A 57,298-nucleotide genomic window follows, 5' to 3' on the forward strand; every position below is an offset into this window, starting at 1 on the left:
CAGCAAGCTATCTCGGCTTCATACATATCGCCGCCGCCCGCCTCTGGACCAATCAGTTTGTCAACAGGGCCTAGATTCTCCGATGATCACCTGGCTCTCCAACAGGAGTAACATCCTCCCTGTAAATGTATTAAGATAGTCGTCTTCAGGTGACCCCAAGTACTTAACAAAATCGTCGAACTTGTGGGTGGAGAGATACTTTCCACCTGAGTCAAACTCTGCAATATCTGCTCTGTCCACCGCCGTAATTAAATCATTTTTCAACTGGATTTGCTCGGTTTCTTTGAGTCGCAACAGCTCTATTTGCTCCCCAGCAATGTCCTTCATATAGGTCTTAATGACAATGAACACATCAAGGTCACTATCGGCGCCGGCTTCAAGTCGTCCAAATGATCCGGTTGCAAAAATACAACCCATGTTGCCCAGAAACTGCTCCCTTTCCGCTAGGTCGCTACGCAGGGAAGAAATACGCGCTACCGTTTGGGCACGCACCTCATCGAGATAGGCGGTCACTTTCCACTCTCCAGCTTAAAAATGTTCGCGAAGATCTCCGCCTGCGAAACAGCATCGTCTAGTGCATGATGTGTATGCGGCGATTGGGATTTTAGAACATTCGGAATTCGTTTTCGGCCTACACTTCTCACAGTCTTGCCTAAAGAAAGCGCCATAGCTGTTTTAATGTCGAAGCAGCGAGAGTAGCCAAAAGGCGAGCCCGTGTTGGAGAATTGTACGAAATACCAATACATCCAACTCCAATCAAAACTTAGCGGGTAAGCGACGAAAACTGGCTCGCCTTTTCCCGTCGTTTCTTCAATCCATTTCGATGCCTGATTCATCGCGTCGTTCGGTGTCAAACCTGATTGAAGCAACTTCGCGCGATCGAGACCGTTAACCTGCATTGCTTCTGGCTCAAATTCTTCGAAAATTGGTTTAATCTCGCAATAAAATGAGCGCTCGTATTTTTTTGGCTTGAAGAATGTCTTTCCGTCAAACGCACCAGCATAGACTAAAGCGAATGAGAGCATGGAAAAACGACCCGGGATCGGACCGTCTGTTTCAACATCTACTGAAAAATAAACGTCGGTATTACGAGTGAAGCGATCAGGAAACCCCTCCTCAAAATTCACGTGAAGTTCCCTTCGCCAAAAGTTTGCCGAAAACCTTATAGGGGTTAATCATTGCTCCTCGCCCATCCGTAACGCTCCGATATACGTATCCTGCCGGGCGCTTTCATTTCCATATTCCCGCATCTACACCTTCCCCTTCTTCTGCTTTTCCAACAGTTTATCGTTCGCGTGATGTCGTTGCCCCGACCTTCGCCGGGACAGGCTGTACAGATGGCAGTCAAGTCCTTGTGCAACGCCGCGACGGTTTCGCCAAGTATCAGCCACGAGAGCGCCCTCCCTCAGCCCTTCTTCTTGCGCGCCTTGCGTGCGGCATACTTCGCATCGCGCGCTGCCTTAAGTTCTTCCTCGGTCGGCTCGGGCACGGCCTCGGCTTCGGCTTTCGCCTTGGCTGCGGCAGCCTTTTCGGCCTTGGCCTGCTCACGCGCTTCGCGCTTGGCGGCGCTCTTTTCCTTCGCGGCGGCTTCGCGGGCTTCCTGCGCGGCCTTGCGCTTGGCGATGGTCGCCTCGTCCATCTTGGGCTTGTCGGCGAGTTTCTTCAGCGCCTTTTCACGGGCCTTTTCGGCAAGTGCCTGGCGTTCTTCGAAGGTAGGTTGCTTGAATGAAGGCATATTCGGTCATGTCGTTTCTGGTTGGCCGGTATTGAACCGGCTGGATATCGGGCCGCGCGGGCGGAGGATTATTCCTCGCCCATACGCAGCGCGGCGATGAAGGCTTCCTGCGGGATAGACACGTTACCCCCGGCCTTCGCCGGGGCAGGCCGCCTGAGGCGCTCTGGCATCCTCAGAATGAGAGTCATTCCTCGCCCATACGTAGCGCAGCGATGAAGGCCTCTTGAGGGATCGAGACGTTTCCGTATTCCCTCATTCTGGCCTTGCCCTTCTTCTGCTTCTCCAGCAACTTTTTCTTGCGGCTGATGTCGCCGCCGTAACATTTGGCGGTCACGTCCTTGCGCATGGCGGCAATGGTTTCGCGGGCGATCACCTTGCCGCCGATCGCGGCCTGGATGGGCACCTTGAACAGATGTCGCGGGATCAGGTCCTTCAGCCGTTCGCACATGCCGCGGCCGCGCTGTTCCGCCACGTCGCGGTGGACGATCATCGACAGCGCATCGACCGGTTCGTTGTTCACCAGGATGCTCATCTTCACCAGATCGCCTTCGCGCAGGCCGATCTGTTCATAGTCGAAGCTGGCATAGCCGCGGCTGATCGATTTCAGCCGATCGTAGAAATCGAACACCACTTCGTTCAGCGGCAATTCGTAGGTCACCTGTGCGCGGCCGCCGACATAGGTCAGGTCCACCTGCACGCCGCGCCGATCCTGGCACAGCTTGAGGATGGAGCCGAGATATTCGTCGGGCGTGTAGATCACCGCCTTGATCCACGGTTCCTCGATCTTCTCGATCCGGCTGGGATCGGGATAATCGGCCGGGTTGTGCAGCATGATTTCCTGCGCCGGGTCGGTCCGCGACTTGTTGAGCTGGATCCGGTAGACCACCGATGGCGCGGTGGTGATCAGGTCCAGATCGTATTCGCGCGTCAGGCGTTCCTGGATGATCTCCAGGTGCAGCAGGCCGAGGAAGCCGGCGCGGAAGCCGAAGCCCAGCGCGGCGCTGCTTTCAGTTTCGAAGCTGAAGCTGGCATCGTTGAGCCGCAGCTTGCCGATGCTTTCGCGCAGCTTCTCGAAATCCGCGGCGTCGACCGGGAAGAGGCCGCAGAAGACCACGGGCTGCACTTCCTTGTAGCCGGGCAGCGCCTTTTCCGCCCCGCCCTTCACCGTGGTGATGGTGTCGCCGACCTTGGCCTGTTCGACTTCCTTGATCTGCGCGGTGATGAAGCCGATCTCGCCCGGGCCGAGTTCGGGCAAATCGGTGCGCTTGGGGGTGAAGCAGCCCACGCGGTCGATCAGATGCTGCGTGCCGCCCTGCATGAAGCGGACGTTGAGGCCCTTTTTGATCACCCCGTCCATCACGCGGACGAGGATGACCACGCCGAGATAGGGATCGTACCAGCTGTCGACCAGCATGGCCTTGAGCGGGGCGTCACGGTCGCCCGTGGGGGGCGGGATGCGCTTGACCAGCGCCTCCAGCGTATCCTCGATGCCGATGCCCGATTTGGCGGAGGTGAGCACGGCGTCCGACGCATCGAGGCCGATGATGTCCTCGATCTCGGCCTTGACCTTCTCCGGTTCGGCGGCGGGCAGGTCGATCTTGTTGATGACGGGGACGATCTCGTGGTCGTGCTCGATCGACTGGTAGACATTGGCGAGCGTCTGCGCCTCGACCCCCTGCGCCGCGTCCACGACCAGCAGCGCGCCCTCGCACGCGGCGAGCGAGCGGGAGACCTCGTAGGCGAAGTCCACATGGCCGGGCGTGTCCATGAGGTTCAGCTCATAGGTTTCGCCATCCTTCGCGGTATAGTTCAGGCGCACCGTCTGCGCCTTGATGGTGATGCCGCGCTCCTTCTCAATGTCCATGTTATCAAGGACTTGCTCGGACATCTCGCGATCGGTCAGCCCCCCGCAATGCTGGATCAACCGATCCGCCAAGGTAGACTTGCCATGGTCGATATGGGCGATGATGGAAAAATTGCGGATCTTGGAAAGGTCGGTCATTGCGCCGCCCCATTAGCGCCGCTGCACCGCCCTGTCAGCCGGATTCGCGCGTGTCAGCCTTCTTGCGGTCCGCCACCCTGTTTGGGCGCGTTGGCCGACAGCTTGAACTGGGCGAAACTACCCGGCGAAGCCTCGGGTGCCTGGCTGTATTTGCCGGGCGGCAATGCGGTAAGCGGAGCGCCGGCGGCCGCCAGCGCATAGGGATTGACGCGGTGGCGTGTGCAAAGTCCGCCAGCTCCGTCATCGACCAGTTCCTGCTCGAACTCCACTCCCTGGGTATCGTCCATGCTGCGGCGAACGGTGCACACGGCCAACTGACCCTGTCCGAAGTCGAGCACGAACTGGGTACCGATCGGTACGTCCTCCAAACCCTGGATCATCGCACCGGAGCGTGACATGTTGCGCAGCGTCACGTCGTAATAGTGATCCTCGTGAATCAGACCGATCTTGCGGAAGACCGTACGCCGGCTGGCACGCTGGCTGCCATTGTCGGTGGGTTCGAGCACCCATTCGCCCTTCGCGATCTCTTCGAGCACGCTGTCCTGGTTGAGGGCATCGGAGAAGACGAAGCCCTGAACATGGCCAACGCCAATCTTCTTGAGTTCGCCCATCAGCTTCACGGAATCGACGCCCGTAGCGACAGTCTCCATGCCCATGGCTCCTGCCAGGGCAACCACCGCCCGAACAAGTTCCATATCGCCCAGATCGTTGCCCATGACCGGCTCGAAGAAATTCGCACCGATCTTGAGCGCGTTGAACGGTGCACGGCGGAGATAGGACAGGGATGAGAGGCCAGTGCCGAACTGGTCCAGGGTCAGGCGCACGCCAAGCTTGAAGAGCGCGCCGAGAGCGGCATCGACTTTACTCGCATCGCCGAGCAGAACCGATTCATTGAGTTCGAGTTCTAGTCGTGCCGGGTCGAGCCCCGTATCCTTGAGCACGCTACCGACCATCGCGACGAAATCGCTGGCCTCGAACTGCACGGAGGATATGTTGATCGAGAGGCGCAGCGCTTCGGGCCATTGGCTGGCTTCTTCGCATGCCTTTCGCAAAGCCCACTCGCCGATGGGGATAATCAGGCGACTTCCCTCTGCCACCGGGATGAAGGTCTCTTGCGAGACGCGGCCTCTCTCGGGATCTTCCCAGCTGTATTTCGCTTCAAGGCCGATGACCTTGTTGTCCGCAAGCGTAACACAGGGCTGATATTCGAGCGTAAAGTTTCCTTCTTCGATCGCGGTGGCGAGATCTTCCTCCATGCGTTTGCGCAGATGAGCCTCGTGTTCGAGATCAGCCGCGTAAAACCTGAACTGACCGCGGCCGCCATTTTTCGAAGCGTAGAGGGCAAGGTCGGCCGCACGGCTCAATTCCTCGCGCTCGACTCCGTCATAGGGTGCGATGGCGACACCGACGGAGCACCCGATACTGCAACGCCCTTCCTCAACCGAATAAGGCTGTGAAAGCATCTGGATGATTTTCTTGGCGATCTCTCCGAGTTCGCCGCGGTCATCCATATCGGGAATGAGTATCTGGAACTCATCGCCTCCGAGACGGCCAATCTCACCTCTACCCGCGACCACTGTATTCAATCGCTCTGCCACCTGCTGCAGCAGTTTGTCGCCAGCTGCATGACCGAGCGTGTCATTGACCTGCTTGAATCGATCCAGATCAAGCATAAGGAGCGCCGCAGCGCGTTTAGCACTACGGAAAGTCTGGAGAGTGGAATCAATTCTCTGTTCCATCCGGTGGCGGTTGGCGAGGCCCGTCAGCGTGTCGAACTTAGCGAGACGGCTTGCCTCTTCCTCGCTGCGGAATTCTTCGGTGATATCCGTCGCTGTGCCACGAAATCCCAAAAACTCGCCCGCCTCATCGTAAAGCGGTCGGCCGGTTAAACGCAGAACGAGATCTGCTTTTTCGTCTCCCGTTTCGACGGTCATACCAGCGAAGCTTTTACGTGTCCCCAGTTTCAATCCCAGCGAACGAGCATCTTCATCGGTCGAAACGGGCTGAAGTAGCTGCTGCAAGGGTACCTCGAAAATCCTGGCAGCCCTGTGACCGAACTTCTCCTGGATTTGCGGGCTAAGGTAGCTGAGTATCCCCCGAGTGTCGGTCGCCCAGAAACAGGCAATACCAGAGCTTTCCAGCTGCTCGACGATCGCAAGTTTATCCGATTGCGAAAACTCCGCCGACGGCTGCTGCACGCCGACCACATCCATCATTTCGGCAGATTTGCGGCCTTTGAAAAATTCGGTGAAGGGCATGGCGCCCATGGCTTTCAACCTTGTCGATGGCGGGTTCGGTTGAATCGGACTAGCCTAAAATGGTTAGCATCGAGCTAACGCCGCACGATTCCCTTGTGCTCTGCATCGAGCATTTACGTCGGTTCGAACTCCATTTCAGCAAACCGCGGAATACTCGGCATGCGCTTCAGTCCGCTTTCCTGGAGAACACCGAATGCATCATGAGGCAACGCGGCGAGAGGCCGTCCCGCAGCTTCGAGCTCGTAGGGCGAGACCCGATGACGCGTGCAGAGACCGTCGGCACCATTGCTGATCAGGGGGGGTTCGAATTCAACCCCCTGGACATGTTTTCTCGACCGGCGAACGGTCGCAACCGCCAGTTGCCCATCGCCAAGGTCCAGCACCACCTCTGTACCGACCGGCACATCGAGCAACCCTTCTATGCGCGCTCCGGTTTTGGAGATGTTCCTGAGCGTGACGATATAGCGATGGTCATCGTGAATAAGACCAATCTTCCGCAGCACCGATTTTCTGTCGGCCCGATATTTTTCGGGTCCGCGCGGCTCGTAGATCAGTTGACCTTTGGCAAGACGTTCGAGTGCTTCTTCATGGCTTATTGGCTGAGAGAATATGTAGCCCTGCACATGGCTGGCACCCCGCTTCTTGACTAAAGCGAGTTCGTCCTTGGTCTCGGTTCCTTCGGCGACCGTCTCCATCCCCAGTGCGTCAGCCAGACTTACGATCGCGCTGATTATGGCCGAATTATTATTCCCTTCTTCGGTCGACCCGCGAACAAAGCTCTGGTCGATCTTTATCTTGTCGAAAGGCGCATTGCGCAAATAGCTCAGCGAAGAGTATCCGGTGCCAAAGTCATCGAGCGCGAGGCGTACACCAAGATTTTTCAATTCGGTGAAGATTGTACGCGTAAGATCGTCGTCCCCGGCAAAAACACTTTCTGTGATTTCCAACTCGAGCCGGTCCGGTGCCAGCCCCGACTTCTGCAATGCCCGTTGCACAACCTGGACGAAGTCGCTGCTTGTGAACTGGGTCGGCGACACATTCACCGCAACGCGCAATTCGATTGGCCATTGCGAGGCCTGCTCACACACCTTGTGCAAAGCCCACTCGCCTATCTGCCCGATCATTCCGATATCTTCAGCGCACGCAATGAAGATTTCAGGCGAAACGAATCCGCGTTCTGGATGCTCCCAGCGAATCAGGGCCTCAAATCCAGATAACTTGTAATCGCTGGCCTTCACGATGGGCTGGTAATGCATAACCAGCTCGTCCTTGATCAGAGCGTCGCGCAAGTCCTCTTCAAGCTGTCGGCGAAGCTTCGCACCTTCCTGCAACTCGCGTGAGTAGAAGCGATACTGGCCACGCCCCCCGCCCTTTGCCGCATAGAGTGCCAGATCGGCCGCCTTGACCAATTCTTCTGCATTGAGACCGTCATAGGGCGCAATGGCAATGCCCAGAGAAACGCCAATAATCGCGCGCAACCCGTTGATGGAATAAGGCTGCGCGATCATCTGGATAACGCGCGCGCCCAATTCGCCGAGTTCCCCGCGATCATCGACGTCAGGCAGCATGATGAGAAATTCGTCGCCACCAAGGCGCCCTATCTCACCCTTGTTCCCGAAAATCTGGCCAAGTCGGCCGGAAACCTGCTTGAGGAGTTCATCCCCGGCCGGGTGACCAAGCGTATCGTTAACTTGCTTGAAGCGGTCGAGATCCAGCATCATCAGGGCACAGGCACGCTTGTCGCTGCGGTATTTATTGAGAGATGAATCCAGCTGCTTGTTCATGCGGTGCCGGTTGGCAAGACCGGTAAGCGCGTCATACTGCGCGAGGCGCTTCGCGTCGCGCTGGCTTTCATGGATCTTGGTAATGTCCTTGGCACTACCTCGATAACCGCAAAAATTGTGCTGGGCGTCGAATTGGGGTTTCCCGGCAATTTCCAGGATCAGATTCTCGGCAGACGCGGCAACCTTGACCGGTAGTTTGACGATAGAATTGCGAGCGCCAAGATAATAGGCCAGAGGGCGCCCTCCGTCGCCCTCCGCGTTCTCGGCATCGTCGCTCTGGAAGATTTCGGTAAGGTGCTTACCGATGACCCCTTCGTCACCCAGCCCCAGGCGAGACTGGGCGTTTTGAGACAAATAGATCATCCGACCATGCTGGTCGGTTGCCCAGAACCAGCTCAAGCCCGAATTTTCGACGCTATCGAGCAATTCTACGCGGCGTACGAGGTCGCCCTGCGAGATCGGCACGACTGCCGCCTCGTCAGAGTCGAATGTTTCCGCTCTCGATCCTCTCGAGAAAAATCCCGCCATCCGTTTCCCAGTCTCGGACTTTCGCCCTGTGCGCACTGCAGAAATGTTACTCCAATGGTCTGGAAGATAAGTAGAAACCCTTACCAAACGAATAACCATGGCGCTTTCCACGACGGGCCTGCTTGCCATGCCTGGCCCTACACGCCATGGTAACGGTTCGGAGAGGGCCGTATATGCGTCACATCGCTATCGTCGGATCGGGTCCGGCCGGATATTACACAGCCGAGGCGGCGGGCAAACAGTGGGGAGAGGATGTGCGGGTCGATGTGTTCGACTCCTTGCCCGTCCCGTATGGCCTTATCCGGACGGGAGTTGCACCGGATCACCAGTCCATCAAGAAAGTCTCGGTGCGGTATGAGAAGACCGCGCTTTCCGAAGAAGTCCGTTTCGTCGGCAACGTGCAGGTCGGCAGGGATGTATCGATTGCGGAACTCCAGGAACTCTATGACGCGGTAATTCTTGCCACCGGAGCACCGCACGACCGCAATCTGGATATCCCGGGGGAAGACTTCGCCAATATCTTCGGCAGCGCCGCCTTCGTCGGATGGTACAATGGCCACCCTCAATTCGCCGACCTCGCCCCCGATCTTTCCGGCCGACACGCGGTGGTGATTGGAATGGGCAATGTCGCGCTGGACGTAGTGCGAATCCTGTCCAAGACGGAGGGCGAATTTGCAGGGTCCGACATTGTCGCCCATGCCCTCGATGCGCTGCATGGTTCGGAAATAGAGACGGTCACGATAGTGGGACGGCGGGGACCTCACCAGATCATGATGACTCCCAAGGAATTGGGTGAACTCATGCATCTTGAACGGGCGAGTCCGCATGTTGACAAGAACGATTTGCCGCCCGGGGCTGACGACGCGATCCTTGAACCGGGTTTGCGCAAGTCGGTTACCCTGCTGCGCGATTTTGCGGCTATCCCGGAAAACATCCATGGCGAAAAACGGATCGCCATCGAGTTCGATTTCTTCGCCAGCCCCAAAGCGTTCAAGGGCAAAGACGGCAAGGTTAGCGCTCTTGAAATAGAGCGTACCACGATCGAGAAAGGCCGCGCGGTCGGCACTGGCGAAGTTTATGAAATCCCTGCCGATATCATCGTGACCTGCATCGGATATCGCTCTTCGCCGATAGAAGGCGCTCCCTTCGATGAACGTGCTGGCCGTTTCGCGAATGATGACGGGCGCATCCTGCCCGGTTTGTACTGTGTGGGATGGGCGAAGCGCGGACCGACCGGAACGATCGGTACGAACCGGCCTGACGGTTATGGCGTGATAGAACTTGTTGCCGATGATATCGGCAATGGCTCTCGCAATCGCGGCCGCGCCGGTTTCGACGAACTGGCCGAGAAACGCCGGCTGGACATAGTTACCTTCCGCGACTGGCAAAAGATCGAACAAGCGGAAAACGCCGCCGCTCGTGATGGTTCGCCACGAGAAAAATTTGTCGATATCGAAAGTATGATCGCCGCACTTCGCTAACTGGAACAACGCCTAATCTGTCCATCCTAAAAGAAGACCTCTATGCCCAAGCTCGAAGACGAAGCCGTCCAGCACACCACCGCACTCGGTCCGCTCATTGGCCTGACGCGCGAGGACATTTTCGGCGCCGTCGCGGTCATGCTGCGCGAGACAGCTTCGGATCCACAGCGTCTGATGAAGCACGGCCAGGCGATGGGCGAGGACATGATCAAGATCATGACCGGAAAAAGCGATCTTGCGCCCGATCCCAAGGATCGCCGTTTCCAGGATCCCACCTGGCAGTATAACCCCTTCATGCGGGCCGGGATGCAATATTACCTCGCTGTGCAGAAGGGTGCGGCGCGCTGGCTCGAAGACCTCGATCTGGATGAGCTGGAAAAGGACCGAGCGCGGTTCATCTCGAATATCATCGTCGACAGCCTTGCTCCCACGAACACACTAATCGGCAATCCGAGCGCACAGAAGATGGCGATCACCAGCGGCGGCCTGAGCCTCGTGAAAGGCCTCAAGAACGCTTACGACGACATGGTCCATAACAAGGGCATGGTCAGTCAGGTCGACAAGAGGCCTTTCAAGCTGGGCGAGAACATCGCCACCTCCAAAGGGCACGTAGTGCTGCGAACAGAGATGATGGAACTGGTCCATTATGCTCCCACGACCGATGAGGTCTACGCGATTCCCCAGCTGACAATTCCTCCACAAATCAACAAGATGTACATAAACGATCTTTCGCCCGACAAGTCCGTGGTGAAGTACCAACTGGACAATGGTATCCAGACATTCGTTATCAGCTGGAAAAACCCCTCGCCCGAACAAGGGCACTGGGACATGGCGGATTATGTCAATTCCTGTCGCGAGGCGATGGAAGCAGTCGGCAAGATCACCGGCAGCAAGAAGGTCAATGTTTCTGCAGGCTGCTCCGGCGGACAGACGGCAGCCTTGCTGGCCAGCAAATTGACAGCCGAGTCCAATGATCTGTTGGGGTCGCTCACGCTCATGGTCTGTGTGCTTCACCCAAAACAGAACGACATCGAAGCAGGTTCACTGATCAGCGAGAACGGTCTCGCGCTTGCTCGGCGACGCGCGGAGAAGAAAGGCGTGATCAAGGGCGACGATCTTGCTCGCGGTTTTGCATGGCTGAGGCCCAACGATCTCATCTGGAACTATGTCATCAACAATTACCTGCTTGGGCAGGACCCGCCAGCTTTCGACGTGCTGTTCTGGAACGCCGATGCAACCAATCTTTCGGGGGCGCTGATGGGCGACTTCCTGACCATTTTCGAGACGCTCGCTTTCACCAAGAAGGGGGAGGTCGAAATGGTCGATCACAAGATAGATCTTTCCAAAGTTACCAGCGATATGTTCATCCTGGGTGGTGTAACGGACCACATCACTCCATGGAAGGCGACCTATCGCTCCACTCGCCTGTTCGGCTCCAAGGATATTACCTACGTGCTATCCCATTCCGGCCATATGCAGGCGATCCTCAACCCGCCCGGCAACCCGAAGGCGCGATATTACGTCCAGAAAGACGGCAAGAGCAAACTGCCTGAAACTGCGGACAAATGGCTGGAAGGCACGGAAGAAGTCGCAGGCTCCTGGTGGCCATATTGGATGGACTGGTTGCAGAAGCGTTCGGGTGCAAAGAAGAAGGCACCCGCGAAAACGGGGAACAAGACCTATCCGCCGCTGGACCCCGCCCCGGGTCTGTACGTTATGGAAGCGTGCTGAAATCTCTCCAGGACCAGATGCGTGAACGCTATGACCAAGAATGAGCTGACCGCTTCGGTCGAGATGATGGAAGTCGGAGGCCGCACTTTACGCGTCGCTCACTGGCGTCTCGACGAACCCGGGGATCACCCTCCGCTCCTGTTTTTCAACGGGATCGGTGCCAATATCGAGGCGGTGGCCCCGCTCGCCGAAATGCTGACCGAACGCGCCTTCATTATGTTCGATATGCCCGGCACCGGAGAAAGCCCCGATCCCACCCTCCCCTACAATCCATTCACTATGTGTTGGACGGCCACCCAGATACTCGACCATCTCCGCGTAGATGTGGTCGACGTTATGGGCGTATCATGGGGCGGCGCCATGGCGCAGCATTTTGCCCTCCAGCATCCCAAGCGAACGCGTCGCTTGATCCTGGCAGCCACAACCGCGGGAATGCTGATGGTCCCGGGCAATCCTGCTGCACTCTCGAAAATGGCAGATCCGCGCAGATACATCGACCCCGAGTACATGAACGAGCATTTCGCGACGCTTTATGGGGGCGTGGACAAAGACGGCTCTGCTCACCAGAAAAATAGCCATATCGGCAGACTGAAGCCGCCCTCCCCGCGCGGATATCTCTATCAGCTTCTCGCCATGTTCGGCTGGACCAGCCTGCCTGCCTTGCCCTTCATGAACAAGGAGGTGCTGATCATGATGGGCGAAGACGACCAGATCGTCCCGCTCATCAACGGCAAGATACTCGCTACCGCCATCCGGAATTCACAGCTTGAAATCATCGAGGGCGGCGGACATCTGTTCCTGCTCACCCATGCAGACGAAAGCGTGGCCAGTCTGCGGACATTCCTCGACGCACCGCAAACCGACGCGGAACTTGGCAGAGCCGCCTGACCTGCCGGTCCCTGAAAGGTTGCTTGCCAGACCAGTTGCAATGTGGAACCTTCTCTTCCGAGAGAGGAGCCATAATCATGCCTGCATACGATCTGATTATTCGCGGGGGAAACATTGTCGACGGAACCGGTGAGCCGCGTTTCACCGGCGATATAGCGATCAAGGACGGTCTGATTGCGCAAGTGGGCGAGATCGATGACAAAGGCGCCGAGGAGATCGACGCTCGCGGAATGACGGTCATTCCAGGTTTCGTCGACATTCACACGCACTATGACGGTCAGGCCACCTGGGATCAGGAAATGGCGCCCAGCAGTTGGCATGGGGTAACGACGGTCGTCATGGGCAACTGCGGCGTGGGTTTCGCGCCTGCCAGATCCGATCAGCACGACTGGCTCATCGGTTTGATGGAAGGCGTGGAGGATATTCCGGGCACCGCGCTGGCTGAAGGCATTACCTGGAACTGGGAGACGTTCCCCGAGTATCTCGACGAGCTCGAGAAGCTGTCGCGCACTGTCGATGTCGGGACGCACGTCCCCCACGGCGCTGTAAGAGCTTATGTTCTGGGCGAACGCGAACAACCGGGTGCAGTGCCAACAGACGACGACATCATGGAAATGAGCAAGATTGTCGAAGAAGGTGTTCGGGCGGGTGCGCTCGGCTTCTCGACCAGTCGTACAGTGCTGCACAAGGACGTAGGCGGCGTTCTAGTTCCCGGAACGACGGCCACCGCAGAAGAACTGGTAGAGCTTGGCCGGGCCATGGGCCGGGCGGGACACGGTGTCTTCGAAATGGCGAGCGATCTCAAGCGTGAATGGAACGAATTCGAATGGATGGGGAAACTCAGCCGCGAGACAGGTCTTCCGGTGACCTTCGCCGCGTTGCAATCGATTGCGAAAGAGCTGCCACTCGACGAGCAGATTGCCACCATGCGCGCCGAGAACGATAATGGCGCCAACATCGTCGCCCAGATCGCACTTCGCGGGAACGGCATCATCATGGCGTGGCAGGGTACGGTGAACCCGTTCGTTTATCGCCCCAGTTGGAAAACGATCAGCGAATTGCCCTGGGATGAAAAGAAAGCGAAGCTGTTCGATCCGGAATTCAAGGCCCGGCTTCTGTCAGAAGCGAACGACTATTCCGAAGCGCCCGCAGACATTCTCCCGGTCGTCGCTGCAGTCACCCAAGGCTGGGCGCTGATGTACGAGATGGACGACGATTTCGACTACGAGCCCGAAGACAGCGCCACTGTTCAGGCGCGCGCCCAGAATGCCGGGATCGACCCGCAGGAATACGCCTATGATATGCTCTGCCGCGACAATGGCAGAGGTTTCATCTATTTTCCCATCCTCAACTATGCCGACAAGAACCTCGATTTCCTCCACCCACTCCAGCATGCAGACGATACTGTAAACTCGCTGTCCGATGGCGGCGCACATTGCGGAACGATCTGCGATGCAGCCTCACCTACCTTTATGCTCCAGCACTGGGTGCGTGACCGCAAACGCGGCGAGCGCATCACGCTGGAAAACGCAATCAAGCGCCAGTGCAACGACACTGCGCGGCTTTACGGGCTCGAGGATCGCGGCGTAATCGCCCCCGGCTACCTGGCCGACATCAACATTATCGACATGGACCGGCTCAAACTCGGCAAACCCTGGCTTGCCTTCGATTTGCCGGCAGGCGGCAAGCGCCTGCTCCAGAAGGCCGATGGCTATGTCGCGACGATAAAGAGCGGCGTGGTTACCTTCCGCGAGGGCAAATGGACCGGAGCGACCCCTGGAGGCCTTATCCGGGGACCGCAGCGGGCCGAGTTTGCGGAGGCTGCCGAATAACAGCATCCGAACCGGTATCGGGCCAGCGACGCGCGATACTATCGGCGCGATCGTGGTGGAAATTCAGGCGATCACACACGCATCGGCATCAGGACGTAGAGCGCCGGACTGTCGTCATTCTTGCGGATCAATGTCGGCGCACCGGCATCGGCAAGATGGATTTCCACCTGGTCGCTGTCGATCTGGCTAAGGATGTCCTTGAGATAAGTCGCGTTGAAACCGATCTCGAAACCGTCAGCCGAATACTCTGCCGCCAGTTCTTCCGAAGCCGTGCCGTTATCAGGCGATGTAACTGTCAGCGTCACGCGATCCTTGTCGAGGCCCATCTTGACCGCACGGGTTTTCTCGGTGGCAATCGTCGCCACGCGGTCGACCCCTGCGAAGAAGCTCTTGGGATCGATCTTCAGCAGCTTGTCGTTCCCTGTTGGGATCACGCGCGAATAGTCCGGGAAGGTGCCGTCGATAAGCTTGCTGGTCAGGACGACACCACCCTCTCCACCAAGCGTAAAGCGAATTTTGCTGGCCGATAGGTCGATCAGGACATCGCCGTCCATCTTCTCGTCCAGCAGCTTGCGCAATTCCGCAACCGCTTTACGCGGCACGATCACGTCGGGCATGCCTTCTGCACCTGCCGGACGGGGGAGCGTGAAGCGCGCCAAGCGGTGGCCATCGGTAGCGGCGGCTTTGAGCACCGGTTCGTCTTCATCCGATACGTGCAGGAAGATGCCGTTGAGATAGTAACGGGTTTCCTCGGTCGAGATCGCGAACCGCGTCCGATCGATAAGTTCCGCCAGCGTCTTGGCAGGAAGCGAAAAGCTCGTCGGCAAATCGCCTTCCACGATCACCGGAAAATCGTCGCGAGGCAGCGTCGGCAGCTTGAAGCGGCTGCGGCCTGCCTTGACCTCCATACGGTTCTCGGCCGTTTCCAGACTGACCTGGCTGCCTTCTGGCAACTTGCGAGCGATATCGAAAAGAAGATGGGCCGAGACCGTGACGGCGCCGTCACTTTCGACGCTGGCAGCATCGATGTGTTCGACGACCTGCAAATCGAGATCGGTCGCCATCACGCGAAGACCGTCACCCTCCGCTTCGATAAGCACGTTCGAGAGGATGGGGATGGTGTTGCGACGCTCGACCACCGACTGGACATGCGAGAGACAGCGCAGCAGGGTGGCGCGTTCGATTGTGGCCTTCATGGTCCTTCTTTCGTCCCTTTTGAGCGCTGTGAAGGCCGGAATCGCCCCACTAGCGCCGGAATACGGATAGCGACCTTAGCGAGGCTGTCATGCCCTGCAAGCTTATGGCGCTAGTGTGCGGATTTCGCTTGGGGATAACCGGAGGAATCAGCCCAGCATCGCCATGCCGCCATTCACATGGATCGTCTGGCCGGTCAGATAGGCAGCCTCATCGCTAGCAAGATAGGCAACGGCAGCCCCGATTTCCTCGCCCTCGCCCATGCGCCCCATCGGGATTCGGCTATTGATAGCCGCCTTCTGATCGTCGTTCAGCGCATCGGTCATCGCGGTGCGGATGAAGCCGGGCGCAACGCAGTTTACGGTGATGTTGCGGCTCGCAAGCTCCTGCGCCAGGCTTTTCGACATGGCCGTCAGGCCGCCCTTGGCTGCCGTGTAGTTCATCTGTCCCGGATTGCCCGTGTGACCGACGACGCTTGTGATCGAGATGATGCGACCTCCCTTGGCCTTCATCATCGGGCGCGCGCTGGCGCGCATCAGGCGGAAGCTGGCTTCAAGGTTGATGCGAATCACCTCGTCCCATTCCTCGTCCTTCATCCGCATGGCGAGGTTATCGCGCGTAATGCCGGCATTGTTGACGAGAATGTTCATGCTGCCGAGAGTATCCACCGTGGCCGGGATCAATTCTTCGACCTGCTTGGAATCCGAGAGGTTGCAGGTAATTTCAACGTGATCGTGCCCGAACTCGTCGTTCAGTTCCTCGCGAAATGAGCGCAGTTTCGCCGGGTTCGATCCGGAAAGGGCCAGCCTCGCGCCCTGCCGCGCCAGCGCGCGGGCTATCGACGATCCGATTCCACCGCTGGCCCCTGTAACAAGAGCGGTTTTGCCTTCGAGGCTGAACATCAGGCGTACTCCTTCGCGAATTTCTCGAGATCTTCCATTGTGACGAGACTTATCGTCATCGCCTCCTTGTCGATGCGGTCGACCATTGGGCCGAGTACCTTGGCGCCAAGTTCCACAAAGCGCTCGACCCCGTCTTTGCGCATGGCGAGCACACTTTCGCGCCAGCGGACCCGTCCGGTAATCTGGTCGACCAGCAAGCCCTGCTCTTCGGCCGGATCGGTCACGCGGGCGGCAGTGACGTTTGCATAGAGCGGCACCATAAATGCGCCCGGCGCGGGGTCGGACAGCGCCATTTTCATCCGCTGCGCCGCAGGTTCCATCAGTGAACAATGGAACGGAGCGGATACAGGCAGCTTGATGCCGCGCTTGATCCCGTGATCCTTGGCCAATTCGATGGCACGGTCGATAGCCTCTGCATGCCCCGAAATCACGACCTGCGTAGGATCATTGTCATTGGCGACTTCGCAAACCTGCCCTTCGGCAGCCGCTTCTGCCAGCGCAGTGGCTTTCTCGATATCCGCACCCAGCAGAGCAGCCATCGCGCCGACACCGATCGGCACAGCGTCCTGCATGGCGATCCCGCGCAGGCGCAGGAGTTTTGCGGTGCGCGAAAGATCGAATGCGCCAGTTGCACACAGAGCGGAATATTCCCCGAGCGAGTGGCCGGCAACGCATTCTGCCTTCTCAGCCAGCGATACACCGAATTCCTTTTCCAGTACGCGCAGGGTGGCAATGGAATTCGCCATAATTGCCGGCTGTGCATTGGAGGTAAGCGTCAATTCGCTTTCGGGACCGTCCTTCATCAGGCCGGACAGCTTCTGGTTCAGCGCGTCGTCGACTTCCTCGAACACTTCGCGGGCGTAGGCGCTGGCTTCGGCAAGCTCGACACCCATGCCGACTTTCTGGCTTCCCTGACCGGGGAAAATGAATGCAGTCATGAAACTCTCCTTGTCGCCAGCGCGCTTAGGCGGGTGCGGCTCTGGCCTCAAGGCCGAAGGGCACGATCCTGTTCGCCGCGCTGTGGCCGATCATCGCCCGCCCCAGGTAGTCGATGCCATAGCGCGCGCACCAATACCGCACGATCTCTTCTGCATCGGCGCCGAATGGACGATCGTTTTCCGGAATTGCGGTGACTTCGCCGAGCCGGATGCCCGCGGCGCCCCGCAGGTTCTCGGCCAGATGAAACATCAGCCGGTCGATCGCATATTCATATTCGCCCACCTCTTCGATCAGGACGTCGTGACCCTTGAGGACCGGCATGAACTGCGTACCCACCAGCATGGACAAGGTGTACAGGTTGAAGGCGACTGCGGGCCTGCCTGTAAGCGATGGCTCGATTCCGCTGTCATCGCCCGACATCCAGCCCATTGCGCGGCGCACCGCATTGCTGCCGCCATCGCGTTTGATATCCACCGGCATTGGGGCGTGGACGGGATAGCCGATACCGGCACGATAGAGCGCGCCGAGCAAAGTCCCGCAGTCCGAATAGCCGAGGTACGCTTTCTCGTGCGCTGCGTCTTTGAGGTGGCTGATGAAGTCCGCTGCAATACGGTTCGAACCGTAGCCACCTTTCGCAAACCACACGGCATCGAACTGTGGATCGTTCGAACATTCGAGCAGTGCAGCCAGACGAACCTCGTCCCTTCCCGCGAAATGGCCTTCGCTTTCGAAGCACTGATCGTGGAAATGCAGGTCGATATCGGGAAATTCCTGCGCTGCGAGTGCTGTTACAGCCTCGGCATATCTGCGTCGCAGCGGAGTCGCGGGGGCGCATATGGCGACTTTTCTGATCGGTCGGTGCACGCCCGGACCATGCCCGCTTGTCATCGTGCTTACAACTGCATAGCGAGACTTGAATGACGGACTTCCCCAGCCCAGACGAGCTTTTCGCACGCCCCTTCTTTTTCGTCGGGATCGGAGGCTCGGGTATGCTTCCGCTTGCTCAGATCGTGAAGGGTCGCGGCGCAAAGGTCGCCGGTTCCGACCGCAGCTTCGATCAAGGCCGCACGCCGGACAAGTTCGCTGCGCTCGAAAAGCAGGGAATCGAATTGCATCCTCAGGACGGAAGCGGCATCGTTTCCGGCGATCAGGTTGTCGTCGCCTCCGCAGCTATTGAAGACACAGTGCCGGAAATCGGCAAGGCAAACGAGCTCGGATGCCTGCGCCTGACCCGTGCGGAACTCAATTCGATCCTTTTCAATACGAGCGGCGCCGGGCTCGCCGTTGCGGGAACCAGTGGCAAATCGACTGTCACCGGAATGCTCGGCTGGATCCTGCAGGCGACGGGCCGTGAACCGACGATCATGAATGGCGCGGTGATGAAGAATTTCGTCTCCCCCGAGCGCCCCTTCGCCAGCGCTGTTGTGGGGGGGCAAAGCCTGTATGTCAGCGAAGTGGACGAAAGCGATGGCTCGATCGCGCTTTATCGCCCCGCAGTCGGCGTACTGCTGAATGTCAGCCTTGATCACAAGAGTATGGAAGAACTGCGCCAGCTCTTCGCGGATTACCTCTCGCGAAGCCGCATTGCAGTCATCAATGCAGATGACAAAGAAGCGCTGGCACTTCTGCCCCATGCCAGAGAAGTCATCACCTTCGGTATCGACCAGGAAAAGGCGCAGATCGGAGTAGCGCCGGGTAGTATTGCCGAAGGTCCGATTCGGCAGGCTGCGATGATCGTGGACCGGCACGACGGATCCGAGCATCCGCTCAGGTTGAACATGCCGGGAAGGCATAATCTATCCAATGCCCTTGCGGCTATCGCGGCAGCCGCAGCCGCTGGCGTCCCCGTCGCAGCTGCTGTCGAGGCGCTGGCGGGGTTCGATGGACTGGCCCGGAGGTTCGACATTATTGGGACAAACCACGCCGCGATCACAGTGATCGACGATTTCGGGCACAATCCGGAAAAATGCGCCGCCACCCTGAGGACCCTGCGCGCGCATCAGGGGCGCGTAATCGCATTCTTTCAGCCGCACGGCTATGGACCGTTACGGCAGATGGGCGACGAACTGGCTCAAACCTTCGCCAACGAACTGGAAAAAGATGACAGGGTGCTCTTTTCCGACCCTGTTTATTTCGGTGGGACAGTCGATCGGAGCGAGGGCAGTGCGCGCATCGTGCAATTGATCAACGAAGCAGGGGGCAATGCCTCGCATATCCCTTCGCGCAAGAATATCGAAGACCGCCTGGTGAATATGGCGCGCCCCGGCGACCGGATAGTGGTGATGGGCGCGCGCGACGATACGCTGAGCGAATTTGCACGGCGCGTGTTCGAACGCCTGTCCTGAACTCTAATGTGCAGCGCTGGCCGCATCATCATTACCGATTTTCAGCACATTGTGCAGAACGATCGCGATGATGAAGCCCAGTATCAACCCCGTCACGGCGGACAGACCTGCAAAGGTCATCCAGCCCAGTATTCCGCCGGCTTGTCCGGCTATTTCGGAAACGCCGTACTGGATTCCTTCCACCCAGTGTTCGGGACCGGCAATACCGATTTCCGCCAGCCCATGCAGGATGATCCCGCCACCCACCCAGAGCATGGCAATCGTACCGATAAAGCTTAGCGCAGTGAGAAGCTTCGGCATGAATGCAACCATGCCGCGCCCCAGTTTCTGCGCGAAAGTGCTTTCCTTCTCGGCCAGGTGAAGTCCGACGTCGTCCATTTTCACAATCAGTCCGACCGTCCCATAGACAGCGATTGTGACTGCAATGCCGACCAGAGCCAGCACACCGGCGCGCGTCCAGAGATCTTCCGCCGCCACTTCGTTCAGCGTGATGGCCATTATTTCTGCAGAAAGGATCAGGTCGGTACGGATCGCGCCCGATATCCGCTTCTTTTCGAATGCGGCCGGGTCGTCGATTACATCGTCGACCGTCTTGCCGTGCTTTGCCCCGCCCAGCTTTTCCATCACCTTTTCGGCACCTTCATAAGACAGGTACCCCCCACCCAGCATGAGGACGAAAACGATGGCCTGGGGCAGGAATTCGCTGAGCAGCAAGGCGCCCGGAAGCAGTATCAGCAGCTTGTTCTTCAGACTGCCAAGGGTGATCTTCCAGATAATCGGCAGTTCGCGTGCCGGGGAAAGACCGGTCACATAGGACGGCGTTACCGCTGCATCGTCGATGACCACGCCGGCCGTCTTCGACCCGGCGCGCCCGGCGGCAGCGGCAATGTCATCCACGCTCGCAGCCGCGGTGCGGGCAATGATCGAAACGTCGTCGAGTAAGGCAACCAATCCACCTGGCACGCAGAATCTCCCTGTTCGGCAAAGCCAACGACCCCCTGCCCATCCCGTTCCGCCTCGGCAAGGTTCAAGTTGGCTTGCATTCTCCGTCAATCCCGTTATGTGCGCGCATCCCACGCTTTCGGGCGGGGAATTGAAGAAAGCCGGAGGGGCCCCGCAATCCCGCGGATCAGCCAGCGATCGGCCAGCAGTTGAAAGGACAAGAGCATGGCTCTCTACGAGCATGTCTTCTTGGCGCGACAGGACTTGAGCCAGGCTCAGGTCGATCAGCTCGCCGCCACGGCGACCGAAATCGTCGAAAACAACGACGGCAAGGTCACCAAGACCGAGACCTGGGGTCTCAAGAACCTCGCCTACAAGATCGACCGTAACCGCAAGGCGCATTTCGTGATGCTCAACATCGAGGGCCCCGGCTCCGTTGTTGCCGAGCTCGAACGCCAGACGCGTATCAACGAAGACATCATTCGTTACATGACCATCAAGGTCGACGAGCACGAAGAAGGCCCTTCGGTGATGATGCGCAAGAACGAGCGCGATTCGAAGAAGCGCAAGGATCGCGAGGAGCGTAACTGATGGCCCGTCCGTTTTTCCGTCGCCGCAAGACCTGCCCGTTCTCCGCGAAGAACGCACCGCAGATCGATTACAAGGACGTTCGTCTGCTCCAGGGCTTCATGTCCGAGCGTGGCAAGATCGTCCCTTCCCGCATCACCGCCGTCAGCGCGAAGAAACAGCGTGAACTCGCCAAGGCGATCAAGCGTGCTCGCCACATCGGCCTGCTGCCGTACATCGTGAAGTAAGGAGAAGACCTCATGGATATCATTCTCCTCCAGCGTATCGAAAAGCTCGGCTCGATCGGTGATGTCGTCACCGTGAAGGATGGCTACGCACGCAACTTCCTTCTTCCGCAGAAGAAGGCCCTGCGCGCCAACGAAGCCAACAAGAAGGTCTTCGAAGCCAATCGTGAGCGTCTCGAAAAAGAAAACGCTGAACGTCGTGCCGAAGCCGAAAAGAGCGGCGAAAAGGTCGATGGCGTCGAGATCGTGCTGATCCGCGCCGCCTCGAACACCGGCCAGCTCTATGGTTCGGTCAACGTCCGCGACATCGTCAACGGACTGGTCGAAAAGGGCCACGAGATCGACAAGAAGCAGGTCATCATGGGCAACCCGATCAAGACGATCGGGATGCATGACGTGCGCATCGATCTCCACCCCGAGGTTTCCGTCACCGTGAAGGCCAATGTTGCCCGCTCGGACGACGAAGCCGAACTGCAGACGCAGGGCGTCGATGTTCTGGCGCAAATGTTCGAAGACGAACAGCGCGAAATCGAAGAACAGGCCGAAGCAAACCGCACCGACCCGACCCTCGAACCGGGCGAGATCCCTGCGGACATGCTCGAAGAAGGCGTCGAAGCCGAAGCTTCCGACAGCGAAGAGAAAGCCGAAGGCTGAACTCTCGCAGTCGAGAAATCAATCAGGGCGCGGCGGCTTCGGTCACCGCGCCCTTTTTGTAAGCGGCGCCGGTCTGTGGCAAGAGGCGTCACGAAAACGAAAAGAGCCAGGAGAAATAGGCCCGTATGGATTCGATCGAACAGATCCTCGACAAACTTCAAAGCGTTTATGACGCAGCCGTCGGACGTTTGCGCGACGATGTTATCGCTTTCGGGCGGGATCGCGAATTGCCGCCCGCCGAGCGACGCAAGGACGGGAGTTACGCCTACCCTGAGCTGCGCCTGCTGTTTCGCGGCAGCGTCTTGCCGGAAGGTGCGAGCCGGGCTTTCGGTCGCCTCAACACGCCCGGACTGTACGCCACCACAGTCACGAAACCGAGCCTGTTCCGCGACTACCTCCGCGAGCAAATCGAACTTATCGAAAGCAATTACGAAGTCGAAATCGAAGTCGGTTCCTCGCGCCAGGAAATCCCCTTCCCTTACGTACTCGATGGTGAAGCTGGCGCGGAACTGGCCGGCATAGACCCCAACGAGATCGCACGTCACTTTCCATCGACCGATCTCGCCGACATCGGTGACGAATTGGCCGACGGTATCGAACTCGAACATCCCGACGATCCGATACCGCTATCGCTGTTCGATGGCCTGCGCACCGATTTCAGCCTTGCGCGTCTGGCACACTATACCGGCACCGATCCGAAGCACTTCCAGCGATTCATACTTTTTACGAACTATCACCGCTATGTCGATGAATTCGTTGACTGGGCAGGCGCCCAGCTGGGCAAAAACGGATATACCGCCCTGGCCGGTGCCGGAGGTATGCTGCTAACCGACAAAACCGAGAATGCGCGGGGCCAGTTGTCCGACACGGCATGGCGGCGTCACCAAATGCCCGCCTACCATCTCGTCGGTGAAGGACGCGGTGGGATCACGCTGGTCAACATCGGTGTTGGCCCCTCCAACGCAAAGACGATCTGCGATCATCTTGCCGTGCTCCGGCCCGAGGCATGGCTGATGATCGGACACTGCGGCGGTCTGCGCCCCAGCCAGAAGATCGGCGACTATGTTCTGGCCCACGCATATCTGCGGGACGATCATGTACTCGACCCGGTGCTCCCTCCCGAAATTCCCCTCCCCGCCATTGCAGAGGTCCAGCAGGCCCTCGCAGGCGCTGCGGAGACGGTGTCGGGCGAACACGGCAGCGACCTGAAAAAGCGCATGCGCACAGGCACGGTCGTCACGACCGACGATCGAAATTGGGAGCTGCGCTACACCCAGTCATCCCGGCGTCTGTCGCTGAGCCGCGCGGTCGGTATCGACATGGAAAGCGCAACCATCGCCGCGCAAGGCTACCGCTTCCGCGTCCCTTACGGAACGCTGTTATGTGTCTCGGACAAGCCTCTCCACGGCGAGATCAAGCTGCCCGGGCAGGCGAACAAGTTCTACGAGGAAGCCATCGCGGCGCATCTGCAGATCGGCGTCACGGCATGCGATCTGTTGCGCGAGGAAGGACCCAAGCTGCACAGCCGCAAGCTGCGCGCATTCAATGAACCGCCGTTTAGGTGATAACCGATATAGGTGGAGAGCAGACCTAAGGCGTTGTGCCTAGATGAAAGTCCGTGTGCTGCAATGCTTGTCTGCTTTCGGGTGGGTAGCGAACGTCACCCCTTCCCCTTGGTCTTGGTCTTCCCGACCTTAGCATTGGCCGCCATGTAATCGATAATCATCCCGGCGATATCCTTGCCGGTGGCGTTCTCGATGCCTTCCAGTCCGGGGGAGGAGTTGACCTCCATGATCACCGGGCCGTGATTGCTGCGCAGCATATCCACGCCGCACACGTTCAGGCCCATACGCTTGGCAGCGCTGACGGCAGTCGAGCGTTCGGCCGGAGTTATCTTGATCAATTCCGCACTTCCCCCTCGGTGAAGGTTGCTACGAAAATCGTCAGCCGCGCCGGTACGTTTCATTGTGGCAACGACCTTGCCGCCGACCACCAGCGCACGAATATCGGTGCCGCCTGCTTCCTTGATGAATTCCTGCACGAGAATGTTGACGTTCGCCCCGCGGAAGGCCTCGATGACCGACTTTGCGCTGCTCATCGTCTCAGCCAGCACCACGCCGATGCCCTGCGTTCCTTCGAGCAGTTTGATCACCACCGGCGGCCCCTTGACCGCCTTGATGATTTCCTCCGCCTGCTTGGGATCGTTGGCATAGGCGGTCAGCGGCAAGCCAAGGCCGTGCTTGGCCAGGATCTGCATCGACCGTAGCTTGTCGCGGCTCCGCCCGATGGCAACGCTTTCGTTGAGCGGCCAGCAACCGCGCATTTCGAATTGCCGCAGTATCGCCAGACCGTAATTCGTGATCGAGGCGCCGATGCGCGGGATTACCGCGTCGTAACCGATGCAAGGTTCGCCGTTGTAATAGACCTCGGGCCGATGGCTTGCGATATGCACCGTGCAGCGCGTGGTGTTGAGAATATCGAACTCGTGGCCGCGCTCTTCCGCCGCGTCCTTCAACCGCTGGTGCGAATAGAGATTCGGATTGCGAGCAAGCATCGCAATTTTCATGGCTTATGGCCTTTCTGGACCGTCATCTCGGGCGTCTGCAACCAGGAATATCCCGAGTCCACTACAAATCGGCGGCGGAGCGACGAACGGCCGATCAACATCGGAAATTTCATATCGCTACGATCGGCAAGGCTTACCTCGGCGCGGAATTCGACATCGCCAATCTTGAGCGGTGTCTTGATCACATAGCGATACTGGGTCTCGCCATTCGAGCTGGTAATTCCCCTCACATCGACATGCACGGCCTCGCAAACCTGGCGAACGTGCTGTCGTTCATAGTCGACCGCGAACCGCACATATTTCTGGCCGTCGCGTTCGAACTCTTCGAGCACGGTCCCGTGCAGCGACGATGTGCGCGCACCGGTGTCGATCTTTGCGGATACGCCGTGAAGGCCGAGTTCGGGCAGATGCACCAACTCGCGCCAGCCGACGACTGGAAGTACTTTCGGCGTTTTCATTCGATGATTGCGATCCCGTCGCCACCGCCGTCACCAGGCAAGCGGCGAAGCACTTCGCCCGTTCCGAAATCCACTTCGGCAATCGTATTTGCCATGGTTTCGGCGACATATATACGTTCGCCATCAGGCGAAAACAGAATGGTGACCTGAGCCTTTGCCTCGGCTTCATCCCGGCTGGATACGGTAATGGAGCGCACCTTTGCCCCCGTGGCCACATCGATGACGGAGAGACCCCCGTCGGCAAGATCGGACGTAACCGCATAATCGCCCTGCGGCCGCAGCTGGATGCGCAGTGGGAAATCTCCGACCGATATGTCCTTGATCTTCTTCATGCTCTGTGGATCCAGCGTATAGGCCATATCCGACCCACGGGCAGAGACCCACAGTGTTTCTCCATCGGGAGCAAGCGCGATGCCTTCCGGCTCGCCTCCAACCCGTACCGACAATGGCGCGCGGCGGGTTACCAGATCGACGCGTGTTACGGTCCCAGACCCTAGGTCAGTCGTCCATGCATGCATCGCGTCGGGAGCAACCGCGAGCATGTGGCTGCCTTCCTTGCCAGTCGCATATTCGAAGGTTTCTGTTTCGCCCAGAGGATTGCGGATCACGAAGACCGATTTTCGGCCTTCTGCGGTGGAGTAGAGGCTTCCGTTATCGTGCCAAACGATACCGTGGGGGCGCGCGTTCTCACCCAGTTCGATACTCTTGATTTTGGCCAGATCGCGCGTGCGGAATATATCCACGCTGGTCCCGCCATAGCAGGCCAGAGCGATATATTCGTCATCCGGCGAAGTCGCCAGTTCGTGAGGGTTTGCACAGCTTTCCACCCGGGCAGTTTCCTCGCCACTGCCCAGATCGACCTTGGCGAGTGTGTTCCCGAATTTGCCCGCTACGAAGAGCGCCCCGGAGACCTCCTGGCTTGACGACGCCCCTGCCCGCTGCCCGGAAACAGGGGCGCAGGCTGCCGCTAGGAGCGCCGGAAATAAAGCGAGGCCGAGCCTTACCACCCTTGCGGCTTGCCTTCGTTCTGCTCGTCCAGCCAGGCTTTGAGCGGCGCGAAATACTCAACCATCGCCTTACCGCTCATCTGCCGTTCGCCGGTGAATGCCTCGAGCGCGTCAGGCCAGGGCTTGCTGGCGCCCATTTCAAGCATAGCGTTGAGGTTCTGGCCGACTTCCTCGTTACCATAGAACGAACAGCGATGAAGCGGACCTTCCCATCCAGCCTGGTCACAGGCGGCCTTGTAGAACTGGAACTGCAGGATCCGCGCGAGGAAGTAACGGGTATAGGGGACGTTTCCGGGGATGTGGTACTTCGCGCCCGCATCGAACTGGCTTTCGTCGCGCGCCACCGGCGGCGTGATACCCTGATATTCGAGCCGGAGGTCGTTCCAGCCGGCATTCAGGCTCCCGGCCGGGATCGAGCCGTCGAACAGACCCCAGCGATAGCGGTCGACCATCAAGCCGAACGGCAGGAAGGCTACCTTGTCCATGGCCTGCCGAAGCAGGAGGCCGATGTCCTTGTCAGCGCTCGGAACCTCGCCGGGCTCGAGCATATCGATTTGAACGAGGTATTCGGGCGTGATCGACAGCGCGATCATATCGCCGATCGCTTCGTGGAAGCCGTCGTTTGCGCCATTGAGATGGAGATAATCCTGCTCGTTATAGGCGCGCTGGTAGTAATTGTGTCCAAGCTCGTGATGGATCGTGACGAAATCGTCGGCATTGCGCTTGATGCACATCTTGATCCGCAAATCGTCGACATTGTCGACGTCCCATGCGCTGGCATGGCACACCACTTCACGGTCCGCCGGCTTGGTGAACATGCTGCGTTCCCAGAAGGTTTCGGGCAGCGCTTCGAAGCCGAGCGATGAGAAAAACTGCTCGCCGACCTTGACCATTTCCCGCTCGTCATAACCCTTCTGCTCGATCAGTTCGGTCAGGTCATAGCCGATATCACCAGCCCCCTCGGGAGCGACCACAGGATAGATATTACCCCATTCCTGTGCCCACATATTGCCGAGCAGGTCGGCGCGGATCGGGCCGGTCTCGGGCTGGATCTCGTCGCCGTATTTCTCGTTCAGCTTCGACCGCACATAGGTGTGAAGCGCCATGTAAAGCGGCTTGACCTCCTGCCACATCCGCTCGGTCTCTGCGGCGAACTGGTCGGGATCCATATCATAGTTGGAGCGCCACATGGCACCGAGGTCGGAAAAGCCGAGTTCCTTGGCGCCTTCGTTGGCGATGCCCGTCATGCGCAGATAATCTTCACGCATCGGCGCACCGACATTGTTGTGCCAGCTGGCCCACATTTCCTGCAATTCCGCAGGCGTGCGTTCAAGATTGCCCATTTCCGCCTCGATATCCGAGCCGGAGATTTCCTCGCCATTCAGCGTGCCCTTGCCCTTACCGTAAGCCGAGCCAAGGGCCGTGGCGATCTCGTTCAGTTCGGTGGCAGCGCCATCGCGCACCGGCGCAGGCATGACGATGCCATTGCGCAGCATGTCCAGCTTCCGAGCGACTTCGGGATCGAGACCCTCGACACGCGCATATTCCGCAGCCTTGTTGGCATAAGCGACCGACTTTTGCGTCGAATCCGCGCCGTATTTCGCGGCGAGCATGTCGCTGTCATGGACGATATAGGTCGAATTCAACCAAAGAACCCGCCCATATTCTACCGAGAAATCGAACAGGTCCTTCTCTACCATGGCGACCCAGTCAGCCGCACCCTGCGGCGTCATGGGATATGCTTCATCAGCCGCGGCTACCGGGGCCAACGGGGCCACCGGTTCTGCATTTGCAGTCGTGCAGGCTGCAAGCGATATGGCAAGCGCGGACAAGGCGACGGGGGCGAACTTCATAGGACATTCCTCCCTGGGAATTGGATATGTTTTCGTTGACTGCCGGATTGCACCTGCAACGATGTGGAATCAAGCCGGATTGCCCAGCCAATCCGCCATTGCCTGCCCGAGATCAGGCTTCGTCACGCTCCACATATGGGTTCCGGGCACTTCTACATATGTCGCATCTGGCAGCAATTGCGCCAGTTCTTCAGCCGATCCATTATCACGATCTTCGTCCCCGCAAACGACAAGAGCAGGAATGGTAATATTGGCGAGCTTGGCGAGATCGAGGTCTGGCATCGTGTCCAGCAGCATGCGCGCGGCAATCCGGTCTACACCCTGAGATTTCAGGAATTGCATCGAGAAATAGGCGGGATCGCCCCGCGGAATATTCTCGAATTCGTCAATCACTCGCTTGAAATACGCCGAACGTTTCTCCCATTCACCCAGTCCCGCAGTTCCCATTCCGCCAACGATCAATCGAGCCGGATGAATCACGCCATGCGCCACGGCATGGAGAGCGGTGCGCGCACCGAGCGAGAAACCGCCCAGGTCGTAATCCTCGATCGCCAGATGTTCTATCAGTGCGGCAACGTCGCGCACGAGTACATTTTTCGGATATGCAGCCTTGTCGTGAGGCGCTTCGCTTTCGCCGTGAACGCGAAAGTCGAGCATCAACACTTCATAGCCACGTTCGGCGATAAGCTGCGCGTGCCCCCATTTTATCCAGTTCATTTCCGCGCTGGAGAATAGCCCGTGGAGCAGGACAAGCGGCCTGCCTTCGCCCGTCCGATGAAGAGCGAGCCGCGTGCCGTCGAAACTCTCGAATGTTTCCATTTTCATCGCTTCTGCAATCCCTTCTGTTCCATGCGCCACTTGGCCATTTCTATGCGGTCCTGCCCGAAGAAGGGTTCGCCGTCGAAAACGAGAGTGGGCACACCCCAGTGCCCGGCCTTTTCGAGAGCATCCTGATTGGCGGCAATCTCGGCATCGAGCGCCTCTCCTTCTCCCTGAACCTCTGCGATGATTTCCTCGACGCCCAGCCCGGCCGCCTCGATGGCCCGTTCCAGATGGCCACCCTCATGCCAGTTTTCCTGGCCACCCCAGATCATACGACCCGCCTCTGCGGCAAAGACGAGGCCCACACCGCGGCGTGCGGCGGCCTGCCCCATCCGCGTTACGCGGCGGATGTAGGGTTGGTCCTCGGCAATCTGCCGGGTCGCCATGTCCTGTATAATCGGATCGGGCCGCGGGGCGCCGAAAGGGATGCTGTGAAACTGTGCCACGCGCAGCATATCGCGCATCGTGTAGCCGAGCCAGTTCGGATGGTTCCGTTCGAAGAAATCGGGCTGCCGGATCGCCAGCGGATAAACCGGTCTCAAGGCAATCTTGAGATCGAATTCTTCCGTCATCGCCCGGTATCGACCGACAGACAAATAGCTATAGGGCGATCGGAAACTGAAATAGAGTTCTGCGGTCAGGGTCATTGCGCCCTTATACGCAGCAGCGCACTCAGCGAAAGAAGCAGGTCACACCTGCTGCCAACGCCGTAATCGTCCCATCCGTCTCGCTACCTTCGAAGAAGCCGGTGATCATGCCGTAGTCCGCACTCTGGTACTGGAACTCACCCTCCAGCGTGCTGCCGGTGATTACCTGTACCGGTCGCTCGTCGCGCAACTCGGCCATCGTCGCGCCGGTCTGCACCCCGTCGGAAGTCACCACACCCTCGCCCTCGCCCACGAACCAGCCGACGAAGCGATTGTCCTGATAGGCCACCTGAAGCGGGCCGGCCTGGGAAAAATCGGTAGGGCCAGCGCCGCATTCGTCGTTCGTGGTCTTCCCGGGCTCGGCCCCGAATGCCGTAGTCAGAAGCGCATCGACTTCGCCACGCGGTGTTCCAAACCGCGGCGCTTCGCGGGATTGCCCCCTGCCGATCGCGAGCCCATTGGCGTCGACAACGACTTTTGCCGCTGAAACAACCGCGTCATTCCCTTGATCGGCAGCGGTCGTCGAATCGGATGAACTTCCTTCTGCGCCCGGACCGCAAGCGGCAAGGAACAGAAGAGAGGCGAGAGCAAGGCTTTTGCGGATCATCCCTTCTTAAGGCATTCACGCCCCAGTAGTTCCGCGATCTGTACCGCATTCAGCGCCGCACCCTTGCGCAAATTGTCGGACACGCACCAGAGTGCAATGCCATTGTCGACTGTCGGGTCGTCCCGCACGCGGCTGATGTAGGTGGCGCTGTCGCCCGCGCTCTCGACCGGGGTGACGTATCCCTCGTCCTCCCGCTTGTCGATCAGCATGATACCGGGTGCTTCGCGCAGGATCTCCTGCGCCTGCTCGGCCGAAAGCTCGTTCTCGAATTCGATATTCACGCTTTCGGAATGGCCGACGAATACCGGCACGCGCACGCAGGTGGCGTTGAGCTTGATCTTGGGATCGAGGATCTTCTTCGTCTCGACCATCATCTTCCACTCTTCCTTGGTGGAGCCATCGTCCATGAAGACGTCGATATGCGGAATGACGTTGAAGGCGATCTGCTTGGTGAATTTTTCCGGCACCACCGGATCACCAACGAAAATAGCCCGGCTCTGCTGGAACAGTTCGTCCATGCCCGCCTTGCCCGCGCCCGAAACCGACTGGTAGGTCGAGACGATCACTCGCTTGATCGTCGCCGCATCGTGCAGCGGCTTGAGCGCCACCACCAACTGCGCGGTCGAGCAGTTGGGATTGGCAATGATGTTGCGCTTCTTGTAATCGTGGATCGCGTCGGGGTTCACTTCGGGCACGATCAACGGCACGTCCGGGTCCATCCGGTAGAGTGAGCTGTTGTCGATCACCACGCAGCCAGCCGCTGCGGCCTTGGGCGCATATTCCTTTGCGGGTCCACTACCTGCAGCGAACAGGGCGATGTCCCAACCGAACCAGTCGAAATGCTCGATGTTCTTGCACTTGAGCATCTTGCCGGTGTCACCGAATTCGACTTCGGTGCCGTGCGAGCGCGAGCTTGCGACCGCGGCCACCTCGTCACACGGGAATTCGCGCTCGGCGAGAACCTGCATTATTTCGCGTCCGACATTCCCGGTCGCGCCGACTACGGCAACTCGATAACCCAATTCACTTCTCCAAGATCGCTGTGCCGCCGAGATAGCGATTGGCCGCGCGCCCGCAAGCGCACATTCGGTTGCGGCCCATAAATTCCTATTTCGGCGGTGTGACCCCGTGATGCTCTAGAAAGCGGAACACGGTATTGTAGCGATGCGGCGAAATCTGTTCGCCCGAGACGCGGTGCGTGTAGCCCGGGTACAGCATCATCTCGAACGGCACATTACCTTCCTGCATGGCAGAAATGACCTCGGTGGCGTTTTCGAACACCACATTGTCGTCGGCCATGCCGTGGATGAGCAGCAGGGGATCGGCGATCTTGGTTGCATCCGGAATGGCGGAGGCCGCTTCATAGGCCTCCGCATCATCCTGCGGCGTGCCCATGTAGCGTTCGGTGTAGTGCGTATCGTAAAGCTCCCAGCGCGTTACCGGCGCTCCGGAAATGCCGGCCGCATATAGCCCCGGATCGGCTTGGAGCTGTTTCAGCGTCATGTAGCCGCCGTAGGACCAGCCATCGATGGCGATCTTGTCAGGATCGACGAAGTCGAGCGTCTTGAGGTATTCCGCCCCCGCCTTCTGATCCCGCACTTCAACGCTTCCCATGGCGCGGTAGATCGGCTGCTCGAAGGCGACACCGCGATTGGCGCTGCCGCGATTGTCGAGGGCGAACCAGATATAGCCTTTGTCGACGATTGCCTGGCGCAGCGCGCCGTTCCAGCCCTTGTTGACGATCTGCGGCCCGGGGCCGCCATAGTGGTAGAAATAAACCGGATAGCGTTTGCCGGGCTCCATTACGGGGGTGACCATCTCCCAATGGAGCGGAGTGCCATCCTCGGCAGAAATCGTTCCATATTGCGTCGGCCGATGGCTCGCGAGGAACGAGGTATAGGGATGGCCTGCATCAAGCCTGTTCTCCTCGATCCAGGCGAGACGCTTGCCGGTCGCATCGGCGATATAGCTCTGCGGCGGCGTGTCATCGTTCGAGCGGCTGATAAGCAGCGTCTGCCCCTTGCCATCCATGCTGACGGAATGGGTGTAGGCCGGATCGGTCAGCAGGGCAGGCTCGCCCGGACCGGTCAGGTCGAGCGAATATACCTGCTGTGCAAGCACATCTTCTTTCGTGGCGGTGAAAAATATCCGGCCTGCTTGCTGATCCACTCCGACAAGTTTGGTCACGACCCATTCGCCATCGGTCAACTGGGTCCAACCGCCATCGTTGAAGCGGTATAGGTGGCCGTATCCGTCACGTTCCGACCACCAGATCAGGCTGCCATCGTCGAGCCATTTGTAGTTGTCGGAAAGATTGATCCAGTAGTCGTCGATCGCCGCGCGCTCGGTAAAGACCGCCTCACTAGCTCCGGTCGCGGGATCGACCCGCAATACGTCGAGCACAGTCTGCTCACGGTTCTGCCGCTGGACGTAGATCGCACTTCCATCCGGTGCCCAGTCGACCCGGGCGAGATAGATGTCGGAATTGTCACCCAGATCGACCTTCACCCGGTTTCCGCCATCGGGATCCATGACGTAGAGGTCTACCACGGCATTGGCGCTGCCCGCCACCGGATAGCGCTGGTCGAAAACTTCGGTGCCGGTTGCGCCGATAGCCGCGCGGGTAACGATGCCAACATCGCTTTCGTCGAAACGCTCTACTGCAATGCGGCGCTCATTGGGGCTCCACCAATAGCCGGTGTTGCGGCCCATCTCTTCCTGGGCGACGAATTCGGCTTCGCCCCAGCGCACCGCTTCGCTTTCCTGCGGAGTTATTGGGGCTGCCTCTCCCGCCACCTTCCCAACCCAAAGCTGGCGGTCGCGCACGAAGCTGAGGAAATTCCCTTCCGGACTTAGCGCCGGATTGAGTTCGCTTTCCTCAGTGTCCGTTAGACGGGATACCGTACCATCCAGCCCGGCCAGATAGAGATCCCCGTCGAGCGGCACGAGGATGGCTTCCCCGTTCGACGTCCATTCGTAGCTGATAATGCCCGAGAGATCGCCCACGCGTGCGCGTTCGCGCTGCATCTTTTCTTCTTCGGACAGGTCGCGGCCCGAGCCAACTTCTTCGCTGTCGACCAGCATCGACCACTCTCCGCTTTCACGGTCGAAAGCCCAGAGGTCGTAGCGCGAGCGGTCATCCTCGCGGTTGCGCAATACCGTGAGATAGCGGCCATCGGGCGACAATTTTGCCTGCCTTGGGCTTGGCCCGTCGAGACTGGGCGAGGCGAAGACTCGCTCGAAGGTCAGGTCCATAGCGGTCTCCTGCGATGCAGTGTGGTGGTCGGCGAGTGCCGGGGTTGCGAGACAGGTGCCGAGCGCGAGGGCTGCGGCGAGGCTGATCGACTTCATGTTCTCTCCCGAAGGTTGGTGACAGGTCTCCTCGCAACCGCGTTTGCAGAAAGCAAGCCGCGAGACCGCGCCACCCAATTCATGCCTAATTTCGGGTTAAGCGCGCTTCCTTAAATTCTTTTAAGGCACGGCTGTCAGAAGCTGGATTGTCACCGGATGCCATTTCTGGCTCACAGGCTTCCGGCGGCATCAAGACCGGGCCAATTTCGGCTCATCATGATCCCCACGTGACAAGGGCGGTGCTTTCAGGAGCACCGCCCTTATTTTCGGGCTCCTTTGGGGCGGTGCTTTCAGGAGCATCGCCTTTATTTTGAGGTCCTTTGGGGCGGCGCTTTCAGGAGCACCGCCCTGATTTTGCAATTGCCCAAAGAAAAAGGCGGCCCCGCAGGACCGCCTTCCCTGTTCGCTGAAGCGAGGCTTACGCCTTGGGCGCGTTGTCGCGGCGTTCCGCGATGCGCGCGCGCTTGCCGGTGCGGCCGCGCAGGTAATAAAGCTTCGCACGACGCACGATACCGCGGCGGACCACGGTGATGTTGTCGACGATCGGCGAATACAGCGGGAACACACGTTCCACGCCTTCGCCGAACGAAAGCTTGCGGACGGTGAAGTTGCTGCCCATGCCGCGGTTCGAGCGGGCAATGACAACGCCTTCGAAATTCTGAATACGCTCGCGGGTACCTTCGACAACCTTCACACCGACGCGGACGGTATCGCCTGCACGGAAATCGGGAATGTCCTTGCCGAGGTTTTCAATCGCTTCGGCTTCGAGCTGCTGGATCAGGTTCATTTGCCTGGTCTTCCTGGTTCTTCATGCCGCGCGCCAGAGGCAGGCTGGTCCCGAACGCCACTATAGCGTTCCCAAAGGTCCGGCCTGCGTAACCGTGTGTCTTCTTCGCTCCTTGCCTTGCGCCAAGCAGCGATTTTCGCATGATCCCCCGATCGCAGCACTTCAGGGATCGTGCGCCCTTCCCATTCCTGAGGTCGGGTATATTGCGGATATTCGATGAGGCCGTTTTCGTAGGACTCTTCGACTCCGCTATCGGGCGCGCCCATTACTCCGGGAAGCAGCCGAATGCAAGCATCGAGAATCGCCAGCGCTGCGGGCTCTCCGCCCGACAGGACGATATCGGCAAGGCTGACCTGTTCGATCTGCGGATAGCGTTCGAAAATCCGCTCGTCGAAACCCTCGAACCGGCCACAGAGTATTGCGACGCCGGGACCTGCGGCAATCTCGCGGATGCGGGCCTGCGTGATCGGTTTGCCGCGCGGCGTCATGGCAAGGACCGGCCTGCCCTCGCCCACGCTTTCTATCGCCGATCCGATCACATCGGGTTTGAGCACCATGCCCGCGCCGCCACCGGCAGGAGTATCATCGACCGTACGGTGCCGGTCGGTGGCGAAGTCGCGGATCTGAACTGTTTCGCAGGTCCAATCGCCCCGATCGAGCGCACGGCCTGCAAGGGAAATGCCGAGCGATCCCGGAAACATTTCCGGATAGAGCGTCAGGATGGTGGCGGCGAAAGTCATCGGCGCGCCATAATCGCGCTGGCAACGCTTGGCCATCCCGTGCGTTCTCCCGCCAATGACTGACAACATCGACGATTGCATCATCATCGGCGCCGGACCAGCGGGTCTGACTGCGGCGATCTACCTCGCCCGCTATTATCTCGACATTCGCATGTTCGATTGCGGAACGAGCCGCGCGAGCTGGATTCCCACCAGCCACAACCACGCAGGCTTTCCCGAAGGCATCAACGGCAACGAACTGCTCGACCGGATGCGCGATCAGGCAGCGAATTACGGTGCTTTGCGAGAACCGAAACGCGTCACCGACCTCTCCAAGCCCGACGAGTGCTTTACCGTGACCTGCGGCGATGAGAGCTATCGCGCACGAACCGTTCTGCTCGCCACCGGTGTGGTCAACAACCGTCCGAAGGATATCGACGATCGGCTGCATGAGGAGGCCTTGTCACGCGGTCTCATCCGTTACTGTCCCGTTTGCGATGGCTATGAGGTGACCGACAAGAAGGTCGCCGTGATCGGCACTGGCGACGACGGCGCCGCCGAAGCCCAGTTCATCCGCACCTATACAAGCGACATCACGCTGGTGTCACCAGACGGCGATCACGACCTGTCGGAGCAATGCGAAGCCGCGCTGGACGATGCGGGAATCGCTCGTGTTGCCGGGCCCTGCGGCGATTACGCCATCGATAACGGACGTATCGCGTTCGATACCGCTGAGGGGCGGATGGAATTCGACTCGGTCTATCCGGCTCTTGGATCCGTCATCCGGTCCGGCCTTGCCCAATCCTGCGGCGCTGCGGTCAGCGATGATGGCTGCATTCTCGTCGACGATCACCTCGAAACCGATATTCCGGGACTTTTCGCAGCCGGCGATGTCGTAATCGGGCTCGACCAGATCAGTCACGCCATGGGCCAGGCAGGCGTTGCTGCCACGACAATTCGCAACCATCTGGCTGAAAAGCGACCGCTCCGGCGTTAGCCGCGACATTTGACGAAGACCACGCCGTCGCCGGTGATCTCTGCAGAACCGATCCTGATCGGATCATAGGCTGCATCTGTTGCCGGGCGCAGGATTGCTACTCCATCGGGTCCCCTGCTTTCCATCGGCAGATCCGGCATAGGCTCATCCAGATCGAGCCTCGGGTAATCACCGAGAACGATTGCGGCGTTGGGATCATGCCCGTCGATATCCGCTTCCATCACCAATGCCCCGGGGCTTTGGCTAACTGAGAAGTCCGGTGTATCGCAGTCCGCGTCCACTCCCTTGGCGACCCAAGCCCCTGTCAGATAATCTTCTGTCAGTTTTATGCCCCCTGCGCGCGCTGGATCGCGGTCCCTTGCCGGCGGCTCTATGGATTCGATGCGACGTGGCTCGATCGTGTCGTCGCCCTGCTGGCAGAAGCTCATATCTGCGAGCGGACCCGTCATACGGACATAGTCCCCGGGCCCGAAGTCTGCCTCGCCCATGGCGATGGCATAGGTATCTCCATCCGGAGTCCGGATGATGGGGCACTCGACACCTTTGGCGATGCGACCTTCGATGGTAATCTCACCATCTGGGTCAGCAGGTTGGCCGATTTCATCGGCCTGACTGCCGGTTTCGTCCGAGGCCGGGGTTCGATCTTGATCAGTTGAGGTCTCACCCGGGTTCTCGCCGCAAGCGGCCAAACCCAGGACAAGGGCAAAGACGAGCGATTTTCTTCCATAGGTCATACAGGACCAACGGAACGCGCGGACGCGATGTTCCTATTCGAGGAAATCGGGATTCAGAGTAAGCTTTTCGTCATCCCAGGAACGAACCGCCTGTTCGGTCAGGGGGACCATGAACTTCTTGCCGTCGGGCTTCTCGATCTCGACAATGTCGGTCGCGCCGAAATTATCGACCGCGCAGACACGGCCGACCTCGTCCCCGGTATCGGTGATGACCGGCAGGTCCAGCAGGTCGGAATGATAGAATTCACCCTCTTCCAATGCCGGTAGCGCGGAGCGGGGGACCGTCAGCGCTGTGCCTCGCAGCGCCTCGGCTGCTGTACGATCGTCCACTTCGGCAAAACGCGCTATGGCCCCGCCCTTGTTGTCGCTGCGAACTTTGGAGAGCGTCAATGCCCCTCCGTTGAAGCTCTTGTGCGGCCTGAGGCCTTCCAGGCCTTCGCCGAACAGCTTCAGACGGACTTCGCCCGCCACACCGTGCGCACCTGCAACGGCGGCCAGCGTGACGGGCTTGTCCTGCATGGGAGAGATTACTCGCCCTTGTCTTCGGTTGCTTCTTCAGCCGGAGCTTCTTCAGCAGCAGCTTCCTCGGCCGGAGCTTCCTCTGCAGCAGCCTCTTCAGCTGGAGCTTCCGCAGCGGTCTTTGCTTCTTCCTCGGCAGCCTTGGCAGCTTCTTCGGCCTCGGCGGCTTTGGTGGCCTTCTCTTCTGCGCGTTCCTTGGCTGCTTCGCCCGGCTCGCCCTTCTTGGGGTTGTTCTTCGGCGCACGCTCGAGGATACCGGCGGCATCGAGGAAGCGATGGACGCGATCCGACGGCTGCGCGCCGACGCTCAGCCAGTGACGGGCACGGTCTTCGTCGAGCTTTACGCGCTCGCCCGAATCCTTCGGCAGCATCGGATTGTAGGTACCGATCTGTTCCAGATACTTGCCGTCACGCGAGCTGCGCGAGTCCGACACGACGATGCGATAGTAGGGACGCTTCTTCGCGCCACCGCGCGACAGACGAATTGCAACTGCCATTTTACTTCACCTTTCGAATGTAAATATCAATAATCAGATTATTTCTTGTTCAACATGTCACGCAGATCAGGCGGGAGCGTGTCGGGATCGACCGAGGGGCCCTTGCTGCCACCACCGCCGAGACCCGGAAGGCCGCCGCCCGCGCCGCCGAGGCCAGGCATCGCGGCACCCATGCCGCCTTTTCCGAACAGCGCGCCGAGACCCTTGAGCCCGCCCATCTTCTTGATCTGCTTCATGGCCTTGGACATTTCCTGATGCATCTTGAGCACCTTGTTCACGTCCTGGACCTGAGTGCCCGAACCTGCCGCCACGCGCTTCTTGCGTTTGGCGTTGAGCAGCTTGGGAAGCTTGCGCTCCTTGGGCGTCATCGAACCGATGATGGCATCCATGTGGAGCAGGACCTTGTCGTCCATACCCGATTGCTGCATCGCCGCCTTGGCCTTCTTCATGCCCGGCATCATGCCGGCAAGCGCGCCAAGACCGCCCATGCTCTGCATCTGGCGCAGCTGCATACGAAGATCGTCGAGGTCGAATTCACCCTTCGCCATTTTCTTGGCGAGCGCTTCGGCCTCTTCTTCCTTGATCGCGGTCGCGGCCTTTTCCACCAGCGACACGACATCGCCCATGCCGAGGATCCGGCCGGCGACGCGCTTGGGGTCGAATGCCTCGATCGCGTCGAGCTTTTCACCAGTACCGGCGAACTTGACCGGCTTGCCCGTGACATAACGCATCGACAGGGCTGCACCGCCCCGCGCATCGCCGTCCATACGCGTGAGAACCACGCCGGTCAGCGGAACCTCGCCGGTAAAGCTCTGCGCTACGTTGACAGCGTCCTGCCCGGTCAGGCTGTCGACCACCAGCAACACCTCTGTGGGTGCGGAAACGCTGGCGATGGCCTTCATCTCGGCCATCAGTGCTTCGTCGACGTGGAGACGGCCCGCGGTATCCAGCAGCAGAACATCGGCCGCCTGAAGCTTCGCGCTTTCCATTGCGCGGCGCGCGATATCGACCGGCTGCTGGCCGGGGACGATCGGCAGGGTGGCCACGTCCACCTGTTCGCCAAGAACCTTGAGCTGTTCCTGAGCCGCAGGACGGTTGACGTCGAGCGAGGCCATCATGGCCTTCTTGCCGTGCTTTTCGCGCAGCAGCTTGCCGAGCTTGGCGGTCGTGGTCGTCTTACCCGAGCCCTGGAGACCGACCATCATGATGACGACCGGCGGCTTGGCATTGAGGTTCAGTTCGCGCGGTTCGGCATCCTCGCCATCGCCGCCGAGCATTTCGACCAGCTCGTCATTAACGATCTTGACGACCTGCTGGCCGGGAGTGACCGATCTGAGGACCTCGGAACCGATCGCCTTTTCGGTGACCGCGTCGATGAAGCGGCGCACGACGGGCAGCGCAACATCGGCTTCGAGCAATGCGATGCGCACTTCGCGCATGGCTTCGCGCACGTCACCTTCGGACAGCGAACCGCGGCCCTTGAGCCTGTCGAAGACATTGCCGAGCCGGTCGGACAGATTGTCGAACATGCCTGCTCTACTCCTTCCGAACCCGGTCAGGTCCGAATAAACGCGAAAAACGCCGGCGGACGAAAACTCGTCGGCCAGCGTGGGGTCAGACCCCTGTGAAACCCAAACTCTTGCCCGGGTGTGGTGGAAGCAAGCCTCGGTCGTCGCCACGGCCTGCTACCGTCAAATCCGGGAAAATGGTGGAGCCTAGCGGGATCGAACCGCTGACCTCTACAATGCCATTGTAGCGCTCTCCCAGCTGAGCTAAGGCCCCGAACCATTTTCGAACCGACGCATCCTGGGAGGTGCATCGCCCTTGCGGGAGGCGCCCAATATAAGGCGCCTCGCCGCAATGCAACAGCAAAATCAGGATTCGTCGGCGTCGTCGTCGTCGCCCTTGGATTTCGTTTCGACACCCAGATCGTCGTCACCGCCAAGATCGACTTCATTGTCGGGCGAATCGTCGTCTTCGTCGATATCAATGTCCAGATCGTCATCGTCGTCGCCGCCCAGGTCGGAATCGGCTTCGGCCTTCTTGTCCTTCTTCTCTTCTTCGGCAAGAATCGGCTGCTTCGACTTGAGCACCGGTTCCGGCGTCCACTCTTCACCGCATTCGATGCAGGTGACGGGATCTTCCTTGTTCAGATCATAGAAGCGGGTGCCGCAGTTCGGGCAGGTGCGCTTGGTGCCCCATTCAGGTTTGACCATGTGTAATCCTTGGCTTTGCCGCCCCTCGCACTGTGCGCAGAGGCCGTGAATTCGTAATTGTATTGATGGGTACCTGCTGGGCAGGAATCAACAGCGCGCGCGCCTTGCCAGAACGTATGTGCACTGTCAAAGCGCCGCCATCATTATGGATACGCATTCGTGACCGCTCACCGCTTCATGCCCGCAGGCCCACTGACCGGACGCATTCGCGTGCCGGGAGACAAGTCGATCAGCCACCGTGCGCTTATGTTCGGCGCTCTGGCAGCTGGCCGCAGCCGGATTTCAGGCCTTCTCGAGGGGGAAGATGTCCTGGCCACAGCCGCCGCATTGCGCGCGATGGGCGCTGTGATCGGGAAGGATGGCGAAGACTGGATCGTCGACGGTGTCGGAGTCGGTTCATTGCTTCAGCCCGAACGGGCGCTCGACATGGGCAATTCGGGGACTTCGACGCGGCTGTTGATGGGACTTCTGGCGAGCCACGGCATCACCGCAACCTTCACTGGAGACGCGAGCCTCTCCAAACGTCCGATGGGCCGCGTTATCGATCCGCTATCGACCATGGGCGCGAATTTCACCCCCTCCCTCGGCGGCACATTGCCGCTTGTGATGGAGGGAATGCAGCCCGCGGTGCCCGTCACCTACCGTCTGCCAGTCGCCAGCGCGCAGGTAAAAAGTGCCGTATTGCTGGCGGGGCTCAATACGCCCGGCGTCACCACTGTCATCGAGCCCGTGCCGACGCGCGACCATACGGAACGTATGCTGCGCAGCTTCGGTGTCGAAGTGCAGGTAGAGGATCGGGACGGCGAACGCGTGATCAGGGTTCATGGCCCCTGCGATCTGCATCCGAACGACATTGTCGTACCGGGTGACCCATCCTCGGCCGCTTTCTTTGCGGTCGCCGCCAGTATCGTGCCGGGCAGCGACCTCGTCATCGAAAACGTCGGTCTCAATCCTACCCGGGACGGCATCTATCGCGCATTGCGGGAAATGGGCGCGAATATCGAATATCTTGAAGAGCGCGAGGTAGGCGGAGAACCCGTCGCCGATCTGTGCGTGCGCCATGCACGGCTGAAGGGGATTGTGGTTGATCCTGCGATCGCACCGAGCATGATCGACGAATTTCCCGTCCTCTTCGTCGCTGCAGCCTTCGCAGAGGGCGCAACCGTGACCAGCGGGCTTGAAGAACTACGGGTCAAGGAAAGCGACCGGCTTTCCGCCATGGCCACCGCCCTCAAATCGGCAGGCGCACAGGTCGAAGAGAATGGAGACGGACTTATTATCGAAGGGAACGGCGGCCAGCCATTGTCAGGAGGCGGCACCATAGTCACCCATCTCGATCACCGCATCGCGATGAGCATGGCCGTTGCAGGCCTGGCCAGCGAAGGCGGGGTCGAGATCGACAGCACCGAACCGATCGGGACGAGCTTTCCGAATTTCATGGATCTTCTGACGGAGGCTGCATCATGACCGGCCTCGACTGGGCCAGCATGGTGGGCTTTTGCGGAACCGCCTGCATCATCGGTGCCTATGCCTATCTGACACTCAAGGACGAGCCGAACCCCTTTGTCCTTCACGGTACCAATCTGGCCGGGGCGGCCCTGTTGACCATTTCGCTGCTGGTGCACACCAACTGGCCCAGTCTCGTGCTTGAAGGGTTCTGGGCAGCTATTGCGATCTATGGCATCGCAAAAGCGATACGCACGGGGCGCAAGGGGCAGGAACGCGAAGCATGATTATTGCCGTCGACGGCCCCACCGCTTCGGGCAAGGGTACGATTGCCAAGGCGCTGGCAGAGCATTTCGGACTGCCTCACCTCGATACCGGCCTTCTCTATCGCGCTGTCGGGTGGCAGGTGTTCCTCAACGGAGGCAATCCGGACAATGGCGAAGATGCGCTTTCGGCCACCGGTTTTCCCGACTTCCTGCTAAGCGAGCCGCATCTGCGCGACGAGCATACCGGCGGTTATGCAAGCCGCGTGTCCGTCCATCCCGCAGTGAGGCAAGCGCTCTACGATCGCCAGAGAAGCTTTGCCATGCAGCCGGGCGGCGCAGTCCTCGACGGTCGGGATATCGGCACTGTGATTGTACCCGAGGCGCAGGCGAAACTCTTCATCACCGCCAGCGTAGAAGCGCGCGCGCAGCGGCGTTTCCGCGAAATGCGCGAGCGCGGCGCGGCGGTAACGCTCGCGGAAATCGCAGAAGACCTGCGCCGCCGCGACGATCGTGACAGAAATCGGAAGGTTGCCCCCCTGGTGCCTGCCGCCGACGCGATGGTGATCGACACAAGCGCGCTGGGTAAGGAAGAGGCGATTGCGGCGGCAATCGAAGCCGTGGAACAGGTTCGTTCTGCCGGCATGCACCGATAATTCCGGCTCGGCCCGGGCGGGACATTTCACGTGCTTTCCTACATCGAACATCTTCGGCATTCTCGCGCCCATGCCAGATTCATCGAACCAACCGATGCCCGGACCCCCGCATCTGAAAAGTCACACAGCCTGTCCGCCGCTAGGGTCATGGGGCGCGAAAAACCGCGGTTCCCGCGAAAGGTCACGGGTTTAAAAGCGGCGGTGACAGTCAACTTTCCGGTCGCAGAACCCCACCCCATTTTGCTTGCTTTTCAGCGCGCATTGGCCTAGGCGCGCGCCCGTTCACGAAACTTCAGGATTCGATGGACCTTCGCGGCGGCATCCGGCCTCGCGGAGATCACGGCCCTCTTGCCCCGTTGGCCCGGACAATGGTGTTCGGAGACGGGTAAAGACCCCGGTAAAACCGGCGGCCGGTAGCAAAACGAACGTTAGGACTACTCAGTTTATGGCAACCTCAGCCAATCCCACCCGCGACGATTTCGCCGCGATGCTCGACGAGCAGCTTGGCGGCGCCGATGATGGCGGCTTCGAAGGCCGCGTCGTCAAGGGCACCGTTACTTCCATCGAAAACGGCATGGCTCACATCGATGTCGGCCTGAAGAGCGAAGGCCGCGTCGACCTTAAAGAATTCATGCGCGGCGAAGACGAGCACGGTCTCGAAGTCGGCTCGGAAGTCGAAGTTTTCGTCGACCGCATCGAAAACGCCGATGGCGAAGCGATGCTCAGCCGCGACCGCGCCCGCCGCGAAGCTGCATGGGACAAGCTTGAAAGCGAATTCGGCGAAGGCAAGCGCGTCGAAGGCCGCATCTTCGGCCGCGTCAAGGGCGGTTTCACCGTCGATCTCGACGGTGCCGTGGCCTTCCTGCCCGGCAGCCAGGTCGACATCCGCCCCGTGCGCGACGTCACTCCGCTGATGGACATGGCCCAGCCCTTCCAGATCCTCAAGATGGACCGCCGCCGCGGAAACATCGTCGTTTCGCGCCGTGCGGTTCTTGAAGAGACCCGCGCCGAGCAGCGCAGCGAACTGATCAACGATCTCGCCGAGGGTCAGGTGATCGACGGCGTTGTGAAGAACATCACCGATTACGGCGCCTTCGTGGACCTCGGCGGTATCGACGGCCTGCTCCATGTCACCGACATGAGCTACAAGCGCGTCAACCACCCGAGCGAAATGATCGAGATCGGTCAGACCGTGACCGTCCAGATCATCCGCATCAACGAAGATACGCAGCGCATCAGCCTCGGCATGAAGCAGCTCGAGAGCGATCCGTGGGATGGCGTTGCCGCCAAGTATCCGGTCGGCATGAAGCTGACGGGCACTGTCACCAACATCACCGAATATGGCGCATTCGTCGAAATCGAGCCGGGCATCGAAGGCCTGGTCCACGTTTCGGAAATGAGCTGGACCAAGAAGAACGTTCACCCGGGCAAGATCGTTTCGACCTCGCAGGAAGTCGAAGTCATGGTTCTCGAAGTGGACAGCGAGAAGCGCCGCATTTCGCTCGGCCTCAAGCAGGCCCAGCGCAATCCGTGGGAAGAATTCGCCGAAGCGCATCCCGTTGGTGCGAAGGTCGAAGGCGAAGTCAAGAACGCTACCGAATTCGGCCTCTTCATCGGCCTTCCGGGCGACGTCGACGGCATGGTCCACATGTCGGACATCGCATGGGGCATCTCGGGTGAAGACGCCCTCGCCCTGCACCGCAAGGGTGAGCAGGTCGAAGCCGTCGTTCTCGATGTCGATGTCGAGAAGGAACGCATCAGCCTCGGCATGAAGCAGCTTGAAAAGGGTGCTCCGACCGAAGCCGGCGCGTCGAGCGACATCCGCAAGAACCAGATCGTCACCGTTACCGTGCTTGAAGTTCGTGATGGCGGCCTCGAAGTCCAGGTCGGCGAAGACGGTGCGACCGGCTTCATCAAGCGTTCGGACCTCGGCCGCGACCGCGACGAACAGCGTTCGGATCGTTTCCAGCCGGGCGCCAAGGTCGATGCCATGGTCACCGGTTTCGACCGCTCGAAGAAGCCGACCTTCTCGATCAAGGCACGTCAGATCGCCGAAGAGAAAGAAGCGGTTGCACAGTTCGGTTCGTCGGATTCGGGCGCATCGCTCGGCGACATCCTCGGCGAAGCGCTGAAGAAGAAAGAAGACTAAGCTCTTCCCTCCCAGTTCGGGATACTCTGAGAGGCCCGCTTGCTCACAGGAGCAGGCGGGCCTTTCCTATTGATGCCGGGATGCCTAACTTGAACCCATGTTGGAAATTCATCAATTCCCCTGCCTGTCCGACAATTACGGATTTCTCCTCCACGATCCCGAAAGCGGCGAAACCGCCGCGATCGATACACCCGATGGCGAAGAGTACCTCCGCCAGGCCGAGGCGAAGGGCTGGACCATCACACAGATCTGGAACACGCACTGGCACCCCGATCATGCCGGCGGGAACAAGACCATCGTCGAAGCTACCGACGCCAAGATAATCGCACCGCAGGAAGTCGAAAAGCTCAGTCCAATCGACCACGTGGTTGGAAACGGGGATCATGTCTCACTGGGCAATTGGCGGGCCAGGGTGATCGACGTTTCCGGTCATACGAACGGTCATATCGCTTACTACATAGCTGAGGCCGACACGGCTTTTGTCGGAGACAGCGTATTCGCGCTGGGTTGCGGACGCATGTTCGAAGGCGAGCCGGAACAATTCTGGAACAGCCTCGATCGCATCCGCCAGCTGCCGGAAAATACGCAGCTATATTGCGCTCATGAATATACCGCAGCGAATGCCAAATTTGCTCTGCATGCCGATCCCGACAACGCCGAACTGAGGTTATACGCGGCTCAAATCGACCAGAAGCGCTCCAAAGGCGAAGCAACCGTTCCGACCTTGTTATCCCGCGAACTCGCAACCAATCCCTTCCTGCGTGCCGACAACGCAGACCTGCGCGATCGCTGGGGAGGCTCCACGCCCGCTGAAACCTTCGCCGCTTTGCGCAGTGCCAAGGACAATTTCTAATAATGGCGATCGAAGGCTTCCACGCGCACATCTATTTCGACGAAGCCGAACTGGCGCAGGCTCAGGATTTTGCGCGCAAAGCACGGGAGAATTTCGGTGTGCCAGTCGGCCACTTCCATACAAAACCGGTAGGGCCGCACCCGCGCGGATCGTGCCAACTGACCCTGCGAACTGATGATCTCGGTCCCTTCGCACTCTGGGCGATGGAAAACCGCGGCGACCTGACTCTCTTCGTTCATGGTCTGAGCGGCAATGATCTTGAAGACCATACCCAGCATGTCATCTGGCTCGGTCGGTCCGAACCTCTCGACCTGTCGATATTCGATTGAGATGAAGGCCCTCCAGGTTACCAGGCTGAGCGACGACCTTTCCGGCGCAGAGTTGGTAGAGCTGCCCAGCCCTGCGCGCGGCGCCGGGGAAGTGCTGATCCGTGTGCGTGCGGCGTCCCTCAATTATCCCGATCTCCTGATGACAAGGGGCGAATATCAGTTCAGGCCCGAGCTGCCGTTCGTGTCTGGACTGGAAATGGCGGGCGAAGTGATCGAGGCAGATCCGGGCAGTGGATTTGCGCCCGGCGACCGTGTGATGGGCGGCGCGAAGACCGGCGCCTTTGCCGACCATATCTCGCTTCCCACCACCGCAATTCGATCAATTCCCCGTAATTTGGACTTCGCGCAAGCCGCAGCGATGGGGACCGCATATCTCACCGCCTATATAGCTCTGGTGGAGCTTGGTGGTTTGAAAGCCGGCCAAAGCGTGCTCATCCATGGGGCAAGCGGTGGCGTGGGGATCGCGGCTTGCGATCTGGCCAAGACGCTCGGAGCGAAGGTTATCGCGGCGACAAGCAGGGAGGATAAAATCGAACCCTTGCGCCTGATCGTTGCTCCGCATGGCATAATTCTCAACACAGGCCGGTTTCGCGAAAACATTGACCGGCTGACCGACAGTCGCCTGTGCGACCTTGTATTCGATCCGGTAGGGGGAGATGTATTCGACGAAAGCACCCGCTGCGTATCGTTCGGCGGTAAGTTGTTGGTAATTGGCTTCGTATCAGGACGAATTCCGGAAATTGCGGTCAACCTACCGCTGATCAAGGGCTTTAGCGTGATTGGCGTTCGGGCCGGAGAATACACGCGACGCTTCCCGGATCGGGGACGCCACGCGACCGGAGCGATTGACCAACTAGCGACAGAGGGCCGGATCAAACCCCATATCGATCGCATACTTCCCCTGTCCGATTGGCGCACGGCTTTCGATGCGATGTCAGCAGGTGATGTCCTGGGGAAAATCGTTCTTACGCCTTAAACGAAAAAGGGCGACCTCTAGGGCCGCCCTTTTGTTTTCCCGTCCAGTGGGTAAATCAGATGCTGGCAATAACCTTGTCGGCAAGCGCCTTGTCGGCTTCGGCATCGTGCCTTTCGGCTATGAGCTTGCGACTTGCACCCGTGGCGGCCACAACGGCGCGATTGCGCACATCTTCGACAGCTTCGCGCTCGGCAGCAGCAATCTTGTCTTCCGCCATGCGCTTGCGGCGTTCGACCATCGCCTTGCTGTCGGCTTCGGCCTTCTCGAGAATAGCGTCAGCCTCGTGCCGGGCGTTCACCAGCATCGCCTCGGCATCTTTCTCTGCGCCCGCGATCTTGTCGGCATATTCCTTGCGCAGCGCCTCGGCTTCGGCGCGAAGCTGCTTGGCTTCTTCAAGCTGCTCCTTGATCGCGGCGATTTTGCCGTCGAGGCCGCGAGCAATGGTCTTGTGGACCTTGGCACCGAAGATGGCGAACAGCAGCAGGACCAGCATTGCGATCGAAACGACCTGAAACGGAGCCAGCCCCCACAGTTCGGGTTCGATATGCTTTCCCGCACCTGCGTCGACTTCGACAGTCGCTTCGGGAGCGTCCGTAGCAAATACTTCGGGAGTAGAGACGTTAGCCATGAGCCATCTGCTCCTTCACCGCCTTGGTCGCGACCGGCTTGGTCACCTTCACGCCGGCCAGCGTCTTGACGATGTCTTGAGCTGCGTCCGCGGCGACCGCTTCGACCTCTGCCAAAGCAGCCGAACGAGCTTCCTCGATCTGTGCTTCGGCATCGGCCAGCTTCTTATCGATGCGGGCCTGAGCCGCTTTCAGCTTCTTTTCGGATTTGGCAGCCGCCTCGTCCTTGGCTTTGGCAACGATCGCCTGAGCCGCAGCACGGTTTTCGTTTTCCTTAACCCGCCAAGCTTCCTCCTGCTCGTCGGCAGCGTCGCGCGCGGCTTTGGCCGCGGCGAGGTCGGCAGCGATCTGGCCGTCACGCTGAGCAACGGTATCCATCACCTTGGGCACCATGCCCTTGCCGATGACGAAGAAGGTTATGCCGAAGAAAACGAGCAGCCAGAAGACCTGACTGGACCATGTTTCGGCAAGCTGTGCTATCTGGGGCATTGCAGCTCTCGAAAAGCGGGCGGGAAGAAATTGCGGGGCCGGCCGAGATTACCCCGACCAGCTCCAAATCCGAAATCGTCGATTAAGCGACGAAGATCAGGATCATGGCAACGACGAACGCCAGCAGGCCGAGAAGTTCGGCAGCGGCGAAGCCGATGAACAGGCGACCCTGCTGGCCGTCAGCCGCACCCGGGTTGCGCAGCGCGCTTTCGAGGAACGAACCGAAGACGTTACCAACGCCGATCGCAGCCATACCGGCACCGATTGCAGCGAGACCAGCGCCGATGAGCTTTGCAGCTTCCATTTCCATGATAAACTCCTTTGGAAAAACTTTTTTGAATTGAAGACTTAGTGAAGGTTCTCGGCGTCGTTGATATACAGCGACGTCAGAAGGGCGAAAACATAAGCCTGAATACCGGCCACCAGCAGCTCAAGAGCGCAGATGCCGATCATCAGCAGGAAGCTGGGCAGACCGACCAGCAGGCCGAAACCAGCGCCGGCATTGGTACCGTCGATCACGAAACTCGACAGCACTTCCAGCAGGACGTGACCAGCCATCATGGCGACGAAGAGACGCAGACCGAGGCTGAACGGTCGCACCATGAACGAGATGAACTCGATCGGCGCGATCACCGGCACCATCGGTAGCGGCGTGCCGTGCGGTACGAAGAGGCTGAAGAAATGAAGGCCGTGGCGCCAGAAACCCACGATCAGGACGATCGCGAAACTGATGATTGCGAGCACACCGGTTACGGTAAAGTGGCTGGTGAAGGTGAACGGATGCAGGCCGATTACGCCCAGAGGCAGGAGGCCGAGAATATTTGCGAAGAGGATGAACATGAACAGGCTGAAGACATAGGGCACATATTTGCGCCCAGCCTTGCCGATGTTCGCTTCGAGCATGTTGTCGATAAAGCCGGTGAAGGTCTCCACCGTCATCTGCCAGCGGCCAGGCACCAGTTCGCGCTTCATCCCGCCAAGTACGAAGAGGAAGAGCACCACCGTGGTGATGAGCATCCACATAGCGCTGTTGGTGAAGGCGATGTTGTAACCCGCAAGTTCCCAACCACCGGAACCTGCAAGCGGTTCGATGGTGAACTGGTACATCGGATCGACTTTGGCCTGTTCGGCTGCCACGTCTGTCTAGTCCCTAAATCCTGTAACGAAGGCCCTGAAATCCCGGTTAAGGATCAATTTTCAGGGCCTCGATTTGCCGCGCGGATAATGTTCCTGAAGGCCACCACTATTCCGAGGAACAGGCCGACCAGCAGACCCCAGGGATTGGTATCGGTGAAATAGCCGATGGCATAACCGATGACCGAACCTCCCAGAAGCCCACCGAGCAAATCTGCCAGAACGCGGTTGCCGCTGCGATAATTCGCATCGGCCCCGGAACCAGTCTTGCGGTTGCGTTGCTCTTCGCGCTGCTGGGCGGCACTGAGCCGTTTTTCCAGCGCGTCGATCCGCGCATCCTCCTCAATGGGTTTCCGTGCGGACTCGTCGTCGCTCATGCCTTGCTCCTTACAGGGGGTTGCGCGGCACGCGCAGGGACTTGCCCGCCAAGGGCGCCGCCCCCTTAGAAGGGGCCTATGGGCGAGTCAACACGCAGAGCCGCCCGATTGCCACCTTTGCGTTGCAAAAAACATCCCTCCGGTGCCGACCGGCAAGGATGCTCTCTTATCTGCTCGTGGATTGATGCTCAAGGGCAACGCGAATCGCGCATCGGCGGTGCGCTGGTCCGCGTTTGCCAGCTTCCGTCCGGGGCTTGGTATTTTTCGCCCGGCACAGTGGCGAGGATCGCCTGGCAGCCGGCGGTCAGCGCATACTCTTCCAGAGTGGCATTGGTTGCTTGCGCGCGCTGCGAATATACGGAGCGCCGCTTGATGTTGATGTCATTGACAATACGGCGCAGTTCGGGGGTCTCGGCGCCCACGATGCCGAGATAGCCATCCATTTTTTCGCCCACTTCGCCTGCTGCCCGTGCTGCCGCGTAGGCTGGATCTCGCTGGGCATATGCTGGCGCCACAACTCCGCCCAGTGCGACAGCGAATGCGGCACCCGAAAGCGCGGCTCGTGTAAGTCGCTTCATCATAACATCACCCATCAAAAGATATCCGCATTTTCTTCGATCGTATTACCCGCATCTTCCGCGAGACGATAAATCACTTCCTGACGGATGTTCACATTGAGCTCGATCACGATCGGTTCGTCAGGGGCTTCCACTGTGACGCAGCCGAAAAGTGCGAAAGAGGCCAGGCTCATCACCGCCAAACTCTTCAAACCATCCCTCCCCCTTGAGCCCTGCATGTTGCGGGTTTTCGCAGGACCTTTGGGGTCAGTCAATTCACGGGTTTCCATAACGCCTACTCGCTTTCCTGATCCTGAATGGGGACATCGTCCGGAATGAGGTCATTCGGATCAATTTGGGGTTCGACCTCTTCACCGGTTATCGACCGGCGAAGCAGTCGTTTGCCGTCGTCGCTTACCAAACCCAGTTCGCGAGGGTCCCGGACGGAAGCCGGATCATACATCGACTTCACCGAAGTGATCAGCTGGTAAAATTGTGCACGAATGTTGATGCGGAACTGGATCGGCAGCTGTGCAAGCTGCCGGGTTATGAAATTCGTCTCGGCGTCCTCGCCCTGCCGGACACCATCAAACCGCACCTGGGTAACGATTTCACCGGTAAGAGGGCCGTTCATTACGACGCGCATCTGCGAATAATCGAGACTCCGCAGCGCGTCGAAGGCAAAATTGGCTATGGTCGACAGATCTTCGTAGGTTAGCTCACCGACAAAGGAAACATTCCCGCCGGGAGGGCGCGACAGAAGTATGCCCTCTTCGATCCGTCCGTTCCCGTCGGCACCGAAGACGATCGGTACTGTGCCGTCGAACGTCCCGCTTGCGGAGATGTTCTCCAGCTCCATCTGGGCCACGAATTGGGCTGCATCCAGCCCGACAATCTCGAAAATATAGGCGCGTTCTTCGCTGACGCCGAGATTGAGATCGACCTGGCGCAGGATCAGCTGGCCGCCCATGAACGGCCAGCTGCCACCGGCCACGGACAGCACTTCCCCGTTCTGCAAGCTGAACTCCACCTCTCCATCAAGCACTTCGACGCCCGGATTGACCGAAGCGACACGGATTCTCTGGTTCGGCGCGGTAGTGAGATTGAGGAGATCGACGAACTCGACCGTCCCGCTCGCGCCCTGGACGGGACCGAAGGCGGCGGCAAAATCAAGGTCGTCCGAGGAAAAGGATCCGCTGCTGGTTACCTCGCCAGTGGCAAGCCAGTCGATACGTCCCTCGCCGGTGATCACACCGTCGGCATTGGCAATAACACCCAGCGCAAGTCCGCTTACATCTTTGGGCTGAAGCTGATCGTCAAAAATAAGGCCGGTGACGTTCAGGTCGGCAAAGCCGGCACCTGTTGCAAGACTGTGGCGAATATCGACGCGGGTAACGATCCGGTCTGTTTCCGGATTGCGCATCGCGGCAGAGGCGAGAATGATATTGTCCGCCAGCGACAGCGAAGCTTCGCGCGCCACAAGTGGTTCGAACCTGTCGGGGTCTTCCCTGTCGATGAGACGAAAGCTTGCTCCGTCTATGCTGAATTCGCCGTTTGCGTAATTCCATTCACCGGCGGTATTTTCCAAAGTCATCGGCACTGCGGCTAGTGCCACCTCGGCATCCGCAAAAGTGCCTGAAATCGTCTCGCCGATGCGAGCGTCAAGATCCGAGATCACAAAGCGGCTTGCCGTATCGACTGGACCGAGAGAGATATCGATATTCTGGGCTCTTAAGGCGCCTGGGTAAGCGAAGCCCACAGGTCCGCTGGCAAGACGGATTGGCGTATCCCCCAGCGAACCGGCGAGATCGAGCGCTGGCGCACCCGCTGCAAATTGCACCCCACCCGTGCCGTACCTCAGCATAGGCTTTCCGGACGGCGGACACAGGGTTAGCCCCGGCCCCGCCAGATTGAGTTGGGCGAAGGCAAGCCGCCGGAAATCAATTCTTGTGCATTCGCGCCACAAGACGAGATCTCCAGTGCGCTCCAGTCGGCCCACGACAGGCATGGATAACTGGTCGACCGCCCCGCCGGGGAGCGGCCCGCTGGCCTCGATGCGTCCGGAGAAACCAAGAGCCCCCGTGCTGCCTTGCGCAATTGTCATGCCCGGTATGGCAAGTTGCGCTCCCTGGGCTTCGTAAGGGGCCATGCTCAATCTGAAGACGGCGTCACCCGTTCCTGAACCTTCCATGCGGCCGCTTATGCGCGGGATACCCGGACCACCTGTCGCAGCGTTGCCGACGATCCTGGCGGGCTCTTGGCCGCGAGCGGAAACTTCGAAGCGTGAAAGTGACAGGATACGGACGCCGCTGCCACCCGTAAGCTCTGCCTGCGGCACTGCGAACGAATAGCCTTGATCGCCGCTACGATAGCGTACATCGGCTACCAACGCGCTCCCACGGGTCTCCGACTGCAGCGCGCCGCCGATGCTTCGTGCAATTGGCTCGATGAGCGTTCCCTTCCCGGAACTTGCAAAACCCTCGATGAACCCAATCAGGTTTCGGCCCAATCGCAGCCCGTTGCCCTCGACGCCGCTTTCCACTTCGATCCGCCCGAAATCGTCGTAAGCTCGCAGGGTGCCTTCTGCGGTAACGAGCGCTGCAAGCGCCTGAGGGGTCTCCAGGCCTCGGGCAGCGACCGTAAAGCGCGACGTCGTCGAGGTGCCTCTTATCTGCGCACGCAAGGTCCCCGAGAGCGATTGAGCAGCGGTCGTTGCAAAGCGCAGATTGTCAGTAGCGATGCGCGCTTCCAGTTCGGGATTTGCCAATTCTTGATTGGCGCTCACATCGAGTTCGGCGAAGAGACCGGAAATCGCCGTCTCAGGCCCGGCACAGCTTAGCGCCGGAATACGCAACGGACCGTTGAAATTCGGTTCGCCGTTCGAAGTTGTCACCGAACCATAAAGAGTCGTGTTCTCGGCCTTGCAACTCTCTACTGCAAGTTGCGGAGCAGTGGCAGCTAGCACACCGGCAAAGCCGTTGGCGACATTGCCCTGCCCTGCAAACTTGATTCCAACCGGACCGTAATCCGATTCCACCAAACCACGTCCGTCTCGAATAGAAAGCCCGATACCTGGCAGAGCCGCAGGCTCGCCGGTATCTTCGAAAAGTAGTCGGTCGAGCGATCCAAAACTGAGCTCTCCCCCGATGAAACGGCCATACAGGCGGGGCTGGACCAAGGTGATTTCACCTACCTGCGGAAGGCCAAAGCGGTGACGCAGCTGGACGATAACACGCTCCGCAGTGAAATCTGGAGCGGTTGGATCCCCGATTACGAGGTTCGAAATTATCTGCGTTTGTCCGCCGACACGTTCAACTTCGTAAGTGGCCGGCAATTCGTAAGCATCCAGCTGATCGGCAATGTAATCATCGGCGATTGCGATGCGGTTGATCCAGGCCAGTACAACCACTGAGATCAGCATCAACAGTACGAGCGCAGGCATCCACCAGCGCTTTTTGCGCCAGCGCGGTCTATCACTCACATATTGGCCTTCTGACCCGTCCATCTAATCCCGCACTTGCGCGCATCGCAGCACAAAGGCAATGCAACGCCTTGAAACGACTGGGGGAGGAAAAAGGTTGCCGGAGGTCGCGAAAAAGCCATCCATCCATGCCGGCACTGGCCATCGGGAGCGTTTACGCGAACGGCTGCTGAAGGGTGGAGCAGAGGCTCTCGCCGATTATGAACTGCTGGAATTTCTTCTCTTTGCAGCGATCAGACAGGGCGACACGAAACCCCTGGCAAAGCGTCTGATCGACCAGTTCGGCTCTTTCTCAGGCGTGTTAAATGCCAATCCCGGTGCATTGGTGCAGGTCAAAGGCATGGGGACGGCCAGCGCAGCATCACTTTATGCGGTCGCCTTGGCCGCACGACGCATGGCTCGCGGATCGGTTCAGGAGAAACCGGTTCTCGGCAGCTGGCAAGCTCTGCTTGATTATCTTGCCATCGACATGGGCGAATTGAAGCACGAGCGGGTCCGCGTACTCTATCTCGATACCCGCAACCGGTTGATCGACGATCACCTCACAGCTGAAGGCTCGATCGACGAGGCTGCCATCCATCCGCGCGAGATAATCCGACGGGCTTTCGATGTCGGTGCGAGCGCTTTGATCCTGGTGCACAACCATCCCAGTGGCGATCCGGAACCGAGCCGCGCCGACATACAGATTACCAATCGCATCGCCGAAGCCGGACGATTGCTGAATATCACAGTCCACGATCATGTAATCGTAGGTCGCGGCGCGCATGTATCGCTGCGCGCCAAAGGGTTGATCTAGCTCAATCTACTGTCAGTCCGTGCCGCGCATATTGCGCTTCGATTTCCGGTGCTATGCGAAGGGCGATAGCTATATCCTCGCGGCCTGCCTTATCACCCTGCTGGAGCCGGATGATACCGCGCAGGTAATGCGAGGCTGCAAGGCCGGGATTGAGTTCCAGGGCACTGTTCAGATCGGCCAGCGCTTCCGCAAGGTTACCCATGCGATAATGCACCATTGCCCGGCTATCGAGCATCGGTGCGCTGTTCGAAGCGCGTTCGATGGCGCGGGTGCAGATCTCCAGAGCACCGTCGAGGCCGGTATCGAATAGCCCCCGATACCAGCAATCGCTGTTGAGAGCTGTTTCGTTCTGGGGCTTTGCAGCGACCTCTTCCGCCATGATGGCCAAGCCGCCCGCTACATCACCCGACAGCCCTGTCACAGTGGCATATGTACCCGCGAAATAAGCGCTTTCCTCGTCAGAAACCGGAAGACTTTCAAGCAATTCAAGGGCTTCCTCTGCCCTTCCCGCGTAGCCCAACCGCTCGCCAAGCGTCAGTGCAATATCGTTGTCGGGTTCGAGGTCATAAGCCCGTTTAAGGTCGGCGAGGGATGCCTCGATACGTCCGAGCGAATACAGGACGTTCGAACGCCACTGAAGGACCCATGCGGACGTGTCTTTTTCGACCAGCACGTCGAGGTCGGCCAGAGTGTCTTCGAAACGATAGATATCGTGGAGAAAAGCTGCGCGTTCGCGCAGCGGACCGTAATCGTCGTCCTCGGCAAAATCGATCGCCGCAGCGAAGCCTTCGAGGATCGGCATGCTGCGCTGATCCAGATCCCCGCGATCGAGTTGCCACCGCCAGACCATATTTTCAGGAGCGAGAAGTTTGGTTTCCTGGCTGGCAAAGCGACGCACTACGCGTTTCACCTCAGGAAGCTGATCGGGTGCGATTTCGCCGAGCCGTTGAACCACTTCGACCTTGCCCGAGAACCGGTTTCCGTCGAGCAGGTTGGCGGCAATCACACGCGTATTTGCGTAAGTCGCATCGAGCTTGTCCGGGCCTTCGAAGACGAAATCTTCCATCCCGTTCGGAAGAATCATTTCCCCGACGATCTGATTCCGAACCGGTCCTGCGGTCATCACGGGAATGTCGCGCCATTCGGGTTTTGCTCGACTTGTGTCGAATGCGGCGTCGGGCTTCATGTCCGGTTCGAGCACCAATCGCCCCTCCTTCCATTCGAAGTCGGATGACGTAACGCCGGCAACGTGGAGAGTTCCGAATGCCAGCTCCTCGTCATATTCGATGCTGACCGAGCTTACCGCCCCGCCCCCCTGACTTTCGGCGAAGCTCTTACCAATCTGGCGCAGCGTCTCGTCCTCGCCTTCGTCAACAAGCTTGCGGAAATCCGCACCTTGCGGACCGTAAAATTTGATCTCCAACGTGAACAGCGCCGGAAGGTCGATCCCAGCCGTGTAATCAGTAACAACGTTCATCACCAAATTGGGCGACGACTGCTCGCGTTGCGATATTTCCACAAGATCGGAACCTCCTGCACTCAGCGGCAGGGCATATTGGAAGGGCGGTACCCAACCGATATTTGCGATCCTCGTGGCAGTACTGGTACCGTCCAGCCAGTAGCTTTCTCCATCGATTTGCGCGCGCACTATCATATGATCGAAATTGCCCGGTAATGGCAGCAATTCGGGGATGGCGTCCCCTCCGCGGGTCTGCACCAGAACCGTTTGCGATTCGATGCCCATCTCTTTGAGCAATGCGTGCAAAAGCACCGACTTGGCTTTACAATCCCCATAGCGTTTCGCCCAGGTTTCTTCGGCAACCTGGGGCAGGTAATTGCCGCCGTCGAGGCCATTGAGGAGATAGCTCACCTCATCCTGTACCAGCTGCGTTGCAAACGCGGCCCGCTGTAACGGATCGTCAGTCTTGGCCATTATCGCACGGGCTTGGGCTGCAACGTCACCGTCGGAAGCAATTTCGGCTGCCTCATTGAAATGCGGAGCCATAGTGCGCGAGAGTTCCTGCCAGTCGGCATAGGTACCCACTCGCAGCACGGGATTACGGCGAAACCGCCACGGCGCATCATTCGGCATGTCGGGCAGTTCGGCGAGCGGAAGCTCAACCTCGAGCTTTCTCACTCCACCTTCGGTTATGGGCGCGCTCAAGCCAGCATGGTCTTCCACACGCCAGAAGACGTCCTCATCCTCCGGCCAGCTGACGATTGCACGGGCGAAGCCTACCTGCCATGGCTTGCTGCCGAGGAACTGCAATACCTGCATTTCGTCACCCAAGGCCTGGTCGGCAATCGTCACAGAATGGGCCACGCGCAGCACATCTCCGACCTGAAGGCCCGGAACTGCCAGCGTTGCGGTCAACCGGCCGTCGAGCAAGCGCTGCTCGAGACCCTGTTCACGGCGCAGGACATCGAACTGCGCGCCCTCTTCGATCAGATCGATACTCTCGCCGCCGCGCAATATTTCCACACGGTGGATCGTCAAATCGCCTTTGTCGGGGAGCCAGGTGAGAGAGATCGTGCCCTGCTCCATCAAAGCCTGCGGATTGTCGATACGCCTGGCGCTATCGACATAGCTCGTGACTACACCGTCTTCGAGCCAGTGCTGCCAATCTGCAATCAATTGAGCTGGCCCGCTCTCGAACTGCGCGGTTTCAAGGTCCGCTTGCTCGATCCAGGCAGGCGTTTCGTCATACAGAACAACCTCGCCGGCGAGCGACGGATTTGCCAAACAGAGGGCAAGCGCGGCGCCGGAAAAGAGTGGCAGGCGCAGTGCGGCGAAGATCGTTTTGTCGTTCATGCAGCACAACTTACCGACATTGCCATAGTACGCAATCCAACTTCGACGAACTGTTAAAGGCAGCGCAGGTCACGTTTTTCAGCACTGGTCTTCGGCCTCAGCCTTGCCAGCTTGCCCGTGCATCTTTAGCGGGGCGCGGCACATTCCCGCCATTCACGGAGTCGACCCATGGTCCCCCGCTACGCCCGCCCAGAGATGACCGCAATCTGGGAGCCGGAGTCGAAATATCGGATCTGGTTCGAAATCGAAGCGCATGCGACCGAGAAGCTCGGCGAGCTTGGCGTGGTGCCGAAGAGTGCTGCCAAAGCGCTTTGGGACTGGTGGGCCACGGATCCGAAGATCGACGTGGAAGCCATCGATGCGATCGAGGCCGTGACCAAGCATGACGTGATCGCATTCCTGACTTGGGTGGCAGAAAACGTCGGCGATGAAGCGCGCTTCATGCACCAGGGCATGACCAGTTCGGATGTCCTCGATACCACCTTGGCTGTGCAACTCGTCCGTGGGACCGACTTGCTGCTGGAAGACATGGACGCTCTGCTCGAAG

General features: G+C 59.2%; 55 protein-coding genes, 1 tRNA gene and 1 pseudogene (1 of these 57 cut by a window edge). 19 read left to right on the forward strand and 38 right to left on the reverse strand.

The window, feature by feature from the left end:
- Nucleotides 1–60 precede the first annotated feature (60 nt).
- The 7 genes and pseudogenes from K3180_RS09820 to K3180_RS09845 form a co-directional block, all read right to left on the reverse strand.
- Nucleotides 61–513 carry a nucleotidyltransferase domain-containing protein gene (locus K3180_RS09820; protein WP_221540420.1) on the reverse strand — a complete coding sequence of 151 codons (453 nt, stop codon included), beginning with the start codon at nt 511–513 and terminating at the stop codon, nt 61–63.
- The gene (locus tag K3180_RS09825; protein WP_221540422.1) at nt 510–1,127 is read right to left on the reverse strand and encodes a 3'-5' exonuclease; all 618 of its coding nucleotides are present in this window, start codon (nt 1,125–1,127) and stop codon (nt 510–512) included. Before K3180_RS09825 ends, K3180_RS09820 begins: the two co-directional genes overlap by 4 nt.
- A gap of 48 nt (nt 1,128–1,175) precedes the next feature.
- Nucleotides 1,176–1,387: pseudogene (locus K3180_RS13025) on the reverse strand (hypothetical protein); the annotation flags it as partial.
- An 18-nt stretch (nt 1,388–1,405) separates the two neighbouring features.
- Nucleotides 1,406–1,735, reverse strand: a complete 330-nt coding sequence (locus tag K3180_RS09830; protein WP_221540424.1) for a DUF6481 family protein — start codon at nt 1,733–1,735, stop codon at nt 1,406–1,408.
- Nucleotides 1,736–1,919: 184 nt separating this feature from the next.
- Nucleotides 1,920–3,737: a translation elongation factor 4 gene (gene lepA / locus K3180_RS09835; RefSeq protein ID WP_221540425.1), complete on the reverse strand. Its 1,818-nt coding sequence runs from the start codon at nt 3,735–3,737 to the stop codon at nt 1,920–1,922.
- Nucleotides 3,738–3,790: 53 nt separating this feature from the next.
- Nucleotides 3,791–6,004, reverse strand: a complete 2,214-nt coding sequence (locus K3180_RS09840; protein ID WP_221540427.1) for a putative bifunctional diguanylate cyclase/phosphodiesterase — start codon at nt 6,002–6,004, stop codon at nt 3,791–3,793.
- Nucleotides 6,005–6,108: 104 nt separating this feature from the next.
- Nucleotides 6,109–8,307 carry an EAL domain-containing protein gene (locus K3180_RS09845; RefSeq protein WP_247710475.1) on the reverse strand — a complete coding sequence of 733 codons (2,199 nt, stop codon included), beginning with the start codon at nt 8,305–8,307 and terminating at the stop codon, nt 6,109–6,111.
- A 173-nt stretch (nt 8,308–8,480) separates the two neighbouring features.
- Between K3180_RS09845 and K3180_RS09850 the strand changes: the two genes are divergently transcribed.
- The 4 genes from K3180_RS09850 (at nt 8,481) to K3180_RS09865 (ending at nt 14,239) form a co-directional block, all read left to right on the forward strand.
- A complete protein-coding gene (locus tag K3180_RS09850; RefSeq protein ID WP_221540429.1) occupies nt 8,481–9,788 on the forward strand; it encodes an FAD-dependent oxidoreductase in 1,308 nt (435 codons plus the stop codon).
- Between the two features lie 42 nt (nt 9,789–9,830).
- Nucleotides 9,831–11,519: a PHA/PHB synthase family protein gene (locus K3180_RS09855; protein ID WP_221540431.1), complete on the forward strand. Its 1,689-nt coding sequence runs from the start codon at nt 9,831–9,833 to the stop codon at nt 11,517–11,519.
- A 30-nt stretch (nt 11,520–11,549) separates the two neighbouring features.
- The gene (locus K3180_RS09860; RefSeq protein WP_247710482.1) at nt 11,550–12,407 is read left to right on the forward strand and encodes an alpha/beta fold hydrolase; all 858 of its coding nucleotides are present in this window, start codon (nt 11,550–11,552) and stop codon (nt 12,405–12,407) included.
- 77 nt (nt 12,408–12,484) lie between these two features.
- On the forward strand, nt 12,485–14,239 hold the full coding sequence (locus tag K3180_RS09865) for an N-acyl-D-amino-acid deacylase family protein (protein ID WP_221540432.1): 1,755 nt from the start codon (nt 12,485–12,487) through the stop codon (nt 14,237–14,239).
- Nucleotides 14,240–14,310: 71 nt separating this feature from the next.
- On the opposite strand, the gene dnaN is transcribed toward K3180_RS09865, so the two are convergent.
- From dnaN to K3180_RS09885, 4 genes are all read right to left on the reverse strand, one after another.
- Entirely contained in the window at nt 14,311–15,435 is a 1,125-nt protein-coding gene (gene dnaN, locus K3180_RS09870; RefSeq protein ID WP_221540434.1) for a DNA polymerase III subunit beta, read from the reverse strand.
- 147 nt (nt 15,436–15,582) lie between these two features.
- Nucleotides 15,583–16,335, reverse strand: coding sequence for a 3-oxoacyl-[acyl-carrier-protein] reductase (gene fabG, locus K3180_RS09875; RefSeq protein WP_221540436.1), 753 nt, complete (start codon nt 16,333–16,335; stop codon nt 15,583–15,585).
- A complete protein-coding gene (fabD, locus tag K3180_RS09880; RefSeq protein ID WP_221540438.1) occupies nt 16,335–17,273 on the reverse strand; it encodes an ACP S-malonyltransferase in 939 nt (312 codons plus the stop codon). The genes fabG and fabD overlap by 1 nt, the downstream gene beginning before the upstream one ends.
- 25 nt (nt 17,274–17,298) lie before the next feature.
- Nucleotides 17,299–18,138: an LD-carboxypeptidase gene (locus tag K3180_RS09885; protein ID WP_425594523.1), complete on the reverse strand. Its 840-nt coding sequence runs from the start codon at nt 18,136–18,138 to the stop codon at nt 17,299–17,301.
- Nucleotides 18,139–18,191: 53 nt separating this feature from the next.
- Between K3180_RS09885 and K3180_RS09890 the strand changes: the two genes are divergently transcribed.
- Complete coding sequence (locus K3180_RS09890; RefSeq protein ID WP_221540440.1) at nt 18,192–19,619, forward strand: Mur ligase family protein; 1,428 nt, start codon at nt 18,192–18,194, stop codon at nt 19,617–19,619.
- Nucleotides 19,620–19,622: 3 nt separating this feature from the next.
- Here the strand turns inward: K3180_RS09890 and K3180_RS09895 are convergent, their stop codons facing one another.
- A complete protein-coding gene (locus K3180_RS09895) occupies nt 19,623–20,582 on the reverse strand; it encodes a DUF808 family protein (RefSeq protein ID WP_221540442.1) in 960 nt (319 codons plus the stop codon).
- A gap of 204 nt (nt 20,583–20,786) precedes the next feature.
- Between K3180_RS09895 and rpsF the strand changes: the two genes are divergently transcribed.
- The 4 genes from rpsF (at nt 20,787) to K3180_RS09915 (ending at nt 23,592) form a co-directional block, all read left to right on the forward strand.
- Nucleotides 20,787–21,152: a 30S ribosomal protein S6 gene (gene rpsF, locus K3180_RS09900; protein WP_221540444.1), complete on the forward strand. Its 366-nt coding sequence runs from the start codon at nt 20,787–20,789 to the stop codon at nt 21,150–21,152.
- Entirely contained in the window at nt 21,152–21,376 is a 225-nt protein-coding gene (rpsR, locus tag K3180_RS09905; protein WP_221540446.1) for a 30S ribosomal protein S18, read from the forward strand. The genes rpsF and rpsR overlap by 1 nt, the downstream gene beginning before the upstream one ends.
- A 12-nt stretch (nt 21,377–21,388) precedes the next feature.
- A complete protein-coding gene (gene rplI, locus K3180_RS09910) occupies nt 21,389–22,027 on the forward strand; it encodes a 50S ribosomal protein L9 (protein ID WP_221540448.1) in 639 nt (212 codons plus the stop codon).
- 125 nt (nt 22,028–22,152) lie between these two features.
- Entirely contained in the window at nt 22,153–23,592 is a 1,440-nt protein-coding gene (locus K3180_RS09915; protein ID WP_221540449.1) for an AMP nucleosidase, read from the forward strand.
- A 95-nt stretch (nt 23,593–23,687) separates the two neighbouring features.
- Here the strand turns inward: K3180_RS09915 and rimK are convergent, their stop codons facing one another.
- From rimK to trmD, 11 genes are all read right to left on the reverse strand, one after another.
- A complete protein-coding gene (gene rimK / locus K3180_RS09920) occupies nt 23,688–24,593 on the reverse strand; it encodes a 30S ribosomal protein S6--L-glutamate ligase (RefSeq protein WP_221540451.1) in 906 nt (301 codons plus the stop codon).
- Nucleotides 24,590–25,051 carry an ATP-dependent zinc protease family protein gene (locus K3180_RS09925; protein WP_221540453.1) on the reverse strand — a complete coding sequence of 154 codons (462 nt, stop codon included), beginning with the start codon at nt 25,049–25,051 and terminating at the stop codon, nt 24,590–24,592. The genes rimK and K3180_RS09925 overlap by 4 nt, the downstream gene beginning before the upstream one ends.
- A complete protein-coding gene (locus K3180_RS09930) occupies nt 25,048–26,058 on the reverse strand; it encodes a YncE family protein (protein ID WP_221540455.1) in 1,011 nt (336 codons plus the stop codon). The genes K3180_RS09925 and K3180_RS09930 overlap by 4 nt, the downstream gene beginning before the upstream one ends.
- Nucleotides 26,052–27,911, reverse strand: coding sequence for a M2 family metallopeptidase (locus tag K3180_RS09935; RefSeq protein WP_221540457.1), 1,860 nt, complete (start codon nt 27,909–27,911; stop codon nt 26,052–26,054). The genes K3180_RS09930 and K3180_RS09935 overlap by 7 nt, the downstream gene beginning before the upstream one ends.
- Before the next feature lie 69 nt (nt 27,912–27,980).
- The gene (locus K3180_RS09940; RefSeq protein ID WP_221540459.1) at nt 27,981–28,736 is read right to left on the reverse strand and encodes an alpha/beta fold hydrolase; all 756 of its coding nucleotides are present in this window, start codon (nt 28,734–28,736) and stop codon (nt 27,981–27,983) included.
- Nucleotides 28,733–29,380, reverse strand: a complete 648-nt coding sequence (locus K3180_RS09945) for a 2-hydroxychromene-2-carboxylate isomerase (RefSeq protein WP_221540461.1) — start codon at nt 29,378–29,380, stop codon at nt 28,733–28,735. The genes K3180_RS09940 and K3180_RS09945 overlap by 4 nt, the downstream gene beginning before the upstream one ends.
- 25 nt (nt 29,381–29,405) lie before the next feature.
- On the reverse strand, nt 29,406–29,987 hold the full coding sequence (locus K3180_RS09950; protein WP_221540462.1) for a hypothetical protein: 582 nt from the start codon (nt 29,985–29,987) through the stop codon (nt 29,406–29,408).
- Complete coding sequence (locus K3180_RS09955; protein WP_221540465.1) at nt 29,984–31,009, reverse strand: aspartate-semialdehyde dehydrogenase; 1,026 nt, start codon at nt 31,007–31,009, stop codon at nt 29,984–29,986. The genes K3180_RS09950 and K3180_RS09955 overlap by 4 nt, the downstream gene beginning before the upstream one ends.
- An 85-nt stretch (nt 31,010–31,094) precedes the next feature.
- Nucleotides 31,095–33,338, reverse strand: a complete 2,244-nt coding sequence (locus K3180_RS09960) for a S9 family peptidase (RefSeq protein WP_221540468.1) — start codon at nt 33,336–33,338, stop codon at nt 31,095–31,097.
- A 418-nt stretch (nt 33,339–33,756) separates the two neighbouring features.
- Nucleotides 33,757–34,125, reverse strand: coding sequence for a 50S ribosomal protein L19 (gene rplS, locus K3180_RS09965; protein ID WP_247710477.1), 369 nt, complete (start codon nt 34,123–34,125; stop codon nt 33,757–33,759).
- Entirely contained in the window at nt 34,122–34,865 is a 744-nt protein-coding gene (gene trmD / locus K3180_RS09970) for a tRNA (guanosine(37)-N1)-methyltransferase TrmD (RefSeq protein WP_221540576.1), read from the reverse strand. Before trmD ends, rplS begins: the two co-directional genes overlap by 4 nt.
- A gap of 55 nt (nt 34,866–34,920) precedes the next feature.
- Here trmD and K3180_RS09975 point away from each other — a divergent pair, with 55 nt between their 5' ends.
- Complete coding sequence (locus K3180_RS09975) at nt 34,921–35,841, forward strand: NAD(P)/FAD-dependent oxidoreductase (RefSeq protein WP_221540469.1); 921 nt, start codon at nt 34,921–34,923, stop codon at nt 35,839–35,841.
- Here K3180_RS09975 and K3180_RS09980 read toward each other — a convergent pair.
- The 6 genes from K3180_RS09980 to K3180_RS10005 all read right to left on the reverse strand — a co-directional run bounded on the left by K3180_RS09980 (nt 35,838) and on the right by K3180_RS10005 (nt 39,807).
- Nucleotides 35,838–36,575 carry a DUF5818 domain-containing protein gene (locus K3180_RS09980; RefSeq protein WP_221540471.1) on the reverse strand — a complete coding sequence of 246 codons (738 nt, stop codon included), beginning with the start codon at nt 36,573–36,575 and terminating at the stop codon, nt 35,838–35,840. The genes K3180_RS09975 and K3180_RS09980 overlap by 4 nt on opposite strands.
- Nucleotides 36,576–36,608: 33 nt before the next feature.
- On the reverse strand, nt 36,609–37,094 hold the full coding sequence (gene rimM, locus K3180_RS09985) for a ribosome maturation factor RimM (protein WP_221540473.1): 486 nt from the start codon (nt 37,092–37,094) through the stop codon (nt 36,609–36,611).
- Nucleotides 37,095–37,102: 8 nt separating this feature from the next.
- Complete coding sequence (gene rpsP / locus K3180_RS09990; RefSeq protein WP_221540475.1) at nt 37,103–37,591, reverse strand: 30S ribosomal protein S16; 489 nt, start codon at nt 37,589–37,591, stop codon at nt 37,103–37,105.
- Nucleotides 37,592–37,629: 38 nt separating this feature from the next.
- On the reverse strand, nt 37,630–39,120 hold the full coding sequence (gene ffh, locus K3180_RS09995; protein WP_221540477.1) for a signal recognition particle protein: 1,491 nt from the start codon (nt 39,118–39,120) through the stop codon (nt 37,630–37,632).
- Between the two features lie 177 nt (nt 39,121–39,297).
- Nucleotides 39,298–39,373 (reverse strand) — tRNA-Ala (locus tag K3180_RS10000).
- Nucleotides 39,374–39,465: 92 nt separating this feature from the next.
- A complete protein-coding gene (locus K3180_RS10005; protein ID WP_221540479.1) occupies nt 39,466–39,807 on the reverse strand; it encodes a TIGR02300 family protein in 342 nt (113 codons plus the stop codon).
- Between the two features lie 177 nt (nt 39,808–39,984).
- Between K3180_RS10005 and aroA the strand changes: the two genes are divergently transcribed.
- The 7 genes from aroA to K3180_RS10040 all read left to right on the forward strand — a co-directional run bounded on the left by aroA (nt 39,985) and on the right by K3180_RS10040 (nt 46,479).
- Entirely contained in the window at nt 39,985–41,274 is a 1,290-nt protein-coding gene (gene aroA, locus K3180_RS10010; protein ID WP_221540578.1) for a 3-phosphoshikimate 1-carboxyvinyltransferase, read from the forward strand.
- Nucleotides 41,271–41,540, forward strand: coding sequence for a CBU_0592 family membrane protein (locus tag K3180_RS10015; RefSeq protein WP_221540481.1), 270 nt, complete (start codon nt 41,271–41,273; stop codon nt 41,538–41,540). Before aroA ends, K3180_RS10015 begins: the two co-directional genes overlap by 4 nt.
- A complete protein-coding gene (locus tag K3180_RS10020) occupies nt 41,537–42,172 on the forward strand; it encodes a (d)CMP kinase (protein ID WP_221540484.1) in 636 nt (211 codons plus the stop codon). Before K3180_RS10015 ends, K3180_RS10020 begins: the two co-directional genes overlap by 4 nt.
- A 445-nt stretch (nt 42,173–42,617) precedes the next feature.
- Nucleotides 42,618–44,321, forward strand: coding sequence for a 30S ribosomal protein S1 (gene rpsA, locus K3180_RS10025; protein WP_221540486.1), 1,704 nt, complete (start codon nt 42,618–42,620; stop codon nt 44,319–44,321).
- Between the two features lie 97 nt (nt 44,322–44,418).
- Nucleotides 44,419–45,174 carry a hydroxyacylglutathione hydrolase gene (gene gloB / locus K3180_RS10030; RefSeq protein WP_221540488.1) on the forward strand — a complete coding sequence of 252 codons (756 nt, stop codon included), beginning with the start codon at nt 44,419–44,421 and terminating at the stop codon, nt 45,172–45,174.
- A gap of 2 nt (nt 45,175–45,176) precedes the next feature.
- A complete protein-coding gene (locus tag K3180_RS10035) occupies nt 45,177–45,503 on the forward strand; it encodes a DOPA 4,5-dioxygenase family protein (RefSeq protein ID WP_247710478.1) in 327 nt (108 codons plus the stop codon).
- 1 nt (nt 45,504) lies between these two features.
- Complete coding sequence (locus tag K3180_RS10040) at nt 45,505–46,479, forward strand: NADPH:quinone oxidoreductase family protein (protein ID WP_221540490.1); 975 nt, start codon at nt 45,505–45,507, stop codon at nt 46,477–46,479.
- A 55-nt stretch (nt 46,480–46,534) separates the two neighbouring features.
- On the opposite strand, the gene K3180_RS10045 is transcribed toward K3180_RS10040, so the two are convergent.
- The 8 genes from K3180_RS10045 to K3180_RS10080 form a co-directional block, all read right to left on the reverse strand.
- Nucleotides 46,535–47,107, reverse strand: a complete 573-nt coding sequence (locus K3180_RS10045) for a F0F1 ATP synthase subunit B family protein (protein ID WP_221540492.1) — start codon at nt 47,105–47,107, stop codon at nt 46,535–46,537.
- Complete coding sequence (locus K3180_RS10050) at nt 47,100–47,594, reverse strand: F0F1 ATP synthase subunit B family protein (protein ID WP_221540494.1); 495 nt, start codon at nt 47,592–47,594, stop codon at nt 47,100–47,102. Before K3180_RS10050 ends, K3180_RS10045 begins: the two co-directional genes overlap by 8 nt.
- An 82-nt stretch (nt 47,595–47,676) precedes the next feature.
- Nucleotides 47,677–47,904: a F0F1 ATP synthase subunit C gene (locus K3180_RS10055; protein ID WP_006832363.1), complete on the reverse strand. Its 228-nt coding sequence runs from the start codon at nt 47,902–47,904 to the stop codon at nt 47,677–47,679.
- Between the two features lie 38 nt (nt 47,905–47,942).
- Nucleotides 47,943–48,731, reverse strand: coding sequence for a F0F1 ATP synthase subunit A (locus K3180_RS10060; protein WP_345719463.1), 789 nt, complete (start codon nt 48,729–48,731; stop codon nt 47,943–47,945).
- Between the two features lie 53 nt (nt 48,732–48,784).
- Nucleotides 48,785–49,105 (reverse strand): AtpZ/AtpI family protein, encoded by a 321-nt coding sequence (locus tag K3180_RS10065; protein ID WP_221540496.1) that lies wholly within the window; start codon nt 49,103–49,105, stop codon nt 48,785–48,787.
- A gap of 188 nt (nt 49,106–49,293) precedes the next feature.
- Nucleotides 49,294–49,686, reverse strand: coding sequence for a YdbL family probable chaperone protein (locus K3180_RS10070; protein ID WP_221540584.1), 393 nt, complete (start codon nt 49,684–49,686; stop codon nt 49,294–49,296).
- A gap of 11 nt (nt 49,687–49,697) precedes the next feature.
- Nucleotides 49,698–49,952, reverse strand: a complete 255-nt coding sequence (locus K3180_RS10075) for a YnbE family lipoprotein (RefSeq protein WP_247710480.1) — start codon at nt 49,950–49,952, stop codon at nt 49,698–49,700.
- A gap of 5 nt (nt 49,953–49,957) precedes the next feature.
- Nucleotides 49,958–53,143 carry an intermembrane phospholipid transport protein YdbH family protein gene (locus K3180_RS10080; protein ID WP_345719464.1) on the reverse strand — a complete coding sequence of 1,062 codons (3,186 nt, stop codon included), beginning with the start codon at nt 53,141–53,143 and terminating at the stop codon, nt 49,958–49,960.
- A 97-nt stretch (nt 53,144–53,240) separates the two neighbouring features.
- Here K3180_RS10080 and radC point away from each other — a divergent pair, with 97 nt between their 5' ends.
- Complete coding sequence (gene radC / locus K3180_RS10085) at nt 53,241–53,939, forward strand: RadC family protein (protein WP_221540500.1); 699 nt, start codon at nt 53,241–53,243, stop codon at nt 53,937–53,939.
- Between the two features lies 1 nt (nt 53,940).
- On the opposite strand, the gene K3180_RS10090 is transcribed toward radC, so the two are convergent.
- On the reverse strand, nt 53,941–56,751 hold the full coding sequence (locus tag K3180_RS10090) for a DUF3857 domain-containing protein (RefSeq protein ID WP_221540501.1): 2,811 nt from the start codon (nt 56,749–56,751) through the stop codon (nt 53,941–53,943).
- Nucleotides 56,752–56,919: 168 nt separating this feature from the next.
- Between K3180_RS10090 and purB the strand changes: the two genes are divergently transcribed.
- A protein-coding gene (gene purB / locus K3180_RS10095; protein WP_221540503.1) for an adenylosuccinate lyase crosses the window boundary here: on the forward strand, nt 56,920–57,298 show its beginning. 932 nt of this gene lie beyond the right edge of the window; only the first 379 of its 1,311 coding nucleotides appear in the window; the start codon lies at nt 56,920–56,922; the stop codon falls past the right edge of the window.

Origin of the sequence: Qipengyuania huizhouensis (assembly GCF_019711635.1) — a bacterium.
Classification (GTDB): Bacteria; Pseudomonadota; Alphaproteobacteria; order Sphingomonadales; family Sphingomonadaceae; genus Qipengyuania; species Qipengyuania huizhouensis.

Excerpts from the sequence above, each read along its gene's own strand:
- K3180_RS09945 (WP_221540461.1), bottom strand. The coding sequence starts at position 29,380 with ATGACCCTGACCGCAGAACTCTATTTCAGTTTCCGATCGCCCTATAGC.
- aroA (WP_221540578.1), top strand. The coding sequence starts at position 39,985 with ATGCCCGCAGGCCCACTGACCGGACGCATTCGCGTGCCGGGAGACAAG.
- rplS (WP_247710477.1), bottom strand. The coding sequence starts at position 34,125 with ATGAACCTGATCCAGCAGCTCGAAGCCGAAGCGATTGAAAACCTCGGC.
- K3180_RS09845 (WP_247710475.1), bottom strand. The coding sequence starts at position 8,307 with ATGGCGGGATTTTTCTCGAGAGGATCGAGAGCGGAAACATTCGACTCT.
- K3180_RS10020 (WP_221540484.1), top strand. The coding sequence starts at position 41,537 with ATGATTATTGCCGTCGACGGCCCCACCGCTTCGGGCAAGGGTACGATT.
- K3180_RS09915 (WP_221540449.1), top strand. The coding sequence starts at position 22,153 with ATGGATTCGATCGAACAGATCCTCGACAAACTTCAAAGCGTTTATGAC.
- K3180_RS10075 (WP_247710480.1), bottom strand. The coding sequence starts at position 49,952 with ATGGAAACCCGTGAATTGACTGACCCCAAAGGTCCTGCGAAAACCCGC.
- K3180_RS10050 (WP_221540494.1), bottom strand. The coding sequence starts at position 47,594 with ATGCCCCAGATAGCACAGCTTGCCGAAACATGGTCCAGTCAGGTCTTC.
- K3180_RS09860 (WP_247710482.1), top strand. The coding sequence starts at position 11,550 with ATGACCAAGAATGAGCTGACCGCTTCGGTCGAGATGATGGAAGTCGGA.
- K3180_RS10045 (WP_221540492.1), bottom strand. The coding sequence starts at position 47,107 with ATGGCTAACGTCTCTACTCCCGAAGTATTTGCTACGGACGCTCCCGAA.
- lepA (WP_221540425.1), bottom strand. The coding sequence starts at position 3,737 with ATGACCGACCTTTCCAAGATCCGCAATTTTTCCATCATCGCCCATATC.
- K3180_RS10035 (WP_247710478.1), top strand. The coding sequence starts at position 45,177 with ATGGCGATCGAAGGCTTCCACGCGCACATCTATTTCGACGAAGCCGAA.
- rimM (WP_221540473.1), bottom strand. The coding sequence starts at position 37,094 with ATGCAGGACAAGCCCGTCACGCTGGCCGCCGTTGCAGGTGCGCACGGT.
- K3180_RS09890 (WP_221540440.1), top strand. The coding sequence starts at position 18,192 with ATGACGGACTTCCCCAGCCCAGACGAGCTTTTCGCACGCCCCTTCTTT.
- K3180_RS09850 (WP_221540429.1), top strand. The coding sequence starts at position 8,481 with ATGCGTCACATCGCTATCGTCGGATCGGGTCCGGCCGGATATTACACA.
- rpsA (WP_221540486.1), top strand. The coding sequence starts at position 42,618 with ATGGCAACCTCAGCCAATCCCACCCGCGACGATTTCGCCGCGATGCTC.
- rplI (WP_221540448.1), top strand. The coding sequence starts at position 21,389 with ATGGATATCATTCTCCTCCAGCGTATCGAAAAGCTCGGCTCGATCGGT.
- rpsF (WP_221540444.1), top strand. The coding sequence starts at position 20,787 with ATGGCTCTCTACGAGCATGTCTTCTTGGCGCGACAGGACTTGAGCCAG.
- K3180_RS09865 (WP_221540432.1), top strand. The coding sequence starts at position 12,485 with ATGCCTGCATACGATCTGATTATTCGCGGGGGAAACATTGTCGACGGA.
- K3180_RS09830 (WP_221540424.1), bottom strand. The coding sequence starts at position 1,735 with ATGCCTTCATTCAAGCAACCTACCTTCGAAGAACGCCAGGCACTTGCC.
- K3180_RS10015 (WP_221540481.1), top strand. The coding sequence starts at position 41,271 with ATGACCGGCCTCGACTGGGCCAGCATGGTGGGCTTTTGCGGAACCGCC.
- K3180_RS09940 (WP_221540459.1), bottom strand. The coding sequence starts at position 28,736 with ATGAAAATGGAAACATTCGAGAGTTTCGACGGCACGCGGCTCGCTCTT.
- K3180_RS09855 (WP_221540431.1), top strand. The coding sequence starts at position 9,831 with ATGCCCAAGCTCGAAGACGAAGCCGTCCAGCACACCACCGCACTCGGT.
- rimK (WP_221540451.1), bottom strand. The coding sequence starts at position 24,593 with ATGAAAATTGCGATGCTTGCTCGCAATCCGAATCTCTATTCGCACCAG.
- K3180_RS10070 (WP_221540584.1), bottom strand. The coding sequence starts at position 49,686 with ATGATGAAGCGACTTACACGAGCCGCGCTTTCGGGTGCCGCATTCGCT.
- K3180_RS09840 (WP_221540427.1), bottom strand. The coding sequence starts at position 6,004 with ATGGGCGCCATGCCCTTCACCGAATTTTTCAAAGGCCGCAAATCTGCC.
- K3180_RS10040 (WP_221540490.1), top strand. The coding sequence starts at position 45,505 with ATGAAGGCCCTCCAGGTTACCAGGCTGAGCGACGACCTTTCCGGCGCA.
- K3180_RS09950 (WP_221540462.1), bottom strand. The coding sequence starts at position 29,987 with ATGATCCGCAAAAGCCTTGCTCTCGCCTCTCTTCTGTTCCTTGCCGCT.
- K3180_RS09935 (WP_221540457.1), bottom strand. The coding sequence starts at position 27,911 with ATGAAGTTCGCCCCCGTCGCCTTGTCCGCGCTTGCCATATCGCTTGCA.
- ffh (WP_221540477.1), bottom strand. The coding sequence starts at position 39,120 with ATGTTCGACAATCTGTCCGACCGGCTCGGCAATGTCTTCGACAGGCTC.
- fabG (WP_221540436.1), bottom strand. The coding sequence starts at position 16,335 with ATGTTCAGCCTCGAAGGCAAAACCGCTCTTGTTACAGGGGCCAGCGGT.
- K3180_RS10055 (WP_006832363.1), bottom strand. The coding sequence starts at position 47,904 with ATGGAAATGGAAGCTGCAAAGCTCATCGGCGCTGGTCTCGCTGCAATC.
- K3180_RS09980 (WP_221540471.1), bottom strand. The coding sequence starts at position 36,575 with ATGACCTATGGAAGAAAATCGCTCGTCTTTGCCCTTGTCCTGGGTTTG.
- fabD (WP_221540438.1), bottom strand. The coding sequence starts at position 17,273 with ATGACTGCATTCATTTTCCCCGGTCAGGGAAGCCAGAAAGTCGGCATG.
- rpsR (WP_221540446.1), top strand. The coding sequence starts at position 21,152 with ATGGCCCGTCCGTTTTTCCGTCGCCGCAAGACCTGCCCGTTCTCCGCG.
- K3180_RS09925 (WP_221540453.1), bottom strand. The coding sequence starts at position 25,051 with ATGAAAACGCCGAAAGTACTTCCAGTCGTCGGCTGGCGCGAGTTGGTG.
- trmD (WP_221540576.1), bottom strand. The coding sequence starts at position 34,865 with ATGACTTTCGCCGCCACCATCCTGACGCTCTATCCGGAAATGTTTCCG.
- K3180_RS09975 (WP_221540469.1), top strand. The coding sequence starts at position 34,921 with ATGACTGACAACATCGACGATTGCATCATCATCGGCGCCGGACCAGCG.
- gloB (WP_221540488.1), top strand. The coding sequence starts at position 44,419 with ATGTTGGAAATTCATCAATTCCCCTGCCTGTCCGACAATTACGGATTT.
- K3180_RS10090 (WP_221540501.1), bottom strand. The coding sequence starts at position 56,751 with ATGAACGACAAAACGATCTTCGCCGCACTGCGCCTGCCACTCTTTTCC.
- dnaN (WP_221540434.1), bottom strand. The coding sequence starts at position 15,435 with ATGAAGGCCACAATCGAACGCGCCACCCTGCTGCGCTGTCTCTCGCAT.
- K3180_RS09960 (WP_221540468.1), bottom strand. The coding sequence starts at position 33,338 with ATGAAGTCGATCAGCCTCGCCGCAGCCCTCGCGCTCGGCACCTGTCTC.
- rpsP (WP_221540475.1), bottom strand. The coding sequence starts at position 37,591 with ATGGCAGTTGCAATTCGTCTGTCGCGCGGTGGCGCGAAGAAGCGTCCC.
- K3180_RS10005 (WP_221540479.1), bottom strand. The coding sequence starts at position 39,807 with ATGGTCAAACCTGAATGGGGCACCAAGCGCACCTGCCCGAACTGCGGC.
- K3180_RS10065 (WP_221540496.1), bottom strand. The coding sequence starts at position 49,105 with ATGAGCGACGACGAGTCCGCACGGAAACCCATTGAGGAGGATGCGCGG.